This window comes from Streptococcus suis YS56, assembly GCF_000440115.1.
Taxonomy (GTDB): domain Bacteria; phylum Bacillota; class Bacilli; order Lactobacillales; family Streptococcaceae; genus Streptococcus; species Streptococcus suis_L.
Genome location: NZ_ALMY01000083.1, coordinates 1 through 46551 on the forward strand (window position 1 = coordinate 1; position 46551 = coordinate 46551).

A 46551-nucleotide genomic window follows, 5' to 3' on the forward strand; every position below is an offset into this window, starting at 1 on the left:
AGGAGATTATCATGGATTATACTATTATTTCTAACTACTTGGATTATTGTAAAACTCATAAACGCTTGAGTACACACACCCTGCGTGCTTATAAAAATGATTTAATGCAATTTTACAATTCCAATAACGAATGTGTGGTAAGTTATATTGAAGGTTTAACAAATTCAAACTTAAAGACTAGTACTTTACGGAGAAAAATCGCAAGTTTAAAAGTGTTCTATGGCTATCTTCAATTGAAAAATGTTATTACCGACAATCCCTTTGATCAATTACGATTTCAATTTCGAGCAGAAAAAACTTTGCCTAAGACAATCCCTCATGATAGTTTAAAAATCCTATATACCTATCTACAAAAGAAGATTATCTCAGCCAAAACTATTTATCAAAAACAGAAAGCTGAAAGAAATTTGTTAATTGTCTCCTTATTGCTTTCTACCGGCATTCGGATTTCTGAACTGTGTCATATTCGAATCAAAGATATCAATCTAACGGAACAAACACTCCAAATTCTAGGAAAAGGTAAAAAAGAGCGTATGATTTTTATTGGGGATGAACGAACTTTTCAGTTATTAAAAGCTTATATCACTTATTATTGCAATCATACAGACGATTTTTTATTTCCCGGAAAATCTCCACAAAAACCACTGACAGAACAAAGTGTTCGCTTGCTTCTAAAAACAGCCAAAACACAAACCAGACTCACTACAACTATTACACCTCATATGTTTCGTCACAGCTTTGCTACGATGTTATTAGATAATGATGTCGATATTCGGTACATCCAGCAGATACTTGGACACAGTTCTATTTCGATTACTCAGATATATACACACGTATCACAATCAAGACAAAAAGAGATACTAAGTTCCTGTAACCCAATTTCATCTGTCTACACTTAATCAAAAACATACAAAAATAAAAGACTACCTAAAATCAGGTAGCCCTATTTGTATCCCATCATTCTACTTTTCACGATGTCGGTCATAAGTCCAAGCACTAGCAGAATATTCAAAACAATAAAAAATCCTGTAAAACTCCAAATACCATTGGTGGCTAAATCTTCTGTATAGAGATACCTTTCCGTAAAGAATAGGTAAATTCCATATATTTCAATAAAGACTAATCCACTGATGAGTCCGATAAGAAATAAAGCACCTGAAACTTTCACAATCCGATAAAGGACAAACAACATCAGTCCTATTGCTGCGATAATCAAAAGGCTTTGTAGAATTTGTTCCAACATCTTACACCTCCTTCTAGGCTAATTGCTTGCGATAATAGTCAGCCTGTTCCTGGTCAAGTTCATCAAGTTGGGCAACCAAGTCAAGGTATTCCGCTTTCGTTACCTCATCTAAGCTTGGAAAATCATTCTCACGACTTGTGATGATGAGTTCCAGCTGTCCAGTGATTTCACGCTTTGAGAAGCTATAATCAAGCGTTTCATCTTCATACTGTTCCTTTAAGCTTTGGTAGTTGCTTCTATCCTCTGGACTTGTAAAGCCTTGTGCCACCCATTCTTCAAGTTGATAACGCATTTCTTCTAGTGTTTGAGCCATGATCTATTCTCCTTTTGTGATTTCTTGCCTTCATTTTACCGCGTTCAATATCATTTGTCAGCCTTTTTTCTTATATCTCGAGTGCCATTTGTTGCTCCTTTTGTGGTGTTGTATCTTCACTAAACTTGGCCAAAGTCGCATCTATCTCCTCAATCTCTGCTTCTTTTTCAACCAAGGGAGCTAAAACATCATACTTAGCCTTTACAAGCTGATAATCTTCTTCCTTGGGAAAAACTTTTTCAACTTCTACTTTGGCTACTCGTAGCTTATCTTTTAAATCCTTTACCAGCTCTTGCGTCTTTTCTTGGTCATCTATAATATGGTCAATGGCATTGCTAATCCGTTGAATGGTTCCCAGGTCTGATTTCAAATCAAGAGCGACTGTATATTGGTTATCACCTACAATCGTTAAAGAGACGGTCTCTGGTAAGGGCTCACTAGGACCTCGTGTAGTCATTTTTAAGTCAAATCCTCTAAAGCTTGCAAGTGTTCTGACTTCCTTGGTCTCTGAGCGGTTATAGGTAATGAGTTTTCGCAGATAGTCCCCTGCTTCTGCACGATTATCCATTTTCTGATTATCAAATCTCATGACAAAATCTTGCGACTTTGTTACCAAAGATTGGGCAATATCTTTATCATATTGACTCAACCGTTTTTCCATAATAGGGAGGTGCTTCTCGCAATAGGAAACAGTGTGACGGTATTCATCTTTTGAACGGTTAAAGGCTCGCTTTTGATTTTCTAACACTGTCAGTTCATTTTCCAATTCCATTTTGAGTTTGAGATAGGGATTACCAGTGGCTAAAGCCTTAAAGTCTGAGGCGGTCATGGTTTGTTCATCAATATCATCTGCTGATCTCACAGGATCTTTTGAGGTCATAATTTGCGTGATGTACTTGAGCTTATTCTCCTGAGTTTGCCAGAGGTAGTTGTCAAAACTCCCTTTAGTAATATAGTGATAAATGTCTACTTCTTGGTGCTGGTTTCCCTGACGAATCAGCCGACCATTTCGCTGTAGGCTAAGTACCCAGCGCCTTACCGTATTACTACGGCAGTTTTCCAAATACTCGCCCCCGAACCGTACGTACACCTTTCAATGTATACGGCTCTCCATTTATAAACTCAATCTAACTTGCCATAATGTAATTTCTTATGGCAATCTTTACACAATGCTATTGTTTTCCGTTGTCTAGAAATCATCAAACGTTCCCAAAAAGTCTTTTTCTTTAAATCCTTGAGTTTTCTCACATGATGAATTTCAATGAGACTATTGGTAGCTTGACAGTACTCACAACGGTTTGCTTTTAATCTATCAATTAAATTGGTTCGGCTAAAATATTTTGCCGTGTTTGGTAAATTATCATTTTCTAGGAAAGATTTCTTTTGACGTTTAAAGCCTCCATTATAGAAATAACGGGTCATTGTATCTCCTTTACGTCCAATATACTGTATCCTGAATTGACCATCCTTTTTATATTTACGGATGATGTGAGATTTAGTCGTACGATACTTGGTCGCATAGGTTTTATACATGCTATATTCCATAATATACTTAAAGCGATGGAGGATAGAACTGTTGTTAGCGATACAATAATAGTTATAAAAACCTCTTATTTCTGCATTGTAGCGTTCTAAAATCTCTAAATCATCACAGTCTTTCATAAAATAACGAGCTGTTGGTTTCCAAACTTCGTGACCTCTATGATATGTCATTTTCATAGCCCCATAGGACAGTAATCTATCTCGAATCGTTTCAATAGAAACCTCTAAAACCAATCTACCTGTATAATTTCTGACCAATCGTCCTGACGAATCACGTTTGGCTAAATTGGATTGGCGAATGTACAGATGATAACCCAGAAACCTCGCTTTATCTCTTGCATTGGTAATCAGGGTTTTCTCTTCAGAGAGTTCCAATTTGAGAACCGTTTCCAAATAGTCCTTAATGTCTGCTTTAATACGACGAGCGTCCTCTTTACTTCCAATCACACCACAGATAAAATCATCTGCATATCGGGTATAGGTTAGACGCTTAAAACTACTATCCATAGGGTCGCTATGAGGAATCAATACTCTTTCTTTTTCTAATTGACGAATACGTTGAATGGCTTCTTGGCGTTGGTTTTCCGTCGAAGTACACTCTAGTGTTCTTCTTGCTTTTCCCAGTGCAATCTCATTTTGGCGATATTCTGGGGTGCGTTTACGGTATTTCCCTTCACAGAAGTTCTTCACATAATCTGTCATATATTTATCAAACTTATCCAAATAGATATTGGCTAGAATTGGACTGATTATTCCTCCTTGTGGAGTTCCTGAGTAGGTTTTGTAGAATTTCCAATCTTCCACATATCCTGCATTGAGAAATTTACGAATCAGGCGTAAGAAACGCTCATCCGTAATTCTTTCTCGTAGAATTTGAATTATCACATCGTGGTTGATATTATCAAAAAACGATTTGATATCTCCTTCAATAAACCACTTTACTCCTGTATAGGTTTTCTGAATTTGAGTAAGTGCTGAATGACAGCTTTTATTCGGACGAAAACCATGGGAAGAGGATTCAAATTGTCCCTCGTAGATGGATTCCAAAATCATTTTGATAACCTGTTGTAAGAGCTTATCATCAAATGATGGAATACCTAGTGGACGTGGCTTCCCATTCTTTTTAGGAATATAGGTTCGTCTTGATGGATGTGGCTGATAAGATTCATCTTTCAGGGAATCAATCAATTGGTCAATTCTAGCCATACTCATACCATCAATCGTCAACTCATCTACTCCAGGTGTCATGTGTCCTGGGTTAGCGTAAATCGTTTGATAGGCAACTAAGTACATTTCTTTGTTGTAAAGTAAGCGATAAAGTCGCTCAAATTGATAGTTTTTATCTTTACTGTGTTTTGTTAGATTGTTTAACACATTTTGAGGATTTCTCATGGTGTCTCACACACCTTCCTTTCCATAATGTTAATGTTATAAACTGTTCCCCTTCGCCATGTACGTGCCATTAACACGCTCGAACTACTACGGGAACTCCGTTACCTTATCAAATATTCATAAACCTGATGTTTAATAGCTTTTACAAGCATTTTGACTTAGGTAATCTCCGTTTAGCTGGTATAGTAACATAGCTTGATAATTTCATCGGATAGGACGTTCATCTGTTTTCATTTACTATGAATACGCTATGGAATCCCTTTGCTTCACTACCTCGAACAGTGATAATGAAGTTCCATAGTATGAGGGTTTTAGTTATCTTACCTCACAGTCCCGACACAGACCGTTTAGACTATCCTTCAATCAGTTTAGATTTTATCCTTATAATTATCTCAGTAACAACTGTTACATTGTCATCTCCTCATTCAGTCGTGATGTGATAACTCATCAACTTATGAGTTTCCCAACGTGCTTTGTTCCCTGATATTTGGTTTCCCTCACAGGTCAGTTGGGTGATGATAGGCATTAAGGTCACGCCTACTACTTTGCCAAAAAGTAGATTTACTATACCGCCTTTACGGACGCACGGACAATATCTGAGGGACGCCAAGGAACATCTAAGTGGTGGACAGCTTTCATGCGTGATTGCACGTTTAGCCCCGTTCCACCTTTTTCAGTCGAAGCCATGAGAATCCGCACTTCACCACTATTGACCTTTCGTGAGAGAGAATTTTTCTTCTCATCAGTATTGGCATCATGCACAAAGGCAATTTCTTCTTTGGGTATCCCTCGATCGACTAGTAAGTCCTTAAGTTCATTGTAGACATCAAAGCCCTCTTCCTTACTTTTAGGGGTTCCGATATCAGAGAAAATCATCTGAGTGGCTTTGTCTTCAGCTCCTTCACGGTAAATCCGCTCGACATTATCGACCACTTGAAGGATTTTCTGATTATCCGATAAGGAATAAGCAGGGTCAATCAACCGCATATCAATAGCTAGTTTTCTAGCTTCCCCGGTTATCTTTAACATATTATCTCTACTTGGGTCAACACTACCTGACTTGATAGCGTCTGAACGCTCTACCAGTTCTTCTAAATAGTATTTCTGAGCCTCTGTTAATTCACTTTCTACCGCAATAATCTTAGCTTCAGGAACGGGTAAATCAAGCATGTCTGATGTCTGAATATCAGCAGTTTCCTTGTAGATTCGCATGAGTTCAGGCAAATTGACAAATTTCTTGAACCGTTTCTTAGGTTGGTATTTATCACCTGTCGGGGCTAGTTCCATAGAGTTTTCGATATTCCCAAAAGCCCCAACCCATGAGTCAAAATTGGATACCTGATATCGTTCCAAAACATCGGGCTGAATGTAATTCATCATGGTGAAAAGTTCACTGATGGAGTTAGAAACTGGTGTTCCTGTCGCAAAAACGACATTTCTATCTCCATGTTCTGCCTGAACTTGTCTCACCTTCATCTCCATATCTACGTTCTTTTTTGAAGTGGTGTTGGTAATGCCAGCGACATTTCCAAGTCCAGTAATTGGACGAATATTCTTGAAGTGATGAGCCTCATCCACAAAGAGAAAATCAATGCCAAGATTTTCAAATTCAATAAAGGTATCTCGCTCTAGTTTTTGGAGTTCTTCCAACTGGTGCTCCAATCCCTTAATCGAACGCTCCGCTTCTTTGACCGTATAATCAGAATCACTTCCTAGTTTGATTTCTCTGAGTTGCTCCAGCTTGTCATTGATATAGGTGACCTGTTTCTCTCGACTCATCGGTATTTTCTCAAATTGTGAATCCCCAATGACAATGGCATCATAATCCCCTGTAATAATCCTAGACACAAACTGCTTGCGTTTGGCTTTGGCAAAGTCTTTCTTAGTAGTCACATAGACTTTCTTGGTAGGGAAAAATTTCATGATTTCTTGACCAAACTGAGCAGTCAGACTAGACGGCACCACATAAAGTGGTTTATGTACCATTCCGAGTTCTTTCAGTTTGAATCCTGCCCCAAGCATGGTCAAGGTTTTTCCAGACCCCACCTCGTGGGCTAGTAGGGCACGTTTTTCTTCTACAATCCGTTGAATGGCATTCTTTTGGTGAGGACGTAAGGAGATATTCTGGGCAAGTCCATCAATGGTTAAATGGCTACCATCATAGGACTTTGATACCGTACGATTATAGAGACTGTTATAGGTGTCTTCAATCATCTGTTGGACTTCTGGATATCTTGCTACAAAATCTTGAAAGAGTTCTTGTAGGTGTGTTTCCTTGGCACGCAGAACCGTTGTTTTCTCCACATCCGTCACATTCTTTTTCTTATCCCCTTCGACAACTTGTTTTGTAATGGTTGGTTGATTGGAATTCAGGAGGTTTTCAAAGATTTTACGACCACTATCATAGCGTGAAGCAGGGACACCTAGACTCCTATCCGTTGCGTTGGAATAAGTGTAGGCAAACTTTGATTGGTAAGTAATAACTCCATCAATGGGACTGACTTCAAGGACAGTCACCACTTCTTGGTCAGAGAGGTCAAAAGCTTTTCCCATAAAGGTTTCTTGGGCAAATTTTCCGTAAACAGACAAGGGAATCCAGCGTGAACCAATCCGATAATCAATGTCTGCCAAGGTAATACGTGCTGGTTTAACCGCTTCTAGAAGTCCTGCATAATGCGTCCAGTTAAAGTCACGATTGTCTTGTTTGACGAGTAGGTACACCACTTCTAACTTGCTAACTACATCACCGGACAGAAAGTCTTGGCGAGAAACATAAGTCAACTCACCTCTCAAATACATTTCTGGATCTGGCATAATATAGTCCCCTAATTCCTCGATTAAAACTGCCTTAGAATCAACCTGATAAATGGACATCATATAAGCAAAATCAACACCACGACCGTCTGCTAAACTGGAATTTAAGGCATCAAGGGCAGTATGTACCTTTTTAACCTCTTTTTCAGGACGCACCAGAGCCTTTTCAAAGGCAAGGGATTTAGTATAGATAACAGACTTTCCACTTGGATCTAGACTTTCATCTTCCAAACTAGCAAGAAGCGAATACTTATCATCACTATCAAAAAGATTGCGGTTCACTGCACTATTCAAATACCCATAGCGTTTGACAAAGCTATCATAGGTACGATTGAGTTTGCCTAACAAGTGGTTAAAGCTCTCCTTGTCATAATCATAATAGCGTTGAATGGCAATAACTTCTTGGTAGGCATTGCCAATATCGACCATTCCTTTGATTCGTGCCACTTCTTTCTCAGACAAAGGAGCTTCATAGAAAACTGTCTTTTTATAATATCCCTTAAACTGACCACGTTTGGCTGCATCATCGGTCACATAAACATCCAGAGCAGTGCTATCTGTGACTTCTAAGCTATTAAATCTATCAATCTGTTTTTGGGAATGTTTGGTGTCCCATGCTTTAAAGTTGCCTTCTTCATCGACATAGTAACTGATTTCTTCCGTCTTGGACCCCACTCGAATGCCTTTATTGTCTCGATAGTAGACCGTAGAACCCTGATAACCAAAACTGTACTGACCTAGATTCTCCCTCATTTCAGCTGGAATGGAGGTATCAATGACTTGTTTGGTCAACACATTTGGGTTAATGATGATTTCATTTCTATCAATCTCCCTTGGGGCTTTTACTTGATGTAGAGCAGTTTGAACACTTGCGATGAGGTTGTCACTAGTCCCCTTAACAGAAAGTGTTCCGCCGTTAAAATTTCTGACCTCATAGGTTCCTAGCACTTGGCTATTGTATTCTCCATCAAAGTAAGGATTGAGCCAAATGCGACTATCCTTGTCATAACGAATGGAACCTGAAAAGGCTAGTTCATCTGAAACATATCCCTTGTCCAAGTGTTTCTGAAAGAACAACATATCAGTTGTGACAGTGGTTCCTGCAATGGCCTTAAAGGCGGTATCAGGCAAGCGAACCCCTCCAAGAAAGTCAGTTGTCTCACGAATATCTTGTAAAATGTTTTCGGTTCGCTTATCCATGGTTCCTGTTGAAGAGATAATGGCTACTTGCCCACCATCATGCACCAAATCAAGGGATTTTTTAACAAAATAGTCATGAATCATATAAGGCTTATCGTACTTGTTATCCGCGATCCGAATATTGGCAAATGGCACATTTGAAATTACCAAATCAAAACTATCATCATTAAAAGCAACTGTCTCAAATCCTTTGACCTCAATATGGCTATTCGGGTGAAGGTGCTTGGCAATGGCTCCTGTAATGGTATCTAACTCCACACCATACAGCTCACTTTTATCTCTCAAATGTGTTGGCATAGCCGCAAAGAAATTCCCTGTTCCCATGGAAGGGTCTAGGATTTTTCCGCCTGTAAAACCATCTCTTTCCAACTTATCCCACATCTGACGGATAAGGGCAGGGTCTGTGTAATAGGCTGTCAAGGAGGACTGTTTCATATCGGAATACTCTTTATCAGTGACTAAGCATTTCAGTTCTTCTCGTTCCTTAGAAAATTTTGGATTATAGTCATCAAAGAAATCATTGGCAAGTCCACCCCAGCCTACATACTTGGCAAGGAGTTCTTGTTCACTTGGATTTGCCTGACGGCGTTCCGTTTCAAGTGTTTTAACCAAACGAATAGCCGCAATGTTTGTCTCAACCTTATCTCTAGCAGTCTTAGGATAAAAGTCCGTCATATCTTCTGGAAAATAAAAGTTCGTTACTGGAATCTCTGGAATTGATTCGACTACTTCCTCTTCAGGAATTTGACTATCTGATTCTTCAAGATCAGTATCGTTATGACCTTTTTCTGAACCATCTGGTTCCAATAGTCCAATACTCTGAACTGGCTCCTCTTCCAGAAATGAAAAAAGGTTTAATTCTTGGTCCGCTTCTTCTATCTCTGTTTGTGGTTCTGCCATTGGCTGATGAAGTGTCTGACTGACTTCTTCCCAGGTCCTCAAATAAAGAACTGGATTTTGTTCAATGATATCCGAAAAGTCATTGACTAACTCAATCCGAATCAAACCGTTCAATCGAGCATCGCTGACCGACACGACCTCAAAGTCCTGTCCCTTATAGGAAACCAATGCCCCCAGAGGGTAAGTGTCCAATACTCTCTGAACCAGTGGATTTTCCGCAAATTCTTCATCAACCACTACTTTCGTCTCAGCTTTCTCTAGCTTGTTCTTCCAATCTCTGAGGGTTAAATCTGGCTGATTGCCTTTATCTTTTTCAAATTGCTCCGCGTCTTCTCTGCTAAGTTCTTGGTGTAAAATGGCATAAGCAACCTGTCGCAGCTCTTCAATGGAAAGCTGGCTACCAAAGAAAAATTCAATTTTTTCATGACTCAATCCCATTTGGAGTAGTTCTGTCACAAGGGCTAGTTGAGTTACAGATGCATTTGGATAGCCACCTAATAAAGCAAGGTCTGCATTTTTCAAACGAAAACGACCTGCGGCATCCAATAAAATACCGATTTGGTCAGGGTCAAACTGAGATAAATCAATCCCTACCTGAGTCAATTTTTCTTGATTTTCTACCCTAATGGCTTGTCCAATTTTTTCTAATTCCTTTTCCTCAACTTGAGTCAAGGTCCGTTTCAGCTCATAGAGGCTGCCATCAGCCTCTAGATAGGTAAGTAACTCTTCTCCTTCAAAGACTGGTGTCATTTCCATTTCAGTGTCAAAATCACCTCGTCTAAAACTTGGGGCTTTGGAACGTTCATTTCGAATTTGGTCAAAATATGTTAGTATCTCAAATTTACGTCGTAAAGATAACTCTTCATAAGCTGGCAGATGACTTGTTTTTCCTGTTTGAACGTCTAGTTGAGACAAATCTACATCCAAACTGGCAATAACCAGAGAGCCCTCTTCTCGAAAAGCTATTGCCTGATTTACAGTTACTTCTGACTTATCAATCATTTCTTCTTGTTCTTGAAAAGTTTCATCAACTCTTGTTTCTAACTCAGGTTGGTAGGTCAAGAGAAACTGTTCAATATCCCGACTGATGCGATCTGCTAAATTATTGGCGACACGGTACACATTGACCAGATTAGCTCCCTTCCCTTTTTCTAGCAGAGAAGCCGTCGAAATGGTTTGGTAGTGACCATTGGAATCCAATAGTTGAAAACGTGTGGCAAGATTGAACATGGCCACTTCAATCACCAAGTCTTTTTCAGACGGCGATAATTTATCAAGTTTTTGGAGACCCTTATGACCGAATACTTGAGTATAAGTCAACAGGTCATGAGCAGTATCATAAGGACTAGCCTGTACAAAAGCTGAAACGTCCGTCTCAAAATGAAGTACCTGAACAGGGCTTTGGACTTCCTTTCTATTCACAATAAATTCTTGGATAAGGCTATCCCAATCCTCATCAAAGTGGTTTGCTTGGTAATACAAAAATGCTTCAAGCATGGCTCTGTTACGAGGAATGGTAGCCCGCAACATCTGTAGTAAAACTTCTTGATTCATTCGTTCCTCCCATCAAAAAAGAGCTGAGATTCTATTCTCAGCCCTTCGTTTTAGTCTAGGACCAAGGCTCGTTGGTCTTTTTCTTGTGGCATACCTTTCATCAAAGTCGCCACATAGTGTTGTAAGAAATGACTTTTCTGGTCTAGTAACTCTTTCTGCAAAGCTAGGTGAACCAAGTCGCCAAAATAATCCTGACTGGAAATGGCTAAGTCCTGTTGAATCATAGCCTGTAAGGTTTCAAGACCGATTAAGGAATAGTCTTCACTATCCAAAATTTCATATTGATCCATCGTGTCAAAAAGACTATTCGAAGACATGACATCCATGATAAAACTAGTGCCCTCGCCTGTGCCATACAATTTTTCAAGAATATCCGTAATATCTGCTTGCACCTCATCCTGGTAATCATCCACTTTGACTCTTAGTTCATCGCTAACCAAGGACAAGTCATCTTTATCCATATAATCTTGATAAACTTGATTGAGGATTGTTCTATCAGAGATACTTAGTTCCAAAGAGAGAAAGGCCTTGATAAATTCTTGGTAATCGACCTTTTCCATTTCAGATAAAGCTTGTTTCATGGTGTCAAAGTTCCAAACCATCACACAACTCCTTTTGTGGAACTAGAGAAGATTGTCCAGCTTGTAACTCCTCCAAATCAGAATGACCATCACCATCCGTGTCAATAGCATATGGATTAGTTCCTAAAGCTAGTTCCTGAGCGTCAGTCAGACCATCTTGGTCTGAATCCTTTTCATAAATTGTTTTTGGATTCATCTATTCTCCTCCTTTTTCTTCAGTCCATATGCCGTACCAAGTAGAATACCAGCTCCAATCAAGCCCAAAAGGGATTCCTGTTCCCCTGTATTTGGCAAAACGCTTGCTGGAACAGGTGGTTCATGTATCTCAATCGGTGGTTGAGGTGGGGTAGGTTGATTTGGACTTGGTTCTTCAGGTTTACGTGTATGTGTTACAACTGTATTTGAGCTGATGACATAGCCATTCACTGTATGGAGATAGGTATTCTCCACCTGACCAGTCGCAATCCGTTTCATCTGAAGGTAAACATCTGCCTGAAAGGCTGAATCATCAGAGATAGTCTCTAAGAAGGATTTATCAAATGAAATTGACACGAGGCCATTTTCTGTATCTACCTGTTGCAAGGTGTATTTCGTGACTTCTGTCCCCTCTTTTAAGACAGAACCGTCTTTGAGGATGACATCCGTCAACAGATAGCTGCGATAAACACCACTATACTCATCATGCTTTTCATCATAGTTATCTTCAAAACCATATTCAAATAAATCAGTCGCACGATTGCTTGGAATCATCGCTCCAACCAAGCGATAGTTAAAGGTTTGATGCAAGGCCACTTCTTTCCCGTCAAGGCTGGCATCTTTATGAGACAAGTCAATCACCACATCTTTTTGTGGGTCTAATTTTGGAACATTATTAACCACTGTTTCCGTGACATAGGCCAAGCCAAAATCAATCTGATAGGCTGTATTTTCATACTGACCACCTGTTTTGGTCAACTCATTTTTTACCGTCATCGGAAGCGTGACAACTAAGGTTTGACCAGTCTTCACATAGGTCTCATAAAAGGCTTTTGGATCATCGCTACTAAGAACTTGAATGGCTCCTTTAGGTGTAAACTGACGTTTAGCCATGGCGTCTTGAACAACTTTCGGAGCTTCTGACAAACTAGCGTAGGTGCTGACAGAGATACCCGATACAAGATTGCCAGCCTTATCCAAAACTTGAATGCCATCAGGATTTAGGGTAAGGGCTTCTTCTGGGTAATCGTCTACCATGTAAAATCCCTTGGCAAGAACATCATCCGTCACGACCATGTCCTTGTATTGACTGTAATCCAAGACAATTTTGTAATAATTGACCGTATTCGGAAGAACAGTCCTTCCATCAATTGAAATACCTTCTTGATTGGTATTAGACTTATGCGGAGTTACTTTAGGGACAAAATTGGTCACCGTGTTGGTTTCATAGGCTTGCCCAAAGTCCACCTGATAAGCCACGTTTTCATAAGACTTCCCTGAATTAAGCATGGTTTCCAAAACCATCATCGGAGTGACAATGGTAATATTCTCCCCCTTGGTCACATAAGATTCAAAAAAGGCTTGTGGGTCCTCAGGCATGAAAACTTGAAAAGCTCCTTTAGGCTGAATTTTTTGTTTCGAAAGGGCTGCTTGTAGCGTTTTAGGAGCTTCTGATAATTGAGAATAAGCCTTCACCGTGATTCCTGAAACTGTTTTGCCATCAGATGTGACAAACTGAATAGCTGCTTCATCCGGCAATAAAGCTTCTTCTGGATAATCATCCACAAAGTAAAAACCTTGTGCAATCTGAGAGTTGTCTGCTTTAATCCCTCGGTATTGGTCCAAATCCCATGAGAGAGTATAGTGATTTTGAGTTCCCACTAGCATGGGCTTCCCATTGATGTCCACTTTGTCTTTATTGAGGTTTTGTTTCTTGGGTTCTGGAGAAACAAGCGTGTTAGTCACTTCCTTGGTTTCATAGCCATTGCCGAAATCAACTTGATAAGCCTTGTTTGTATAGGTCTTTGTCTGACCATAGAGACTATCTTTCACCGTCATTTTGGTCAAAAGAGCTAAAGAAGTTCCTGTTTGAACATACTGGTCATAAAAGGCTTGGTTGTCATCCGGCAAAAAGACTTGAAAGGCACCTGTCGGTGTAATCTTGGCACGAGCTAATTTATCTTGAAGGTCTTTAGGAGCTTCATTTAGTGAAGCATATGTTTTGACCGTTATGCCTGATACCTTCTGACCATCAAGCGTTGTGATAGCCGTGCCATTTTCCACCACATCAAGCACTTCCTCTGGGTAATCGTCCACAAAGAAGAAGCCTCGTGCAATTGTCTCTTTAGCAGAACGTTCTCCCTGATACTGGTCCAAATCCCAAATCAATCGGTAGTGGTTGGTTGTACCAAGGGCTACGACCGTATCGTTAATGAGAACACCATCCGCATTTTCATTGTTTTTATCTGGTGTAATGAGTGTGGTTGTCTCCCCATCACCTGGTGTACGAACCGTTACAACATTTGAAGTGACTGTGTAAGCATTGGTTGTGCCCTTGTTCAAAAGGAGTTTGTAACTATTGGAATAGGTTGCCCCATCATTTTGAACAGAACCATAGAGTTTTGGAGCGGTCAGTTGATAAACCTTGGTTAAATCTTTATTTACCTCCTGCAACAAGTTTTCCTTTGCGGTTAAGGTCACAAAATTCTTAGTCTCATCAAAGCTAAGGACATAGTTTCCATTTTCTTTTTGTGTTGTTTCCTTATCAAACAGGTAACCAGCAGGCAAGTAGTCCTCAAAAATGAGACTAGTCGTTTGAGAACGATTGGACGATAAGGCATCAACTGTTAAGGGATAAATCACCGTTGAATCTTTTGCGACAGTTTTCTCATGAAGATTAGCTTGGTCACTATTGACCACTTCTTTCATAATCTCTGGAGTTGTCGTCAAACGGTATGCATGATAATGGACTGTCGGTGCTTGTGGTGGCGTTGGAAGTTCTTTGGGAGTAGGTTTAACAGGTAAGGTTACTTTAGTCAAGGTCAGACTAGGCTGCACCACTTCTTCCAAAGGCTTTGGAGTAAAGGTTACAGGCTTTTCTGGTGTAAATATTTTAGGCGTAAAGACATCTGGTGTTACCGTAATAGGTTCTGGAATGGGTTCAAGTTCCACCGTTACATGAGGTTTGGGACTATATGGTGTTACTGTACGTGCAACTGGTAGGGTATTTAAGGCGAACCAGTAGGACAAGCCTACATTCTGTGGCATATCGCCTTGCCCAAAGGTGACTGTATAGGTATTTCCTGATGTAACTGTTGAGACAATAGCTCCTTTATAAGCATAACGACTTGATGTGGTATCCCATTCTTCAGGTAAATTCAAATCGCTTGCACGGTTGGAACCCAACGAACGGGCCAGACCTTCATTAGTCACTTGAACGGTTGAGCCATTTATCGGCACAAATTTCCCAGAAGAATCTTTAACATATTCTAAACCAATGTCATTATGATTGAGGGAAGAATGTGTGAAGACACCTGGTTTTTCTTTAGAAAAAGTGACCTGCGTTCCGTCTTCCAAGAAATACTTAGCAACTACACGAAACTCCATCTTGTCTGTTCGCCAGTCACCATTTCCATCATTTCGATAGGCAATGAAGCCCTCGGTAGGATCATTTGGCACAACTAGTTTCACAGCATCGGTTCCAGCTGGCGATACAAGGTTGGTAATAGCGTAAGTCACACGACTAATCTTTTTCCCATCAAATCGTGCATGTTGAAGATTTTGATAGTTAAAACTAAGGGTCTCACCTGTTTTGAAGCTATCATAGACAAAGAATCCAGTTGAATCTAAAATTCTTGAGTAGCCGCCCAGCAAAGCATCGCCAGTTGAAATGATCTGATCAGGATTTCGGGTAATGGCCCCATGTTGCGCTTGGGGTTCACCGTCATTGAGATTGAGGGCTTGAGCAAGGGCTTCAGAAATATAACCTTCTTCACCTTTTGAAATCTCGGCCAAGTCACGTTGATAGCGTTCCAATTCTTTGGCATTATAGGCATCAATCGCTTCATTCTCTTTTCTGGCTGCGGCTTCTTTTTCTTTATTACGTTTTATAATAGCTTCAATCTCGGCTGCACGATCTGAAACGAATTGTTGTTTCTCCTGATTCGCTTGATCTACTGCGGCTTGACCTGCACGGTTTTCAGCATCAACAGCTGCTTGACCAGCCTGATTACGCCTTTCAATGGCTTCATTATCTGCCTTTGCCTTAGCAAGTCCAGCTTCATTTTCTTTTTGAATGGCCTGATTTTTCGCAACAATATCATCTGCCTTGGTTTTCTTTGTTAGATAATCCGCTACAGCTTGTTCGTTAGTTGATTGAATAGTTTCAACAGCCTTGCCATAGTTTGTATAGTCCAGTACAGATGTTCCGTTTCCTGATGAGACTACTTGTTCTTTTACTGTCACATCAGCATCTGCATACCGAGTTTTTAGGTCATTGACTTTAGAATCAACCCAAGCATTTGTCTCTTTACCAGTTTGGTTGGCCTCTTCGTAGGCCTGTGACAGTACCTTATTTTCCTGTTCGATGCGAGCTTTTTCATCCACATAAGCTGCTTTGTCAGCTTTGTAGGTTTCAGTAACTTCATTGATAGCCACAACTTGGTTTTTGGCATCTGCTTCTGCTTTTGAAATTTGTTGGTTGGTTTCTGACGCAGAAGTTATATTTCCCAAATCCATTGGGCTATCTTCAACTGTAGAAACACCTTCAGCCTTGGCCTCTTCAACCGCTTGTGTTACCGTATCATGTGGTACGGTGACAGCAATCGCACCGTTAGATTGTCCAGTTGACCCTAAACTTTCAGTTTGTTCAGATACAGAGGTTGGCTGTGCTTCTGGTAAATTCGTGGCTGGATTTTCCGTTCGTTGAATGGTTGTGTCAACTGATGGTGTCACTTCATCAGCATGTGCAACCGTTCCTCCCCAGGCAACAACAGCGGTCACCATTGTTCCCAGGGCAACCGAACATAGAGTACGGTATTTTTTACTCTTACGAAAGACGTGTTTCTCGCCTTTTTCCTGATTGACAAGAAAGTGATGATTACATGTTTTGGTCATAAATAGTCCTTCTTTTCTTTTTTCTGTAGCAACAAACTGTCACTCTTTCCTCATCATAAAAAAGAAGACTTGATTTTGTTATCACAATCAGTTCAGAGAAAAGAAAATGTTGCTTTTACACTACAAATGTTGTAAAATTATAGTGTAAAAGCAACATAGAAAGGAGTAAGCATGTCAAAAAAAGAGATTCTACTTGAATTTATAGAAAACCACGATGGCATTATCACCTATAAAGATTGTAAAGCACTAAACATTCCAACAATATATTTGACAAGACTAGAAAAAGAAGGAATTCTATACCGCGTCGAAAAAGGAATTTTCCTAACCCAGAATGGAGACTACGACGAATACTACTTCTTTCAGTACCGATATCCAAAAGCTGTTTTCTCATATATCTCAGCGCTTTACCTGCAACAATTTACAGATGAAATTCCTCAATATTTTGACGTAACCATTCCTAGAGGTTACCGTTTTAATACTCCTCCAGCTAATCTGAACATTCATTCCGTTTCTAAGGAAAATAGCGAACTAGGAATTACTCTTGTAAAAACCCCTATGGGAAACGAGGTAAGAGTGTATGATTTCGAACGTATTATCTGTGATTTTGTGATTCATCGAGAAAAAATAGATACTGAGCTTTTTGTCAAAACACTTCAACATTACGGAAACTATCCTAAAAAAAATCTTACAAAACTTTACGAATATGCGACAAAAATGAACACCTTGGACAAGGTCAAACAAACTCTGGAGGTTCTAGTATGAATAAAGCTAAGCTAACAGCACTCTGTCATAAAATATCAAAGAATACTGGATTAACCTTTAATTCCGTGATGACCTATTACTTTCTAGAAGTGATTTTGAAAAAATTAAGTCAGAGTACCTATTCAAATCACTATATCTTCAAAGGAGGATTCCTACTGTCAAATGTTATTGGAGTTGAATCTCGTAGCACGGTTGATATTGATTTTTTGTTCCATCAAATGACACTTTCAGAAGATACTGTAGAGCAGCAACTCAAAGAAATTTTAGCAGATTCAGAAAAAGGTATATCTTTTGTGATTCAATCCATCACAGCTATTAAAGAAAGTGATGACTATGGTGGCTATCGAGCAACAATTTTGTGCCAACTTGAGAATATTAAACAAGTTATTCATTTGGATATTGCGACAGGCGATGTTGTAACTCCCCAGCCGATTACATACGACTATAAAGCTATTTTTGATGAAGATAATTTCCCAATCATTGCTTATACAATTGAAACAATTCTAGCTGAGAAACTTCAAACCATTTATTCACGTAACTTCTTGAACAGCAGAAGCAAAGATTTTTATGATGTTTATATTCTATCAAAACTAAAGAAAGAAGACATTGACTTCATTCAGTTGAAAAATGCCTGTCAGAGAACATTTTCCTATCGCGAAACAGAACTCGATTTTGAAAAGATTATTGACCTACTCGAGAGGTTCAAATCTGACCCTATTCAGAATAAACAATGGCAAAATTACTCGAAAAAATATAGCTATACAAAGGGGATTTCCCTTGCAGATGTTCTTGATGAGATGATTCGTCTCATAACAGTTCTCATTTCTATAAATTCTGATTAATAGTGACCAAAAAATTAAAAAGGATATGCTAACATTTATACATTTTGTTAGCATATCCTTTTTTATTTCGTCGTATAAGCAAAACTCAAGCTACTATCCACCCCAGATAATTTACGAAAGGTGTAGTTGGGATTGCCATTGTAGTTGGTTTCAGAGATAAGGAATGAGCCATCTGGGTAGACTTTTTCGACGAAAGCCACATGTCCGTATTCTGCTGGTGTGCCATGTCCTCCTCCCGCAAATGAGAGTATAGCTCCTGCTTGTGGACTTGTCCCTGTCTCCCCACCGAGACTTGCGGCTGTTCGTACCCAATCTTGGCCATTGCCCATGGTACTGATAATTGGAATCTTCTCACCATTCTTACCTTTGAGTTTTAGACCCAGTTGGTTGATACGGGCTGCGACGCCCCAAGTACATTGGCCGTAGGCATATCCCATACCGTCACCACCTCCTGGAATAGAGTTTTCAAAGAGGTCTCCTCGTACAGCTTCTAAAGATTTTGGATCACTTTGTGCTGTCCCACCGTTGGGTTGACTAAAGCCTTTTTCAATTTGGTAATACCACTCACTTGCTCGTGTCTGACGCTCAAGTAGCTTATCCCCTGAATTTCCTTCCCAGTAAATGAGAAAGAGTTGGGCAAGACTAGCTGGACTTCCTGAATTTTTGAAGAAGTCCTTTAACCAGTTGGTGTAATAAGGACTATCCCCATGCAACATGAAATCCAGTTGTAACCCTAAGTCATACCACTTTAGATTTTTTCCTTTGGCATATTCGAGCAACAAGGTATGTCTGCGTGAACCATCTGCAGTATCTGTCCATTGGCCTAAGCCTAAACCACGTTTGAGAATATTTGGGTAACGTCCATTGTATATAGTTGGACCATTGAGTGAGAGCCAGCCCTCATCATCCCACGAACTGTCTGTTGCACCAATAGGAGGAGATAGATAGTCGCCTTCCGCACGCTTGGGATTAATAGAGGATTCTACCGACCAATTTCCTAAAATGGCCGCGATAGCTTGATTTGTCGCACCTTTGCTTTTGAGATAGTCATAAATAGCCTTTGCTCTCTCGAACTCGTCGCCACCAAATTGACCGATAGTTGGAAGAATGGTGGTCTGAACCTGGATTACTTTTGGAAAGTAGAAAGCTGGATTGACATAGACCAACTTATCCGTGTTATCATCAACCTTTTGATAGGTGACTTTTAGACCCGTTCCGTCTTTGGTTTGACCCATAATGTCTCCTGCCAAGACTTGTTGATGTTCACTCACTCGGCCTGAATGAATGCCAAACAAGGTTAGTTTAGTCTTATTGACTCCCTTACCAGATGTCAAAACAACGTTCTCCCCATCAAGAGATACCTTGCCATCCATCGGAGCCACAATGACTTGACCTTCTTTTGCTTCTAAGATGATATGGTGATGAAGCGTTGGTTTTTCATCAATGACCTCATAACCATATCGGTATAACATACTTAAACTATCTTCATCGGTCTGTCCCTGGAAGGGATTGTCCAATTCTTGAAGGGCTAAATAGTTGCCTTCTTCGGTCAATTCCTTTAGCTCTTCTTGGTCCTCATCTGACAGCTTGTAAGCAGGTTCTTTATACAAGTCAGACATGGATTTAATAGAGTCTCCACCATTTAAGTCCGTCCAGACTTGACTGAGAAATGCTTTGTAGGTCGTACCTCCCGTTTCCATGACATCGTCAAGCTTGTAGTCTTGGTATTGATGATTCATGTAAACCATGACCTCATCAATCTTGGTGTAATAGGTAATCCCTTTTTCGTTAGTTCTCGTATGCTCCGCATCTTCCCACGTCATGTGGGTATAGACCTTGGTCAACTCCATCTCATCTTGTTGAATGGCACTGCTACCTGAGACACTCATGAAAAAGCTCATCATCAAAAGGAGTATCAAGAGAATGCCTGAGACAATCCAAGTCAAAGGATTTCCCGCGATTGCAGAAAAGAAGGTCAGACTTCCCTTAATGGCTTGGACAACCCCCCTTAACTCCTGCTAGACTGTGCTTTCTAGCATGCTTTAAAAAGGTTTGGTAGCGTCTTTGTGGTTTAAGAGGTTTCTGCCGTGTGAATCCTTTTCCCTTTTTGAAGTTTTGGAATCGTTCCTTTCCATGAGCCACTTTCGTCTTTGTAAAACGCACACCAGTCTGTCCGCTTTTCACCGCCACTTTACCTGCTTGATAGGTAAACCTGCCATAGCGTCTGGCTTTCAAACTAGTATCCTTTAAGGTTCTTAGACCATCTAAATCATCATCCTGTGCCACCAAGTCAAGCGATTCAGAGGCAGCTAAGCCTAATACAGCTTTGAACTTGGTGGAGTTTTTCTTAGACTTTTGGACTTTCTTGAGTTGTTTGACTTCACGTTTGGCAGAACTCACTTCTTTTTCTGCACTGAGTCGATCAAATGACTTTTCTTGGTGAAATTGAAAGCGAGACTTCAGGGAAGGATTTTCTTTTTTGAAAGTAAACTTGGGATTAACCGATTTTGACTTTTCACTTAGTTTCACTTCTGACAAATGTTTTCTTGCCATCCGCAAACGCTCTTGAGCTTGCGGAAGTCGATAGTTCTTGATTTCTTTTACCTTCAATAGTCTAGGAGACACATAGGTAATTTCCTTTAGGAACTTCTCTTCTGCTTCCTTTTGGCTACTGTGTAGATTTTCTTTTAACTCTGTTTTCTTTTCCTGAAAAAGAGAATTTTGAGCTGGTTTTCGAAATCGTCCTTTATTAGGAACAGTCTGTTTTAAGGCTCTAACTTCTTTCCGATAATGCATACGAGCTGATTTTAAGTTGCTTCGAAAGTTTTGCCTGGCTTGTTTGACTACCTTTTTATCCTCTTTCATCTCATGTCCTCATTTTTTCAGGGTCCGTACTCATGATGTCAAAGAGCTTGGTGCGTTGTGGAATCTTATTCTTAAACGGGACAACGGTGGAACCGGCCTTGATTAGGCCAGCCCCTTTTTCAGGATTGACCAAGTATTTCTCCAGTTCCTTGGAGAGTCCAAGCATATGCACCAATTCTTCGCGATCGCTCTTAGCCTGTTTTAAAAGAATCATGAACTCGCTATTGGCAATAATACGTCTGCCATTGGCATCTAAAAGAAGAGTCTCTACATTTTGAGTAATACCTGTCGGTATCGCCCCATATTTACGGACACGACTCCAGAGTTTAAAGAAGAAATCAGAGGCATATTTGTCCAATAAAAGAAGCTGCATTTCATCAAAGTAAATCCAGGTCTTCTTCCCTAGCTTTTGATTTTTCACCACACGATTCCAAATCTGGTCAAAGATAACCATGAGGGCAATTTGTTTTAATTCATCGCCTAATTTTTTGACATTGTAAATAAGGAAATGACTGTCAGTTTTGATATTGGTCCGATGTGAAAATATATCTAGCGACCCTTCTACATAGAGTTCCATATCCAGTGCCAAGTCCTTAGCTTCCTGTTCAGGTTGTTGAGATAAGACAAAGACCCACTCGACCAATGATGGTGTGTCAAAATGCTTATAGGTGAGTCGTGTCACACGGTCAATCAAGGACTTCTCACGACCATCCATTTTGCGGTCCAAGAGCTTTCCAATCCAGGACAAGAGAAATTCGGACTTGACCTTGACTGGGTCCTCATCCATATTCTCATCGGATAGGTCTAAGACATTTAAGAAGGTAGTGGAATCTGGGGCAATATCAATACTCTCCCCACCAAAGGCTTGACCGATAATACTGTACTCATTTTCTGGGTCAACAATAATAATTTCAGTTTCACTATCTGCTTCCTTGAGCTTAGTAGAGATGATTTCATGTTTTGTCGCCATCCCTTTGCCAGCTCCAGAAGTCCCTAAAATCAACCCTGACGGAGTATTTAACTTGCCACGGTCAATACTGATGATATTACTTGAGATTTGATTGATGCCATAAAATTTCCCACCCTTGTCCTGAATATCAACAGAAGTCCAAGGTGCATTCACGGCAATGTTTGAAGTCAATAGAGACCGAGAAACACCTTCAAGATAGTTCTTCCCAAATGGCAAGAGACTATTAAAAGCAGCTTCTTGCATGTAGGTCAAATTATCGATAATCATATCATTAGACCCTGCTACTTGCTTGATAATATCCAGAGATTGTTTGAGTTGGTCTTCAGTATCTGCCAGCACACCAATCAGAAATACGGTGTCAAACAGTTTATCTCCTGTTTGGGTCATGGTTTGAAGAAGAGCTTCTGCTTCATCGATGTTGTTTTCGAGAACATGGCCAACCTTCTCTAAATAGATGCCAGTCCGAGCCATCTTTTGTTGTTCCCCAATCTTTTGTGATTCCATCAAGGTTTTCTTGGTTCGCAGCTTGGTCATGGTTTCAGACTTAGTTGAGCCTTTTGCATGTAGGCTAATCATCACTTCCAAATCAGACTGCATGAGGTCACGAATAAATTTATCCCCTAGCTCCATACCGTAATCACGAACATAGACAATCTGTAACAATCTATCGTCCAATTCAATATGATTCTTGTGTTTAAAGGAAAGGTAGGTTGGGGCAATATAGTGTTTGGTGGATTGACCTGATAGGGTCAAATCCTTGTAAGAGAATGGTAAATGATTTTCACCTCGTAACATATTCGCAAGGACATTCACTCGCTCCTCTCCACCAAGCAGACCAAGAGACACATCAATCTCAGAAAAGCCACTCTTGAAATATTCCCCAATCTGTGACAGAGAACGAAAAGCTAGTTTTGGTGTTTGGTCGCTCTTGCCAAATGAAAGAAACTTGACAGCCGAAAAGTTGTTCTCACCCGCCTCTAAGTTGGCATCCATCATGCGATTCAATTCATCACGATAAGCATCAAACCCATCTTCCTGCAAGGGATAGAGAATACTCTTACGGAATTTTTCCAGATTGACCTTTTGATTGAAAATGGTCAGTTGGAAATTGGTCTTATCATCCAATGAATTGATTAAATCGGAATATTTCTCAACAATAGCTCCCTTATGATCTAAACCAACTGTTTGATAATTGACATCACCTAAGAGATAGGTTTGTGAGAAATAACTTGGACTGACTTGCATGAGGCCATTCTGAAAAAGTCCTTGATAGGCTAACGTATTTACGGTAGAGGGTCTGATCTCCTGCTTCTGTGCTTTCGTCTTTTGCTTTTTGTCATTAGAAGAGGTCTTTGGTTTCATTGAGTGTTTTAATTTTTTCACGTTGGTCTCCTTTTCTTCCAGTAAATGTACGATCTGGTACTGTTAGTTCATAATGAAATCGGTACTTGAGATAGGTTTCAAATGGTAAATCATTAGGGCGATAGACCCCAAATAACATGAGTGGAATGGTAAAGCTAAAAACAAAACCATAGACAAACCAATCCCCAAATTGCCAGTAAAATAGGTTCAAGCCCAATACCAAAATAGTTATGGCGACGGCTGGAAATACAAAAATAACCTGTCTAGTTGTAAATCCTAACCATGCCCTGTGTTGAACCTTTGAAATGTCCTTAAAGACACGTGTGTTCATAAATGTTCTCCAATCTAAGTAAGCTATAAAAAGAGGAGGCGAGATAATGCCTCCCTTCCTCCTACATCCCCAAAATACTTCGGGCGGTTCGTTGACTGCCAACTAAGGCAATGATTAATAAGATAGCCTGTACCAAGCCACCAAACATAATGGCGAGTGATTCCATAACTCCAGCTCCATTTGATACGGCAATCTTTCCAGCCGATTCAAACAAGGGAACAAGCGATACAATTAGAAAAATCAAGATACCTTGAACGGCATAGACCATGATGTTCTTAAGGTAGCCAATCCCAACACTTCTCCAGTCATCACTAAGGAAGGTCGGAATGGTAACAGGGGCAAAAGGAATCATCAGATAAAGTTGGATAAAGCGAATGGTAATCAAGATATTGACAACCATGATACTCACCATTCTCACCAACCAAATGAGAATCGCAAAAAAGCCAATAATCATTTTTCCTACAATTCCAGATCCCTTGATGCCTGTGATGGTATCGTAATTAACACCACCATTCGTGACAAGCCCTGCCACTTGTTCAATAATATAAGAGGCAATGGCAATAATGGCTTCCACAATAACCGTCGTATTGGTAATCACGACCGCGACCATAATGTAGCTGACAATCATAGGTGCCATGGCTTCAAAGGTCATCGCACCACCTGAGTTGGCGATTTTCTTGGCCATTTTTGAGAATTCGAGTACGAGAACAACCGCAAGAATAGCTACTCCCAAGGGCTGCATAATCCCCTTGGTAATGGCTGTCATGTAAGACCACACCGTCGGATTAAAGTCTGCTAGTGATTTAACCAAGTTGGCGGTTGATTCTAAATCCACTTGAAACCCTTCAAAAAGGCTATCGCTAGATACTTTTTCAGAGGCTAGAAATACAAAAGGTGACGTAAAATTCATCATCATGTCATGTTCTGACCTCCTCTAAATGGTAATCTGTGTCACAAAAGCACCAGCAGCACCCACCATTACCCCACCAACAATTTCTAGAATGGCATTTCGGACACCTGGCCCACCATCTTTAATGTTGGTTGAAAGGTTGATAATGCCCATGACAACAAGAAAAGCTCCCACTGCAATTAAGCCTTTTTGTAATAGAGACATGGCTTGGGAGAACATGGAGCTGGCGTCCACTCCGTATACAAAGCCTGTTAGTTTTTGATTCATATTTTTCCTCATTTCTATTAATGTAGTGACGTTTCTGTGCTTAAATCCCGTATTTGATAGTCTGACAAGTTCAATTCTTCCTCTTTAGCCAAGGGATTGATGTGATAGTTCCACCAACGCTCATCGGTTTCCTTATCAGCGAGCAACTTCCAATGTTTGTGTTTGAGTGGGAAATATTTCTTGGTCCGAAAAACAGGAACTCCTGCAATGCGTACGAGACATTCATCTCGTTTCATATTTCCTACTTCATCTGCTGTCATCAAGTCACGGGCAATTTTCTGGTGAGAGGTAGAACTTGAGCCAGTCTGACCAAATGAACGACTGGTACTTCTGACATCGATAGTTTGTTTGCCTAGAAGTCCACTCATGAACTTAAAGGTTTCCTCATCATTCCCACCCAAATAGAGGAGACTGTCACAGTTCCCCAAAATGGTTTTCCAAGCTTCTTTTTCCTTATAAAGTCCTTGGAGTTGGGCAATATTTTGCAAGATTGGTACTAGACTCATATTCCTAGAGCGAACTGTTGAGGTTTGTTCGGCAAAGTCTGGGATTTCTCCGAATAGCGATAGGTAAGCCTCTGGTGTTGCCACCTCGGGCTTTTCCCCCGCTCCACACCGTGCATGATAGTTTCCCATCACACGGCGTTCCACCGACTAAATCTTACTTTTTAGTGCCTATATAGTCCTCGAATTGTATCATTTCTAGCTCCCTGTGTTCACGAAGCTTATTGATTTTATCTTGCATTTCTTTGGTCAATGGTAGATTTTTGAGTAGCTTACTTACTTTATTGCTATTTTCTTCTCCTACCAAATCCGATACTTCTTTTGAGAGAATAATTAAATTCCTGTAAGTATCGTTTCTTTCTCCTTTGCAAGGCTTGATGTGTTCACAGACCATATCCACAATGGTCAAAGCATTATGCGTAACAGCACATTTGCCTTTTTGTGCTATATACCTTGAAAGAGCATTATCTGCCATCTCAAATGTAGGATAGAGATGAGCATTTTCCATCATATACTTCATAACTTCAAAGCTGATACAGTTTTCAGCGTCTGAGTATTTCCTCACATATTTGTTGACTTCACGTCTTTTATATTTTGGATATTCATAAGATACATATCCGACAGGAACAATCATACGACCATTTATCCATCTACATTGTTTGGACTTTCCGTACTTATCCAAGATGTATTTGCTTGTAATTTCACCTTGTTTCTCTATGGGAAAGCATCGTTTGTTATGATTCATTCCGTTGCTTTTCCCTGTAACCTTAAAGGCTATTTCCGCAAAGTCGGATGACACAAGCGTTGCCATACAGTAATAATTGTGCATTCCCATGACCATAGCGTTGTAAAGACTTATATTTTTATCTAATTCACTTTGTTTGCTTGGGTTTTTAATATCTTTCCAAACAGAACCCAGTTTACTGATAACCTTGACTTTACTCTTATCTGCCATATGGGAACGAATAATCCACTTATTCCCTTTTGGTACTACCTTGAATTTTATTCCAAGAAAAGTCGTGTAGTTCTTTCTAAGGTTAGTAATTCCTGATTTTTCATCACTTGTCTTCAAGTGAAGATTTTCAGCTAACCATAGCTTTGTCGCACCCATTACCTTAACCGATGTCACATAATCTCTACAGAATATTTTAAAATCATCCGCATATCTTACGATATACATTTCTTTTAAGTCGGTTTTTGCTCTGAGCTTGTTCCACTTCTGCGTTCGGTCTATTGTGAGTATGTTTCCCTCGTTATCAACCTTTGTATACTCGTAGCCTGTACTTCCCTCTTTGATTTTGAACATTTCCCACTGATTAGCAACCCACCAGTCCAGTTCATTCAGTACTACATTAGCTAGTAGTGGAGATAGAATACCACCTTGAGGTGTACCTGTTTCTGGTGTGATGACTATATCTTTGAACAGAATATCTGCTTTTAACATTTGCTTGATTATCATAATCAGCTTTCTGTCCTGTACTCCCAATCCCCATAACTGACGGATAAGTTTTGAGTGGTCAATATTATCAAAGAAGCCTGTGATATCCACATCTACAACAAAGTGCAGATTTTGTATTTGTGCCATTTTATAGCACTGTGCTATTGCGTTCTGTGTAGACCTATACGGTCTGAAACCATTGTTCCTTTCGTGAAACTTAGCTTCACAGATTGGCTCTAACACCTGTAAGACACACTGTTGTATCAGTCTGTCCCAAATACTCGGAATTCCAAGAGGTCTTGTCTTTCCATTATATTTCGGAATTTCTACTCGTCTGACTTTCTTTGGTTGATAATAGTTCAACTTGTTTCTGATGGTTTTTATGACCATTTCGATAGGTAATTTCTGTATTTCTACAATCGTTTTACCATCTGTACCAGGAGTTTTACTCCCATTATTCTTGCAGATATTTCGATATGCAAGTATGATGTTTTGGTCAGAGACAATCATTGGCATGAGCCTATCAAATCTCTTACCGTTCAGGCTATCTTCATAAAGCTGATAACCTATTTCTTTAGTGTCATACCTTTCTGCATTTCGTTCTGCTTTGTTTACAATTCGTTTTGCCATAGTAACCAACTCCTTATCGGAGAATGATTTTTTCTTAGTCGCACCACGACAGCTATGAAAATCTCCTTTTGGTGATTACTATATAGACATGAAAGAAAATTTAGTATCGGCTTGTGGCTATCCCTCCACCGCTTATTATCACGGTTTCTTCGGTACTGTGCCACTACTTTCACAACCACAAATGCACTTATTGTAGAAAATGTTCTTTCAGACTTTTCATTTTCGATACAACTACGGTACTTTGTCGCTGATACAGTCAGCTCCCGTATTGGTTGCTTTCCACGTTCCACATAACTTAGGATTGTTACCACTTAGGTCATTCCTTTAGCCCTGCAAGTATTATCTTCAAGACTTTTCTCAAGATACCTGTGTCCTGTAAACACAGAGGGTATTTCATACTAACAACTTTTACTTTACCCCACTTGCGTACCCACTGGTACACTGGCATTTCTACCAGCCATTCGTTTAGAGCCGTACATTCGGAATTTTGTCAGACCGCCTATTTGGTCATTCTAACCATATGATAACCCCGCCCGCACTGTCACACACAACACCTACCTCTAGGTATCTTTCCTAGTATTTCTACTTTAGGGTGTGCTTCGCACGACTTCCCCGAGCTTATAACCTTAGTCGTCTGTATCAGACCAACGCTATTCGGAGTATTAGCGAATCCCCTTCAGGGCGTTACCCCATCATTTGAGATTTCAGTTATGCAGTTCTCTAAAACCACATTATTAAATTGTTTGTGACTTTAGGCTACGCTTTTGTCGGTTATTCCTACCGCTTTGGGCGTAGAACGTGTCACACCATTCGCAAACTCATCCAGATAGCTTCTAACATGAATCGGCAGTTGCCCTTTAAAGTCAACATCAGCCTGTCTGGTCAAAGTGGAGAAAACCGTAGTGAAAAATAAAGCAGATAGGAAACGAAAGGTCGTATCATTGTCTGGAATAACAAGATAGACCATGGTCTTTTGAGTGCCCCATGTTTTCAAATCCATAGTGTCTCTTTGTGTCAAATCAATCACTGATTGGATATTAAAAAGGGCAAATTTAGCTGTTGTGACCGCAATCACCGAATCCAACGTCTTATCCTTATAGTTTTGGAAATCCGCCCAATTTCGCATAGTAAAGTTTTCGTGACCGTATTTTTTAGCATAATCTTCAAACAAGACTTCGAGAACACTTTTGTCCTGATTGTCTCCCTTTGATAAGAGTTTGATGAGTTTCCCAATCTCTGAAAAGGCTGGATAACGGCCACGCTTACGTCTTGCTTCCTGTTCTTGCTTGGAACTCCCTGGAGGATTGTAAAAATCTACCAAATAAGAGGCAATAGCTCTCACCAATGTCATGGAAGCCTCGTCCCAAAAGGGATCACTGCGAGAACCATTTCCCTTGGTATTATTAAAATAGACCGTTAACATGCGGTTCAAATCGTTCTCTGTTTCTACATAACGAAAGGGATTAAAACCGTCTGAATTGGTCATATTAACCAGATCTAAAACCTTGATCTGATAGCCATTTTCTAAAAAGAGTTTTCCTGTTTTTTCTGCTAAGTGGTCCTTTGGGTCAACGACAATGTTAGAACAGTTCAGCTGTATCAGATTGGGTTTGACAAAGCGAAAGGTCTTTCCTGCTCCAGAACCACCAATCACAATTAAATTCTTATTTCTATCAAACTGGGGTTTCTTTTTTTCCAACAAGGTCAGACGGACATCTCTAGCCAGAATCGTGTCATTGAAAGGATTCTTACTGTAAAAGCATCTCTTTTCCTTACTGGTTCCAAATCGGGCAGAACCGTATTCTTCCCCTTCTCGATAGACCTTCTGTCCTGTCGATACATAAAGATAAACTAGCGTCATCGTTAGTATTCCAAGGATAAAGGCAAGAAGAGATTTTTGAGTAAAGGAAAATAGCCATAAAGGATTGAAGACTTGATTTAGCCCCTCTCCTAAGAGATAGGCAAAACGTTCCATAGGTGGGGCATTGGTTAAACTATCATAGAGTAGGGTTAGACGATGGCAGAAATAGCCAAAGGCGAGACCCAAGAGTCCAAAGACAAATGCTATTTGCCTGGAATACATTACAAGGTCACCTCCTTGGTTTTGACTGCCGAAGGTTCTGTCACTCTTATTTTCTCTTTGGCCAGTTCTATCTCTTGGTCCAAGGTTTTATCAAAGGTTAGACATTCTAACTTTTCTGGGTTAGACACCAGTTTCTTCAACAATTCATCTAAGTGATGATCGAGCAAGGTCTTATCCTTGGCATAAAAGTAGAGATAGTCTTTTTGCCAACTAATTGCGATTGGCAGTTTTTCCGACTCCATCAACTCCTTAAATTTCTCAACATCAATTGGCTTATCTAGGATGTCTTTACTAACATCAATCGCTTCAATGGCGTAAGGGCTTTGAAGGAGTTCTTCCAGTTTTTGAACGCCAATCTTATACGCTGAATCTTGAGCTAAGGCCTGCCTAGCCGACCATTCTAAAAGCTTTAAGAGGGTTCTGACTGTCAATAAACTACTTCTTTCTACGTATTGCATCGCTTGACGTTCTTGTTGTTCAGATGACATGGTGACCTCCTCTTCTTTGGATTCCCTATCAAACATAAGGTGCTTCCATAATACGGAAGCACTCTTGATTTTGGTATCACAAGAATGTCAAGACATAAACCAAACTATTCCAAAGTAAATGTACGGTGATTGCCGTCATACAATCAGTTTTCAATCGAACAGCAGCCAAGGTCAAGCCAAGACAGCTATAGATGAGCCAACTCCCGAACTGAATAGGACCATGGGCTAGAGCAAAGAGAAAACTGGTCACTCCTATTTGTACAAAAGGGAATGTCAATTTTTCCCACAGCAGTTGCCTATAAACTACCTCTTCAAGGACACTTGCATTGACCAAAAACAATAAAAAGATAACATGAGGAACCTGCTTTCCTACTTGTACCAATATCGCTTGATTCCTAGTCTGAACTGGAAATAGAAAACTGATAAAGACTGCAAAAGCAACCATAACCAGAAAACCAAGAAGCAACCATCTTAGGCGATTTTGCAAGGTTACAATTTTTGCTTGAACAGTTTTATGACGGGCAATCTCTAAGCAAGTCACACTTAATAGGACTAATTGTAGCAAGATTAAGACCTCAATCGTCAGATACTCTTGTAGGTATAAACTCACCAGAAGTCCGTTAAGCTGTATGGCTAGATAAGACAACCCTATCCTTATCATTGTCACCTCTTAAATAAATCTTCATAATCAATATCTAATACCAAAACGATTCGCTCAACCCATCTTGTCTGTGGCATTAGACGATTGGATTTGTAATGCCGTAATTTTTGATAGAGGCGATTAAACTCACTTGGATAAACATATTGACCTTTGAATACTTTGCGAGCTAGTTCTGCCCAAGTGAGTTCTTTTTCTGCCAGAATGATTTCTAAATTGTCCCAAAATCGTTCATTCATCTTCACACCTACCCTGTCACTTGTTTCATCAGGCTGGCCTGAAACAGCTCTTCTTTTACCTGTCTGGGAAGAAAGGTTCGCACTTCATCTAACCCAATAGCTGGATAGACATGATTTTGGCAGACAATGAGAGGCAGACGAAGGTTTTGGTCTGGTTTTTGGAGAATAAGCTGAATCATCTCATTCAAACTTATCGAATATTGACGCTTAAACCGAAGAAATCGTGGCGACAGCAACTCAAAGCAATCCGTAGTTTTGGCAAAGAGTGACAGTAAGATTTCACGGTTTACATCACACGCTTTTGTACAACGATAAGCCACACCATAGGTCGTCAAAATGGTTAGTAAGTCTTGATTTGTATTGGCATTATTTCCTAAATATACCTCAAGCATAGGCTCCTCCTTATAGGGTTAGGCTATTTTCAACTGTTGGTTCAGGAGTTGAGAAATAGCGACTCATATCAATGGGCATCCGTCCTTCACCAAAGCACTTGACCGTCACCAGAGTCGTTAATATGCCATCCTTTCCCCTAGCAGTATAATTTTCACCAAAGGCACGAAAGGCCAGGTGGTTGTCTTTCGTCAATAGTGTATCTACTCCATTTTTAATATCCCTTGTTTCCAAAAAATCCGAAATCCGATGTAGATTGGATTCGTAGAATAGGGGATCATTCATCTCTTTGTGGTAATCATCTTCAAAAGTCACCTCAAAGTCACAATCAAAATTGGGGAGCGACAGTATCTTTTCCAGTAACTGATTGGTTTCAACTTGGTGAATACGTTCCTCTAATTCAGTACAATCTAGGATACTTTTCTTATGTAGTAGGTTCATGTTTTTCTTCCTCTTCCATTCTTCTAAATTCTCTGGCAATGGCTTCAATAACTGTGACAGTTACACTATTGCCTGCCTGTTTGTATAGTTGGCTCTTACTGGAAACACTCTCTGCTCTTTCATAAGCCCAATCAGGAAAGCCTTGAAGTCTGAAACACTCTCTTGGTGTCAGTCGTCTAATTCTTAGGCGATAGAGTTTTCCGTCTAAGACAATGCCTGTGACTTCATACCACTTATCCTGTCGATATTCCAGAGCAGCGACCACCACTCCCATATTATCTGAAGTCGTCAGGGTATTGGATATTCCCTTTCCCACTCGTCCCCTACGTTTGGTTGAGTCTGGATAAGCCAGATTGACAGAGTCTCCAAGAGTTGCCTTTGCGTATCCTGTTTTTGTGGCTTCCTTGATCTTCAGAAATGGCAGCTCCTCCCTCAGAAAAATCTTTGGCACCTTATCTCCACCCTGCATGGTGGTCAAGGTCGGTGACAAGCCAGCAATGTCAAAGACTCTTCCAGTCTGGTCAAAACTAGTCGGCAGATTTCCTGCGACAACAACTCCGTGTCTGTCTTGACTGGTCAAAGTAAACATAGGATCTTGATTATCCTTAAATCGACGCCCATGTTGACGTTTTTCAATTCTATCTGGGGTTAAGACAGGAATGGCGATTTTTGCCCCCTCTCCTTTACCTCTCGTTAGTGTAGGAGCAAGTCCACTCGTCAGATAGACTTCACCATTCAAACCACGTTTAGATGGATTGATATTTCCTAGCCTTTCAAGATGAGCTGGGCTGTTTTCTCTTCTGAGAGGAAATAAGAATCTGGGACGGTATCTTCTAGAATGTCCGATAATAAAGACCCGTTCTCTGTTTTGCGGGACTTGGAAGTCCTTACTGTTAAGCACCTGCCATTCGACATCATACCCCAATTCATCCAGCGTGGAGAGGATTGTGGAGAACGTCCGTCCCTCATCGTGATTGAGTAGGCCTTTGACGTTTTCCAAAAATAGAAAACGTGGTTGGATTTGTTTGGCCGCTCGAGCAATCTCAAAAAAGAGAGTCCCTCGAGTATCTTCAAATCCCAGTCGTCTTCCTGCGAGTGAAAAAGCTTGGCAAGGAAATCCCCCGCAGATAATCTCCACTTGCCCTCTAAATTGTCTAAAGTCATGGTCTGTGACCTCTTTAATGTCATGGTATTCTATTTCTCCTTCTGTGTTAAACATGGCTTTGTAGGATGTTCTAGCGAATTTATCAATTTCACAAAAGCCCAAACACTCATGGCCCTGTGCTTCCATTCCTAGCCTAAAACCACCTATCCCAGCAAATAAATCTAAAAATTTCATTCTTCCTCTCTTTCCAAATAAAAAAGAGCCTTACACTTGTAAAACTCTTGCCTATATATGATCATCCATTTCAGGTGCACGGATGATTTCAACAATCAAAATGATGATAGAAATCAAATAGATTCCACCTAGTATCCACCAAATCATCTTAATCACCTCCCTTTACTTCTTGTCGTCTCAGTTGCTTGGTCCATTCTGACAGCACACCATTAAACACGTATTCAGCTATCACTTCCGCTGACCGAGCAAACCGCATATGTTCCAATGCGTACTGATAACGTTCACTAAAATAGATCATGGCATAGTCACTAGCCGACTGAGATAGACCTGTCTGTCTTAATTGGTCATGAACCAAACCCCAAATATAGTCTCGATCGTACTTGGTCACGGCATCGACTTTTGAAGAATAGTTTTCTTCTTGTTTTTTATCTACTAGCTGCCTCTCCTCCTCGTCCTCAATAAGGAAATCACTCCCTTCAGTCTCACTATAATTAGTCTCACTTCCTTCAGTCTCACTAGGGGCTGAATTTAAGACCGGCCCCGTCTTTCTTTGAGACCCCCCTGGTGTTTTTTTAACACTAGCCCCGTTTGAATCGGAGACTGGGGTAGGTTCATGTTCTAATTCCCCCAAGTAAATTTTATTTGCCATACGACCTTTTTCACTAGAAGACTGTTGGACTTCATCAATTAAGCCATATTCACGTAAGGTTTTCTTGATAGAGAGTAATTTTGACTTTGAACAGCCTAAAAGTGCCATCAGATTTGAATTGGAATAAATCAAATAAATTGCCCCATCCTCATCAATCCAGCCTTTACTCAAAGACAACTCCAACCGATCTTTTAAAACCGCGTAGGCTACCTTAACCTCCAGTTTCATATCCTTATACCGTTCACTCTCAAACAAAACTTTAGGGAGTTTATAATATCGCTCTGATGTCTGATACTGATTAGCGGTAATACGTTTCATGATTGTCCCTCCAAGACTAATATTCCAACATTTCCAAATTCATCAAATCGGATTAAACCTACTTGTTCCATTTCATCAATTAGCTGAGTTGCTTTCTCAATATCAACTCCCAAGATAGACGCGAGATGACACATCACCATTTGACGTGATGATTGTTCCTTCTTTTTCATGAATTCCTCCTGAAAATAAAAAAACGAGAACACTTATTAAAATGTTCTCGCTTATGCGATATTATAAATAATAAAATAAATTTTTCCTCCTTAACGACAGATTGTAGAACGCTCAAATCCTTGATTTATCAGCGTTTTAAGCACCTGTCATTATTATGACACAATCCCCACCTGGAAAGGCAACACCAGACCAACGATAACGCTTGGGATCTCGAATCTGTACAACGACCTTCCCTTCCTTATCTTCGATTAGGCACATATTGGTCAAGGTAACCGTTTCTTTTCTAGCCATTTTCTCTCTCTTTCTGTTTAAAAATCATTCTATATTCTGTCCGTTCTGCACCTAAATTGACCGTTTTTTTGACACCGTCAAATCGGAATCCCACTTTTTCATAAAAAGCAATGGCACGCGCATTTCCCTCCAATACCCATAGAGTAACCGTTTCGTAGCTCTGCAATTTTTCCAAAGCTGCCTGCATGAGCTGGTAGCCTATCTTCTGATTATAATAGTCCGCCAAGACATAGAGGGCGAAGAGCTCCCCTGCTCCTGGCAAATCCTCCTGACTAGACGAGCCGTAACAGGCAAAACCAACCACCTGCTCATCCACCAGTGCTACCAAGACATTCTGAGGATAGCGAAAGGCCCAGTCTTGACAGCGTTCTAAGGTGTAAGCATTCTTCAAAAATTCCTGAGGTAACAAGTCAGCATAGACTTCCTGCCAAGACTTCCAATGGACATAAGCCTTGCCCCTGATTTCCTCCTCAGTCTGCATGGGTTTGATAAGCATATCCCTACCTCCGTGAATTATTTTCTACATATTCTTCAATTCAATAACCATGTCACGAATCTGCGCTGCCAGTTCAAAGTCAAGCACTTCTGCTGCTTCCTGCATTTGACCTTCCAGTTTCTTGATCATAGCCTTGCGTTCATCTTTGTTGAGGGCATTGAAGTCCACCACTTCTTCCTTGTCCTGAGTGACAGCCTTGGTCACGCTAATCAGGTCACGGATTTCCTTCTTAATAGTCTGTGGGATGATGCCATGTTCTTCATTATAAGCCATTTGGATTTGGCGGCGGCGGGCTGTTTCGTCCATAGCCTTGCGCATGGACTCAGTGACCTTGTCCGCGTACATAATCACATGGCCCTCAGAGTTACGGGCCGCCCGACCGATTGTCTGGATGAGCCCTCGTTCATTACGGAGGAAGCCTTCCTTGTCCGCATCTAGAATAGCCACCAGACTAACTTCTGGCACGTCAATCCCTTCACGAAGCAGGTTAATCCCTATCAAGACATCAAAGACACCTAAGCGAAGATCACGAATAATCTCCGTACGCTCCAAGGTCTTGATATCCGAGTGCATATACTTGACCTTAACACCCATTTCTTTCAGGTAGTCGGTCAAATCCTCTGCCATTTTCTTGGTCAGGGTAGTGATAAAGGTCCGTTCGCCTTTCTCAACACGGGCATTGATTTCACCCAAGAGGTCGTCCATTTGGCCCATGGTTGGACGGACTTCCACTTCTGGATCCAGCAGTCCGGTCGGCCGAATGATCTGCTCGACAACGGTATCGGTCTGCTCCATTTCATAGTCACCCGGCGTCGCAGATACATAGACGATCTGGTGGACATGGCTCTCAAATTCTTCCCTGCGTAGCGGACGGTTGTCCAGTGCACTCGGGAGGCGGAAGCCATAGTTGACCAACATCTCCTTGCGTGAGCGGTCACCATTGTACATCCCCTTAATCTGCCCCATGGTCATGTGGCTCTCATCAATCATAATCAGGTAGTCCTCAGGGAAAAAGTCCAGCAGAGTGTACGGAGGCTCGCCCTCGCTTCGCCCGTCCATGTGTCGTGAATAGTTCTCAACTCCGTTGGTGTAGCCCATTTCCCGTAGCATTTCAATGTCGTAGTCGGTTCGTTGTTTCAATCGCTGAGCTTCTAAGAGTTTTCCTTCTGCCTCAAAGACCTTGAGCTGCTCTTCCAGTTCTGCTTGAATCTTGGCAATGGCCGTTTCCATGTGATCGTCGTTGGTCACGAAGTGGGTGGCAGGGAAAATCGCCAAGTGGTCCACATCGCCCAAGACCTTACCTGTCAGGCTTTCAATCTCACGAATGCGGTCGATTTCATCCCCGAAAAACTCCACACGGAAGGCATGCTCATCACGAGAAGCTGGGAAAATCTCCACCACATCACCACGCACACGGAAGCGTCCCCGTTGGAAGTCGATGTCGTTGCGCTCAAACTGAATATCGACCAGAGAATTAAGCAACTGGTCACGGGAAATCTCCTGACCTGGGCGGAGGCTGACCACGCTATCTGAATATTCCTTGGGCGATCCCAAACCGTAGATACAGGAAACGGAGGCCACGACGATGACATCGTTGCGTTCTAGCAAAGCTGACGTCGCTGAGTGACGGAGTTTGTCAATCTCATCATTGACCGAACTGTCCTTCTCAATATAGGTATCGCTAGACGGTACATAGGCTTCTGGCTGGTAGTAATCATAGTAAGACACGAAGTATTCGACCGCATTTTCTGGGAAGAATTCCTTGAACTCACTGTAGAGCTGACCAGCCAAGGTCTTATTGTGGGCGATAACCAAAGTAGGCTTATTGACACGGGCAATGACCTGACTCATGGTGTAGGTCTTACCAGTACCAGTCGCCCCCATGAGAATCTGGGCTTTTTCGCCCCCCTCGATGTTATCGACTAGGGTTTCAATGGCTTGAGGCTGGTCACCAGACGGTGCATATTTTGACACAAGTTTAAATTGGTTTTCAGTATTTCGATTGATCATACTCCTATTTTATCATAAGTTCGACTAATGGAGAAACATTCTAAACCATTCACGACCATGTCCAAAATATTAAATTTTCTCACATTTTAATGACTTTGTATGTCAGAAATTATAACATTGCAAAAACCTCAATTTTGCATTAATTTTCAGAATATGATATACTAGGACAGTTATTTTATAATAGAAGGAGTATGGAAATGAAGAAAAAATTACTCATACTATTGACAAGTATTTTGTCAGTATTCTTTATTTTTACCGGTGTCAAGGCTGATGATACAATCGATATCGTTTTCGACAACGCCTACGCACCATTTGAGTTTAAAGACTCAGACCAAGTTTATAAAGGATTAGACGTTGATATCATCAATGAAGTTGCCAAACGCTCTGGTTGGACAATGAATCAAACCTTCCCAGGATTTGACGCTGCGGTCAATGCAGTTCAATCAGGTTCTGCCGATGCGTTGATGGCAGGTACAACTATCACCGAAGCGCGTAAGAAAGTATTTACTTTCTCAGACCCTTACTTCGACACCAAAATCGTTATCGCTACCACAAAGGCAAATACCATCTCTTCATATAAGGACCTTAAAGGCAAGACTGTCGGTGTCAAAAACGGTACCGCAGCTCAAAACTTCCTAGAAGAAAACAAAGACAAGTACGGATACAACGTAAAAACTTTTGATACTGGCGATTTGATGTATAATAGCCTTTCTGCTGGTGCTGTTGATGCTGTAATGGACGACGAAGCGGTTATTCAGTACGCTATTCAACAAGGTCAGGATCTAAGCATTGATATTGACGGCGAAGCAATCGGTTCATTTGGTTTCTCAGTTAAAAAAGGTAGCCAATACGAGTACCTCGTAGAAGACTTCAACAAAGCTCTTGCCGCTATGAAAAAAGACGGTACTTATGAAAAAATCATGAATACATGGTTGGGTTCATCCACTGTTTCTGCTGAAACTACTGATTACTCTTCTCGCCTAACATTGACTGGTGATGCAAGTGCTAAAGCAACACCTGTAAAATCAAGCTATACAATCGTTGCAGATTCATCATTTGCTCCATTTGAGTATCAAGATGAAAATGGCGACTATGTCGGAATTGACATGGAATTGATTAAAGCGATTGCTGAACAACAACGCTTTACCATTACCATTCAAAACCCAGGTTTCGATGCTGCCTTGAACGCTGTTCAAGCTGGACAAGCCGATGCCGTGATCGCAGGTATGTCAATCACAGATGCTCGTAAGGAAATCTTTGATTTCTCTAATGCTTATTACACTTCAAATATCTTGTTGGCTGTTAAAAACGGAAGTGATATTGCTTCCTATGAAGATTTAATTGGTAAAACAGTCGGTGCTAAAAACGGTACAGCTTCATATACTTTCTTAGAAAGCAACAAAGACAAGTACGGTTACACCCTAAAAGCCTTCGATGAAGCTTCTGGAATGTATGACAGCTTGAACTCAGGCTCGATTGATGCCCTCATGGATGACGAAGCGGTGCTTCTATACGCTATCCAACAAGGTCGTAACTTCGCAACTCCAATCCCTGGTGAAAAATCTGGTGAATACGGATTTGCTGTTAAAAAAGGTACTAACCCTGAATTGATTGAAATGTTCAACAATGGTATGGCTGCTCTTGTGGCATCAGGCAAGTACGATGAAATTTTGAACAAATATTTCAACACAACAGAAGAAACAAGTACAACCACTACAACAGTTGACGAGACAACAATTGTAGGTCTCTTGAAAAACAACTACGGCCAGTTACTCTCAGGTCTTGGTATCACAATCGGACTTGCTCTTCTATCATTCACTATTGCAATTGTCATCGGTATTATCTTTGGTATGTTTGCAGTAAGCCCAGTTAAAGCACTTCGTGTGACAGCATCTGTCTTTGTTGATGTTGTTCGTGGTATTCCACTCATGATTGTTGCCGCATTCATCTTCTGGGGCATTCCAAACTTGATTGAATCAATCACAGGTCAACAATCTCCAATCAACGACTTTGTCGCTGGAACCATTGCCCTCTCATTAAACTCTGGTGCCTATATCGCTGAGATTGTTCGCGGTGGTATTCAAGCCGTTCCAGCTGGTCAGATGGAGGCGTCACGCAGTTTAGGAATTTCTTATGGAACGACCATGCGCAAGATTATCCTACCTCAAGCTGGTAAAATCATGTTGCCAAACTTCATCAACCAGTTCGTTATTACCTTAAAAGATACTACAATCATTTCAGCAATTGGTTTGGTTGAGCTCTTCCAAGCAGGTAAGATTATTATCGCTCGTAACTATCAATCATTCCGTATGTATGCAATCCTTGCTATCATCTATTTGGTGGTTATCACACTCTTGACGCGTTTGGCACGCAAGCTTGAAAAAGGAGGGAAATAATGGCTCAATTAAAAATCAACGTACATGATTTACACAAATCATACGGAAAAAATGAAGTCCTCAAAGGCATTACTGCTAAGTTCTATGAAGGGGATGTTGTTTGTATCATCGGTCCTTCTGGTTCAGGTAAATCAACATTTCTACGGACAATGAACTTACTTGAAACCATTACGAGTGGACAAGTAACTGTTGACGGGTATGACTTGACAGATCCTAAGACCGATGTGGATGCATTCCGCTCCAATGTCGGAATGGTATTCCAACACTTTAACCTCTTCCCGCACATGTCTGTACTTGACAACATCACTTTTGCGCCAATCGAACACAAATTGATGGACAAATCTGAAGCTGAAAAAGTAGGCATGGAATTATTGGAAAAAGTTGGATTGGCAGACAAACGCGACGCTATGCCAGACAGCCTTTCAGGTGGTCAGAAGCAACGTGTTGCCATCGCTCGTGCCCTCGCTATGAACCCAGACATCATGCTCTTTGACGAACCAACTTCCGCCCTTGACCCTGAAATGGTTGGCGATGTACTCAACGTTATGAAAGACTTGGCTGAGCAAGGTATGACCATGTTGATCGTCACACACGAAATGGGCTTCGCTCGCAAGGTTGCTAACCGCGTTATCTTCACTGATGGCGGTGAGTTCCTTGAAGATGGTACACCAGAGCAAATCTTTGACAACCCACAACATCCACGTTTACAAGACTTCCTAGATAAGGTATTGAACGTGTAAAAATACAAAAAGCCTTTGACCATGTGTGTCAGAGGCTTTTTAACATCTCACAATTAATACCTATAACATCTTTTTGTAAGAACAACCTTTCTCTGTCTTCTTTACTGCTTCAAAGCCACATTTCTCAAACAGCTTTCGTGAACCAAGATTCCAATCATAAATTTCTTCGACAAGTATTTCCTCAAGCCCGACTTCCCTTGCACGCTCAATCATTCGCTGTAACACCTTAGTCCCGATTCCCTTTTTCCAATACCGCTTGTCTCCAATGGCAATGGCAAAATCATCTGCAAACAGCGTCACATCACCAATTGGGATAAACTGATTGTCTTCAAAAATTTCAATAAAGTAACATTCTCCATTTGTTGCCAAATAGCCATACATACGATTGAGCCGATCCAAAGTATAAGGTTCCTTATTTCCATCAACCAGCCAGACCAATTCTAGATCTTGGTGCCATTCAAAAGCAAAATCATGCTGGCCATCATACCGACGTAGACGAACTTGTTTGTCTATTTCTAAAATATCTGCTTGCTCAATTCCCTTGATTGCCATTTCGGATCCTCTCTCATTAACATTAAGTTCATTTTAACATACATCTCTATCAATATCAATAAATTTTATAACATGTTGATTGACAAGATTTTAGCGATATGCTATATTAAAACAAATAAAGCATGCGAGGTAAGAAGAAATGGACAATAACAAGTAAACTAAATTTAAGTTCTATACTTATTTAGTAGTTTTCTTGCGTCCATTTTTCTGTTCCCTCTATTCCTTGAATAGGGTCTTTTTGAGCAGATTTCGACACACTACTAAATAGGTAGTGTATTTTTTCTTGTAAAGGAGGCCTTATGCTACTAACCACTCAACACCTAACCCTCGACCATCAAAAAGATTTGAGAAATCTGGTTCATGACCTAAACCTCATTGTCAACCCTGGCGATAAAATAGCCATCATCGGCGAAGAAGGAAATGGCAAATCCAGCCTATTACTCACCTTGATGGATTCAACTCTTGTTGCCGACTACCTGCTTCAATCAGGCAACATTCACCGATATTTTCACTCACCAGTCTATATTCCCCAAAGTCTTCCACTGGAAATAGCAGAGCTAACCTTGAACGACTACTTCTTTGGAGATATAGAGAGCAATATTGATTACGGTCTACTCTACCTCTATGCTGACCAGCTCCAGTTTGACAGCGAGCGATTTGCCAGTCAACAATTGATTGGAAGCCTGTCAGGTGGCGAAAAATTAAAAATTCAATTGATAAAATCACTAGCCACTCCATCCGACATCGTCTTTCTAGATGAACCGTCCAATGACTTAGATTTGGATACCTTGCTTTGGCTGGAAAATTATATCATCACTAGCCCTAAAACCATCCTATTTGTTTCACATGATGAAGATTTTCTTAGTAAAACAGCTACAAAAATCATTCACCTAGAATCAGTTAAAAAGAAAACACTTGCTCAAACCAAAGTTGAAGAACTGGACTATCAGGATTACACATAGAAGCGCCAACAAGCCTATCAGAAGCAAGTCCAACAAGCTCGGAACGACCAAAAAGAATTTGACAAGGCCATGAACAAGCATCTACGTCAAAAATCACAGGTTCGTCATACCTTGCTCAACACCCATGATGCCACACTAGGACGGCTTATAGCCAAGAAAATGAAGAATGTCTTATCGCGTGAAAAACGATATGAAAGAATGAAGGAAAATCTCACACAAGTTCCTTTTCATGAAGATGCTATTTCCCTCTTCTTCTCAGACATTTCACCACTACCAGCTAGAAAGCAAGTACTTCACTTAGAAAACTTCCAATTAAAGGTTGACGAGCGACTACTCGTTCAAAACATCCATTTCAACTTAAATGGACAAGAGAAAATTGGCATCATTGGACAAAATGGAATTGGTAAATCCAGCTTTCTGAAAACAATTCATCATGAACTCAGGCAACGAGCGGACATAAACTTGGGCTACATGCCCCAGCACTATACAGAAGTCCTTGATGAGTCTAAAACACCTCTTGATTTCTTATTAGAAAATGGCAATCGTGAGCAGGAACAACTGATCTTAACACATTTAGCCAGTCTGCAGTTTACACGACAAGAAGTTCATCATAAGATCTGTGAACTTTCTGGTGGACAAAAAGCCAAGTTACTTTTGTTAAAAATGGTTCTTGATCAAGCCAATTTTCTCTTATTAGATGAACCCAGTCGAAACTTCTCTCCTACTTCTCAGCCATATATTCGTCAACTATTTGCCGATTATCCTGGTGGCTTGGTATGCGTATCACACGACAGATGTTTTTTGAAAGAAGTTTGTCAAAGAATCTACCGACTAAGTGAGAATGGACTGGAAGAACTAGAACAGATATAAAAAAGGAAATTAGCATACACGCCAAATTTCCTTTTATTTATTAATAAAGAATGAAGTCATGCTATTCGATTCACAACCTATAATTTATCAAGAGCAAGCTGTAAGTCCTCAATCAAATCATTGACATTTTCAAGACCGATTGATAGGCGAATTTGATTTGGTGTGACCCCAGCAGCAAGTAAATCTTCCGGAGCTAACTGAGCATGGGTGGTTGTAGCTGGATGAACGACCAATGATTTAGCATCGGCAACGTTTGCTAAATTGGAAAAGATTTCCAAACTATCAATAACCTTACGCGCTTCTTCTGCTCCGCCATTTACTTGGAAAGAGAAAATAGAGCCAACTCCCTTAGGCAGGTATTTATCCGCCAAAGGCTTATAAGGACTATCTGGAAGTGATGGATAATTGACCGACTCTACCTGAGGATGACTAAGTAAAAAGTCAACAATCTTTTCAGCATTAGATACATGACGCTCTACACGGAGAGACAAGGTTTCTAACCCTTGCAAAAGCAAGAAGGCGTTGAATGGAGAAAGGGCAGCACCTGTATCGCGAAGCAATTGCACACGGACTGCTACAATAAATGCTGCAGCACCAATATCACGAGTATAACTAATGTTATGATAGCTTGGATCTTCTTCAACAAATTGAGGAAACTTACCAGATGCCGCCCAGTCAAACTTACCGCTATCGACAATCACACCGCCAATGGTCGTCCCATGTCCACCGATAAACTTGGTGGCAGAATGAACTGCGATATCAACACCATGAGAAAATACATTAATCAAATATGGGGTTGCAAAGGTATTATCTGAAACAAGCGGGATGTGGTGGTTGTGTGCAATTTCTGCCAATTTTTCAAGATCAGGAATATTGATAACAGGATTTCCCAAGGTTTCAATAAATACAAGTTTTGTATTATCTTGAATGGCAGTTTCTACTGCTTCAAAGTCATCAATATCTACAAAGCTTGTTGTAATACCATAGCGAGGAAGGGTTTCTTTGAATAGGTTAAAAGTCCCACCATAGAGTGTCGTTGCCGCCACAATGTGATCGCCAGCATGTGCTAATGCTAGAATAGTGTATGTGATGGCTGCCATTCCTGAAGAAGTGGCCAAGGCACCAATACCACCTTCTAAAGCAGCAACACGATTTTCAAAAGTAGAGACCGTCGGATTCGTGATACGAGTATAGATATTCCCTGATTTACGCAAGGCAAATAAATCTTCTGCTTCTTGAGCGTCTTCAAAAACATAGGAAGTAGTTTGATAGATAGGTACCGCACGTGATTTTGACGCGGGATCAACTTCCTGTCCAGCATGGAGTTGAAGGGTTTCAAATGAAAATTCTCTAGTCATAAAGGTGCTCCTTTGGTCTTTTTCTGTATTTTACCTTATTTTTACCACCTTGACTAATACTTAAATATTAGAGAGATGTATAGTTAACAACTATAGCCATAGAGTCAGTTATTCTAAAAGAATTATTTTTCTAAATTACATGGAAACTAAACAAGCACTTAAATTCCTAAAATGTAAGTCAGTAAAGGCTGAGAAATACACTTCAAAAATCGTGACATTTCTTCTCAACATGCAATTAATGGACAAGCTACTGGAGCAAAACGGTGCAAGCTTTTCCCTTCTTTACGAAGCTGGCAAATTCCATATCTTTGTCGTTTTTACAGTCATCATTTCGAAGTCAACGAAAATCGATTCGTCAAAGTAGGCTAATGGTTAAATATCTTACTAAACTACGACATTTAGGACTATAAAAACTAAATGACCAAATCTTAGAACAAGTTCTATTCAATTTTATCTGATATTCGTTAGCCATACTTCCACAAAAAAGAGGAAGCCGGGCAAACCATAATGGATCACTTGCCCCGCTTCCTTAACAGAAAACAAATATTATCCTAGAACAATTCTTTATAGAATGAAATAGTTTCTTCTAATGTTGGCATGAATGGATTGCCTGGTGCACAAGCATCAATTAAGGCATTCTTAGAGAGGTATTCAAAGTCAAAGTCTTCTTCCTTGATGTCCAACTCTGTTAATTTTTTCGGAATTCCAACTTTGGCAGACAATTCTTCAATTTGTGCAATGGCATAGTCAGCACATTCTTCATCAGTCTTACCTGCGATATCAAGACCTAAAGCTTTTGCGACATCACGGAAAGCTGCTGGTACACGTTTGGCATTTTCACGTTCAATGATTGGCAAAATCATAGCACAGCAGACACCGTGTGGCAGATCGTAAACAGCACCTAATTGGTGAGCCATAGAATGCACATAGCCCAGACCAGCATTGTTAAAGCTCATACCACCAAGGAAAATAGCATGGACCATAGCCTCACGGGCTTCTATATCTTGTCCGTTTTCAACTGCTCGTGGTAGGTATTCTTTAATTAACTCAATGGCACCCATTGACAGTTTCTTGGTCACACCGTATGCTCCAGGAGTTACCAAGGCTTCGATGGCATGAGTCAAGGCATCCATACCTGTTGCTGCAGTCAAAGCTGCTGGTTTGGACAACATAAGCTCAGGATCGTTAACTGACATAACAGCTAAGCTGTTTTTATCCACCATAACCATTTTAACCTTGCGTTCTTCATCGGTAATGACATAGTTAATAGTGATTTCAGCTGAAGTTCCCGCAGTTGTATTGATTGCTACAACTGGCAGACCAAGTTTTTCTGACTTATGCAATCCTTCATAGTCTTGTGGTTTGCCGCCGTTTGTTGCCATAATGGAAATACAGCTTGCCGCATCCTGAGGAGAACCACCACCGACAGAGATGATAAAATCACAGTCATTTTCCTGCAAAACTGCTAGTCCATCAAATACATTTTTACAAGTCGGGTTAGGATCGACCTTACTAAAGACTACGTAGTCAATACCTACTTCATCAAGTGGCTTGGTCACTTTAGGTAAAATATCACTTGTTCGGATAAAATCATCTGTTACAAGCAGAGCCTTTTTGTAGCCCAAATCCTTGACATAACTTCCAATTTCGTTGACACAACCGCGACCAATCAAGTTGACCGCTGGAACGTAAAATGTTGCCATAGACAAGCTCCTTTATTTATTTGAATTATTTTATATTATTATACTATTTTTGGCGGATTTTGTAAAGAAAATGTGAAACTTTTAACGTAAAATATTGCCTCCTACCAAAGACAATGTTTAACCATCCACCTTACTGCTACTCTGCAACAATTCGTTTACTTGATGAATGGTTTAAAATTCAGTAAAATAATATTTAAAGGGGGGAAAATTATGAATTTACTCGACTATATCGGTCCGATTCTTTTCATTACTGCAATCATTAGCTACAGTCTCTATAGGAGGTTAAAAGATAGCAAAGCCACTATTATAGTACCAAAATGTCCAAAATGTAAGTCAGATAAACTTCAAAAATACACTCCTAAAAAAGAACCCACTGAAAAAGTCATCAACTTGATGTCTTTTTTTGCTATACTAGAGTCGAGGTGATTCCTATGCTTGATAATCAAATTCAGTTAGATCTTAGTTCCTATTCTCCCCTGTATGATATTGTTGTTCCCAAAAATCATTTTTTACGGCAGCTAACGGAACTCTGTGATTTTAGTTTTATCTATGATGAGTTAGAGAAACATTATTGTGTCGACTTTGGTCGAAAGGCTTACTCACCCATCATGATGTTTAAATACCTTTTGTTGAAAGATATTTATCATTTATCTGATGTCGATGTTGTCGAGCGTTCGTTATCGGATATGGCCTTTAAGTATTTCCTTGGTCTAGCTCCAGAGGATTCTGTTATTGATGCGTCCTCTCTTACCAAGTTCAGAAAGTTACGTATTAAAGATGAACACTTTTTGGACTTATTAATACAAAAATCGATTCAAATCGCCCTTGAACACAAGCTCATTAAACAAAAAATCCTCATTGTAGATGCGACACATACCAAATCCCAC

33 protein-coding genes and 5 pseudogenes are annotated in these 46551 nt (G+C 40.4%); 8 read left to right on the top strand and 30 right to left on the bottom strand.

The genetic code is table 11. The annotated features are described in order from the left end of the window. The first annotated feature begins 11 nt into the window (after positions 1-11). Complete coding sequence (locus SST62_RS0110490) at positions 12-899, top strand: tyrosine-type recombinase/integrase (RefSeq protein WP_029187306.1); 888 nt, start codon at positions 12-14, stop codon at positions 897-899. A gap of 44 nt (positions 900-943) precedes the next feature. Here SST62_RS0110490 and SST62_RS0110495 read toward each other — a convergent pair whose 3' ends face one another. The 8 genes and pseudogenes from SST62_RS0110495 to SST62_RS0110530 form a co-directional block, all read right to left on the bottom strand. Beyond that, complete coding sequence (locus SST62_RS0110495; RefSeq protein ID WP_029187307.1) at positions 944-1243, bottom strand: DUF5966 family protein; 300 nt, start codon at positions 1241-1243, stop codon at positions 944-946. A 13-nt stretch (positions 1244-1256) separates the two neighbouring features. After that, positions 1257-1556 carry a DUF5962 family protein gene (locus SST62_RS0110500; RefSeq protein ID WP_029187308.1) on the bottom strand — a complete coding sequence of 100 codons (300 nt, stop codon included), beginning with the start codon at positions 1554-1556 and terminating at the stop codon, positions 1257-1259. 70 nt (positions 1557-1626) lie between these two features. Next, positions 1627-2574: pseudogene (locus SST62_RS0110505) on the bottom strand (hypothetical protein); the annotation flags it as partial. Between the two features lie 104 nt (positions 2575-2678). After that, complete coding sequence (gene ltrA, locus SST62_RS0110510) at positions 2679-4490, bottom strand: group II intron reverse transcriptase/maturase (protein ID WP_002936434.1); 1812 nt, start codon at positions 4488-4490, stop codon at positions 2679-2681. A gap of 564 nt (positions 4491-5054) precedes the next feature. Next, positions 5055-10958, bottom strand: coding sequence for an SNF2-related protein (locus tag SST62_RS0110515; protein ID WP_029187310.1), 5904 nt, complete (start codon positions 10956-10958; stop codon positions 5055-5057). A 50-nt stretch (positions 10959-11008) separates the two neighbouring features. Continuing rightward, positions 11009-11560: a hypothetical protein gene (locus SST62_RS0110520; RefSeq protein WP_029187311.1), complete on the bottom strand. Its 552-nt coding sequence runs from the start codon at positions 11558-11560 to the stop codon at positions 11009-11011. After that, positions 11544-11735, bottom strand: coding sequence for a thrombospondin type 3 repeat-containing protein (locus SST62_RS0110525; protein WP_029187312.1), 192 nt, complete (start codon positions 11733-11735; stop codon positions 11544-11546). The genes SST62_RS0110520 and SST62_RS0110525 overlap by 17 nt, the downstream gene beginning before the upstream one ends. After that, positions 11732-16630, bottom strand: coding sequence for an SspB-related isopeptide-forming adhesin (locus tag SST62_RS0110530; protein ID WP_029187313.1), 4899 nt, complete (start codon positions 16628-16630; stop codon positions 11732-11734). The genes SST62_RS0110525 and SST62_RS0110530 overlap by 4 nt, the downstream gene beginning before the upstream one ends. Before the next feature lie 171 nt (positions 16631-16801). On the opposite strand from SST62_RS0110530, the gene SST62_RS0110535 reads away from it, so the two are divergent. Both SST62_RS0110535 and SST62_RS0110540 read left to right on the top strand, forming a co-directional pair. Continuing rightward, the gene (locus SST62_RS0110535; RefSeq protein WP_029187314.1) at positions 16802-17392 is read left to right on the top strand and encodes a type IV toxin-antitoxin system AbiEi family antitoxin domain-containing protein; all 591 of its coding nucleotides are present in this window, start codon (positions 16802-16804) and stop codon (positions 17390-17392) included. Then, positions 17389-18234, top strand: coding sequence for a nucleotidyl transferase AbiEii/AbiGii toxin family protein (locus SST62_RS0110540; protein ID WP_029187315.1), 846 nt, complete (start codon positions 17389-17391; stop codon positions 18232-18234). Before SST62_RS0110535 ends, SST62_RS0110540 begins: the two co-directional genes overlap by 4 nt. Positions 18235-18296: 62 nt before the next feature. On the opposite strand, the pseudogene SST62_RS01000000111770 reads toward SST62_RS0110540, so the two are convergent. From SST62_RS01000000111770 to uvrB, 19 genes and pseudogenes are all read right to left on the bottom strand, one after another. Further along, positions 18297-21099, bottom strand: a pseudogene (locus SST62_RS01000000111770) (phage tail tip lysozyme). A gap of 1 nt (position 21100) precedes the next feature. After that, positions 21101-23452, bottom strand: a complete 2352-nt coding sequence (locus tag SST62_RS0110550; protein ID WP_029942758.1) for a VirB4-like conjugal transfer ATPase, CD1110 family — start codon at positions 23450-23452, stop codon at positions 21101-21103. Beyond that, positions 23409-23762, bottom strand: a complete 354-nt coding sequence (locus SST62_RS0110555; RefSeq protein WP_014636633.1) for a PrgI family protein — start codon at positions 23760-23762, stop codon at positions 23409-23411. Before SST62_RS0110555 ends, SST62_RS0110550 begins: the two co-directional genes overlap by 44 nt. 61 nt (positions 23763-23823) lie before the next feature. After that, entirely contained in the window at positions 23824-24678 is an 855-nt protein-coding gene (locus SST62_RS0110560; protein WP_029187317.1) for a hypothetical protein, read from the bottom strand. A gap of 18 nt (positions 24679-24696) precedes the next feature. After that, positions 24697-24939: a hypothetical protein gene (locus SST62_RS0110565; protein WP_001072182.1), complete on the bottom strand. Its 243-nt coding sequence runs from the start codon at positions 24937-24939 to the stop codon at positions 24697-24699. Between the two features lie 17 nt (positions 24940-24956). Then, positions 24957-25496 (bottom strand): annotated as a pseudogene (locus SST62_RS0110570) (type IV secretory system conjugative DNA transfer family protein); the annotation flags it as partial. Positions 25497-25599: 103 nt separating this feature from the next. Next, complete coding sequence (ltrA, locus tag SST62_RS0110575; protein ID WP_029187319.1) at positions 25600-27510, bottom strand: group II intron reverse transcriptase/maturase; 1911 nt, start codon at positions 27508-27510, stop codon at positions 25600-25602. 808 nt (positions 27511-28318) lie between these two features. Continuing rightward, positions 28319-29593, bottom strand: a pseudogene (locus SST62_RS0110580) (VirD4-like conjugal transfer protein, CD1115 family); the annotation flags it as partial. Next, positions 29593-30081, bottom strand: coding sequence for a hypothetical protein (locus SST62_RS0110585; protein WP_029187322.1), 489 nt, complete (start codon positions 30079-30081; stop codon positions 29593-29595). The gene SST62_RS0110585 and the pseudogene SST62_RS0110580, both read right to left, overlap by 1 nt. Before the next feature lie 76 nt (positions 30082-30157). Then, entirely contained in the window at positions 30158-30742 is a 585-nt protein-coding gene (locus tag SST62_RS0110590) for a CPBP family intramembrane glutamic endopeptidase (protein WP_029187323.1), read from the bottom strand. Positions 30743-30744: 2 nt separating this feature from the next. Then, entirely contained in the window at positions 30745-30978 is a 234-nt protein-coding gene (locus SST62_RS0110595; RefSeq protein ID WP_001005709.1) for a hypothetical protein, read from the bottom strand. Positions 30979-30986: 8 nt separating this feature from the next. After that, a complete protein-coding gene (locus SST62_RS0110600; RefSeq protein ID WP_000895325.1) occupies positions 30987-31370 on the bottom strand; it encodes a hypothetical protein in 384 nt (127 codons plus the stop codon). 10 nt (positions 31371-31380) lie between these two features. After that, positions 31381-31809, bottom strand: coding sequence for a hypothetical protein (locus tag SST62_RS0110605; RefSeq protein ID WP_024381329.1), 429 nt, complete (start codon positions 31807-31809; stop codon positions 31381-31383). Continuing rightward, positions 31793-33148 (bottom strand): DNA (cytosine-5-)-methyltransferase, encoded by a 1356-nt coding sequence (gene dcm / locus SST62_RS0110610; RefSeq protein WP_029942760.1) that lies wholly within the window; start codon positions 33146-33148, stop codon positions 31793-31795. The genes SST62_RS0110605 and dcm overlap by 17 nt, the downstream gene beginning before the upstream one ends. Before the next feature lie 148 nt (positions 33149-33296). After that, positions 33297-34115 (bottom strand): replication initiator protein A, encoded by an 819-nt coding sequence (locus SST62_RS0110620; protein ID WP_029187324.1) that lies wholly within the window; start codon positions 34113-34115, stop codon positions 33297-33299. Beyond that, positions 34112-34285, bottom strand: coding sequence for a hypothetical protein (locus SST62_RS01000000111775; RefSeq protein WP_032499457.1), 174 nt, complete (start codon positions 34283-34285; stop codon positions 34112-34114). Before SST62_RS01000000111775 ends, SST62_RS0110620 begins: the two co-directional genes overlap by 4 nt. 136 nt (positions 34286-34421) lie before the next feature. Further along, positions 34422-34577 carry a DNA mismatch repair protein MutT gene (locus tag SST62_RS0110630; protein ID WP_029187325.1) on the bottom strand — a complete coding sequence of 52 codons (156 nt, stop codon included), beginning with the start codon at positions 34575-34577 and terminating at the stop codon, positions 34422-34424. Beyond that, a complete protein-coding gene (locus tag SST62_RS0110635; RefSeq protein ID WP_029187326.1) occupies positions 34570-35073 on the bottom strand; it encodes a GNAT family N-acetyltransferase in 504 nt (167 codons plus the stop codon). Before SST62_RS0110635 ends, SST62_RS0110630 begins: the two co-directional genes overlap by 8 nt. Positions 35074-35097: 24 nt before the next feature. Further along, a complete protein-coding gene (gene uvrB, locus SST62_RS0110640; protein WP_015646791.1) occupies positions 35098-37083 on the bottom strand; it encodes an excinuclease ABC subunit UvrB in 1986 nt (661 codons plus the stop codon). 197 nt (positions 37084-37280) lie between these two features. Between uvrB and SST62_RS0110645 the strand changes: the two genes are divergently transcribed. Further along, positions 37281-39479: an ABC transporter substrate-binding protein/permease gene (locus tag SST62_RS0110645; protein WP_029187327.1), complete on the top strand. Its 2199-nt coding sequence runs from the start codon at positions 37281-37283 to the stop codon at positions 39477-39479. Then, on the top strand, positions 39479-40219 hold the full coding sequence (locus SST62_RS0110650; RefSeq protein ID WP_002940438.1) for an amino acid ABC transporter ATP-binding protein: 741 nt from the start codon (positions 39479-39481) through the stop codon (positions 40217-40219). The genes SST62_RS0110645 and SST62_RS0110650 overlap by 1 nt, the downstream gene beginning before the upstream one ends. A gap of 60 nt (positions 40220-40279) precedes the next feature. On the opposite strand, the gene SST62_RS0110655 is transcribed toward SST62_RS0110650, so the two are convergent. Beyond that, positions 40280-40771, bottom strand: a complete 492-nt coding sequence (locus SST62_RS0110655) for a GNAT family N-acetyltransferase (RefSeq protein ID WP_029187328.1) — start codon at positions 40769-40771, stop codon at positions 40280-40282. Positions 40772-41070: 299 nt separating this feature from the next. Between SST62_RS0110655 and SST62_RS01000000111780 the strand changes: the two are divergent. Then, positions 41071-42603: pseudogene (locus tag SST62_RS01000000111780) on the top strand (ATP-binding cassette domain-containing protein). A 77-nt stretch (positions 42604-42680) separates the two neighbouring features. Here SST62_RS01000000111780 and SST62_RS0110665 read toward each other — a convergent pair. Next, the gene (locus SST62_RS0110665) at positions 42681-43961 is read right to left on the bottom strand and encodes an O-acetylhomoserine aminocarboxypropyltransferase/cysteine synthase family protein (protein WP_029187329.1); all 1281 of its coding nucleotides are present in this window, start codon (positions 43959-43961) and stop codon (positions 42681-42683) included. 139 nt (positions 43962-44100) lie between these two features. On the opposite strand from SST62_RS0110665, the gene SST62_RS0110670 reads away from it, so the two are divergent. Continuing rightward, positions 44101-44325, top strand: a complete 225-nt coding sequence (locus SST62_RS0110670; protein WP_029187330.1) for a hypothetical protein — start codon at positions 44101-44103, stop codon at positions 44323-44325. Positions 44326-44512: 187 nt separating this feature from the next. Here SST62_RS0110670 and SST62_RS0110675 read toward each other — a convergent pair whose 3' ends face one another. Beyond that, positions 44513-45664 carry an iron-containing alcohol dehydrogenase gene (locus SST62_RS0110675; RefSeq protein ID WP_029187331.1) on the bottom strand — a complete coding sequence of 384 codons (1152 nt, stop codon included), beginning with the start codon at positions 45662-45664 and terminating at the stop codon, positions 44513-44515. 431 nt (positions 45665-46095) lie between these two features. Here SST62_RS0110675 and SST62_RS0110685 point away from each other — a divergent pair. Then, positions 46096-46551, top strand: a 456-nt coding sequence (locus SST62_RS0110685; RefSeq protein ID WP_029942761.1) for a transposase, incomplete at its 3' end; no start/stop codon positions are given.

Coding starts and splice junctions, on each gene's coding strand:
- SST62_RS0110490 (WP_029187306.1), top strand. CDS start 12: ATGGATTATACTATTATTTCTAACTACTTGGATTATTGTAAAACTCAT.
- SST62_RS0110495 (WP_029187307.1), bottom strand. CDS start 1,243: ATGTTGGAACAAATTCTACAAAGCCTTTTGATTATCGCAGCAATAGGA.
- SST62_RS0110500 (WP_029187308.1), bottom strand. CDS start 1,556: ATGGCTCAAACACTAGAAGAAATGCGTTATCAACTTGAAGAATGGGTG.
- ltrA (WP_002936434.1), bottom strand. CDS start 4,490: ATGAGAAATCCTCAAAATGTGTTAAACAATCTAACAAAACACAGTAAA.
- SST62_RS0110515 (WP_029187310.1), bottom strand. CDS start 10,958: ATGAATCAAGAAGTTTTACTACAGATGTTGCGGGCTACCATTCCTCGT.
- SST62_RS0110520 (WP_029187311.1), bottom strand. CDS start 11,560: ATGGTTTGGAACTTTGACACCATGAAACAAGCTTTATCTGAAATGGAA.
- SST62_RS0110525 (WP_029187312.1), bottom strand. CDS start 11,735: ATGAATCCAAAAACAATTTATGAAAAGGATTCAGACCAAGATGGTCTG.
- SST62_RS0110530 (WP_029187313.1), bottom strand. CDS start 16,630: ATGACCAAAACATGTAATCATCACTTTCTTGTCAATCAGGAAAAAGGC.
- SST62_RS0110535 (WP_029187314.1), top strand. CDS start 16,802: ATGTCAAAAAAAGAGATTCTACTTGAATTTATAGAAAACCACGATGGC.
- SST62_RS0110540 (WP_029187315.1), top strand. CDS start 17,389: ATGAATAAAGCTAAGCTAACAGCACTCTGTCATAAAATATCAAAGAAT.
- SST62_RS0110555 (WP_014636633.1), bottom strand. CDS start 23,762: ATGAACACACGTGTCTTTAAGGACATTTCAAAGGTTCAACACAGGGCA.
- SST62_RS0110560 (WP_029187317.1), bottom strand. CDS start 24,678: ATGATGATGAATTTTACGTCACCTTTTGTATTTCTAGCCTCTGAAAAA.
- SST62_RS0110565 (WP_001072182.1), bottom strand. CDS start 24,939: ATGAATCAAAAACTAACAGGCTTTGTATACGGAGTGGACGCCAGCTCC.
- ltrA (WP_029187319.1), bottom strand. CDS start 27,510: ATGGCAAAACGAATTGTAAACAAAGCAGAACGAAATGCAGAAAGGTAT.
- SST62_RS0110585 (WP_029187322.1), bottom strand. CDS start 30,081: ATGTCATCTGAACAACAAGAACGTCAAGCGATGCAATACGTAGAAAGA.
- SST62_RS0110590 (WP_029187323.1), bottom strand. CDS start 30,742: ATGATAAGGATAGGGTTGTCTTATCTAGCCATACAGCTTAACGGACTT.
- SST62_RS0110595 (WP_001005709.1), bottom strand. CDS start 30,978: ATGAATGAACGATTTTGGGACAATTTAGAAATCATTCTGGCAGAAAAA.
- SST62_RS0110600 (WP_000895325.1), bottom strand. CDS start 31,370: ATGCTTGAGGTATATTTAGGAAATAATGCCAATACAAATCAAGACTTA.
- SST62_RS0110605 (WP_024381329.1), bottom strand. CDS start 31,809: ATGAACCTACTACATAAGAAAAGTATCCTAGATTGTACTGAATTAGAG.
- dcm (WP_029942760.1), bottom strand. CDS start 33,148: ATGAAATTTTTAGATTTATTTGCTGGGATAGGTGGTTTTAGGCTAGGA.
- SST62_RS0110620 (WP_029187324.1), bottom strand. CDS start 34,115: ATGAAACGTATTACCGCTAATCAGTATCAGACATCAGAGCGATATTAT.
- SST62_RS01000000111775 (WP_032499457.1), bottom strand. CDS start 34,285: ATGAAAAAGAAGGAACAATCATCACGTCAAATGGTGATGTGTCATCTC.
- SST62_RS0110630 (WP_029187325.1), bottom strand. CDS start 34,577: ATGGCTAGAAAAGAAACGGTTACCTTGACCAATATGTGCCTAATCGAA.
- SST62_RS0110635 (WP_029187326.1), bottom strand. CDS start 35,073: ATGCTTATCAAACCCATGCAGACTGAGGAGGAAATCAGGGGCAAGGCT.
- uvrB (WP_015646791.1), bottom strand. CDS start 37,083: ATGATCAATCGAAATACTGAAAACCAATTTAAACTTGTGTCAAAATAT.
- SST62_RS0110645 (WP_029187327.1), top strand. CDS start 37,281: ATGAAGAAAAAATTACTCATACTATTGACAAGTATTTTGTCAGTATTC.
- SST62_RS0110650 (WP_002940438.1), top strand. CDS start 39,479: ATGGCTCAATTAAAAATCAACGTACATGATTTACACAAATCATACGGA.
- SST62_RS0110655 (WP_029187328.1), bottom strand. CDS start 40,771: ATGGCAATCAAGGGAATTGAGCAAGCAGATATTTTAGAAATAGACAAA.
- SST62_RS0110665 (WP_029187329.1), bottom strand. CDS start 43,961: ATGACTAGAGAATTTTCATTTGAAACCCTTCAACTCCATGCTGGACAG.
- SST62_RS0110670 (WP_029187330.1), top strand. CDS start 44,101: ATGGAAACTAAACAAGCACTTAAATTCCTAAAATGTAAGTCAGTAAAG.
- SST62_RS0110675 (WP_029187331.1), bottom strand. CDS start 45,664: ATGGCAACATTTTACGTTCCAGCGGTCAACTTGATTGGTCGCGGTTGT.